We start from the raw sequence: 55,385 nt of genomic DNA, 5'->3' as shown, positions 1-55,385 counted from the left end.
CGGGCAGGGACAGCTCTACCAGGTCGGTGCATGCCTCGACGGCCTCGCCCAACGACCTTTTCCAGGCAAACGCCAGGCGTTGTATCTTGTAGGCACCCTCGAAGGAGCAGACGTTGTAGTCTGCTGCGGCGTCGCCAAGCGCTTCGCGAACACTTTGTGCTCCGGAAACTTCCTGGAATGCAATGACGTCCGGCTTGATCTCGGCAGACATCAATCTGGCTATTTGCGCCAAGCGTTTGGCATAGGCTTCAGGCGTAACTTCCACGACCTGATGAGTTGCAGTCATGTAGACCGCGCAGGGCGGCATTCTGGCAAGGTCCACCCCTTCGAGTGAAGCACGTGACTCGCTGATGTCCCATCCACGCTTGGCCTGCGGTGTACCGACGGGTACCAGCTTCCAATCACCTTGAGCGTCTTTCGCGTAGGTTTTTGAGCACTGTGCAATCCAGGTTGGCAGCTCTTGTTCAGCGATATGCCAGCCAAGGTTCCACGTGGCAATTCGAAAGCTATCGCCTTGTGCGACAGACGAACCAAACAACATTGCGCTGAACACGACGAGCTTCCAGGCCGGGGACATTCGATGCTCCTTCTCAAAGAGATCATGTTGGGGCCATAGCTGGCAGAGAGCCATAATTCATGGGTATAGACGGCATCCAGATTCACGGCAAACACCGTTGAGCTTATTGGCCTTCCCGAGAATAGGTTTTTGCATGCTTGGCAAAGCCGATCTTGATCGCTACCAACACGGGCGCCGCCACGGCAAACAGCAGCGTCACGGCCATGAACGCACTATCGAAGGCAATCACCTGGGCCTGCCCGGACAGCGCCCGCCCCAGCAAATTTGTCGCCGCCCGCGCCGCCGCCGCTGCATCCATGCCTTTATCCATCAGCAACGCCGTGCTGCTGGTCAAACGCTCCATCATCGCCGCGCTGCCGGGCGTGACACGGGTGCCGAGCACCACGGCATTGGTCGCGACGTCATGCTCGATCAGGGTCTGCAACCCGGCCACCCCCATCAGCCCGCCTAACTGCCGCCCGGCATTGAACAGGCCAATGCCGGCCGCCAGGTTGCGGCTGTTGAGGTGCGTGAAGGCAATCAGGGTGATCGACAAAAACAGAAAACCCAAGCCCAGCCCGCGCAATACAATGGCCGCCATCATGTCTGCGCTGCCGCTTTCGCTGGTCGAGCCAGACAGCATCCACATGGCGATCATGATCAGCCCGATGCCAAAGGGCACCGTGGCAAACGGCGGCACCCCACGTGCCTGCATGAGGTAGGCCGAAACCAGCAGCGCACCCACGAAAAACGCGCCACTGGGCAACAGCAACAAACCGGCACTCGTCGGGGTAAAGCCCAGCACCGACAAGGCAAATGCCGGGATCAGGTACGCACTGCCAAACAAGGCCGCACCGGCGACAAAACTGACGATAAAGGCGAAGGCAAAATCGCTCGATTGGAACAGGCTGAAGTCGAGCAGACCTCGACCCTTGGCCAGCACTTGCCGACCGAGAAACACCAGCAGCGCCGCTGTGCCAATCACCGTCAGCCAGCGGATGCGAGGCTCCTCGAACCAGTCCCAGCGGCTGCCCTGGCTGAGCACATAGGTAAAGCACAACAGCGCAGTGGCGAGGAAAAACAAGCCAAGCCAGTCAAACGGCAGCTGTCGGGCTTTGGCCGGCTTCGGCACGTCGGCGAGCAGCACCAGCCCACCGGCCAGCAGCGCCAGCGGCAAGACGCTGAAGAAGATCCAGGTCCACGACTGGCTGTCCAGCAACCAGCCTTGCAGGGCCGGGGCGAGGGTAGCCGGGGCAACCACGGCGCCCATGGCGAACAGCGCTTGAATGAGCGGTTGCCAGGCGCGCGGGTAGGCCCGAAACAGGATCATCTGACCACCGACCAGCAGCGTGCCGCCGGCAAAACCCTGCGCCACCCGCAACGCAGTCAGCAACTGCAGTTGCGTGGTGTAAACCGCGATCGCGCAAGCCAGACCCATGGCCAGGGTCGCACCGATGACCACCTGCCGGGGATCGAAGCGCCTGAGCAGCCAGGCGGCGCTCATGAAACCGATCAGTTTGAACCCGGTGTAGCCGATATCCAGCCAGGCGAACTCATCGGGCGTGGCATAGGTGTCGCCGATGATGTCGCCGCGGCCCAGCGCCAGTACGGTACTGGCGATGGCCTCGGTCAGGGTGGCGAGCAGTATGCCGACCACCAGCAGGCTAGCGCCGCCGCGCTTCACGAGCCACCGCCATGGGCCACCTCGACCCGCGCCGACAGGCCCGGCACGATACGCCCGGGCAGGGGGTTATGGGCCAGGCGGATCTTCACCGGCACACGCTGCACGACCCGGACGAAATTGCCGGTGGCGTTGTCGGCCGGCAGCAGGCTGAACGCCGAACCGCTGCCGGGGGCAAAGCTGTCGACCACGCCTTCCAGCACGTCGTCGGGGTAGCCGTCGACGGTGATGTGCACGCGCTGGCCAGGGTGGATCGGCTCAAGCTGGGTTTCCTTGAAATTGGCCACCACCCACACATCGTTGACCGGCACGATATCGAGCAAGGCCATGCCGGTGGTCACAAAGCGTCCGACCCGCACCTGGCGGTTGCCGACCACGCCATCCACCGGGGCACGCACCACCGTGCTGTCCAGGTCAATCCGCGCCAGGTCCCGCGCGGCCTGGGCCTGGGCCACGGCAGCAACGGCGGCTTGACGCTGGGCGAGCAGCACGGCGATGTGCTGCTGTTGCGCGTCCACCGAGGCCGAGGCGGCAGACACCGTCGCCGCGGCCTTTGATTGCGCCGCGCCGGTTTCATCGACCAGGGCCTGGCTGACGGCATTGCTGACGATCAGCTTGCGGCTGCGGTCGTGGGTTTTGCTCGCCAGGTTCATTTCGGCGGCGGCCGAGCGCCGCTGGGCCTCGGCCTGGCGAATCAGTGCGCGTTGCAGCTGGGTCTGCGCATCGACATGGCTCAGGCGTGCCTGGGCCGCGTTGTAGTTGGCCTCGGCCTGGTCGAGGTGAGCGCGATAGTCCTGGTCGTCGATGCGAAACAGCACGTCACCGGCGCGCACGCTCTGGTTGTCCCGGACCTGGACCGCGGTTACGTAGCCGGCCACCTTGGCCGCTAGCGAGGTGACGTCGCCGCGCACATAGGCGTTGTCGGTGGAGGTGCTGGCGCCGCTGAACCCTGCAGCCCAGCCAGCCAGCAACACCGCCAGGGCACTGGCGCAAAGCAGCAGGCCGACGACCTTGCGCTTGCCGCGCCGTGGCGCTGCCGGTGCTGCCTCGACGTCGGGGGAGGGCATGAGCACGTTCATGATGGGTGTCCTGTTCAATGCCGGCGCCTGCGGCAGCCGAAGCTGCCGAGGGTCGCCTGGCGTGGTCACTTGTTAACGGGCTTGACCAGCTCCTGCTCGCTGCTGTCGAGCACGAACACCGCCAGCAAACGGGCCGGCTCGGTGCTGCTGGCATTAGCGCTGACTGCATGAAAGGCGCCGGGCTCCTCGACGAAATGCTCCCCGGCCTTGTAGACCTTCTCCGGGCCGTCGCCGACCTTGCTGCGCACCGCGCCTTCGAGCACCGTGGCGTAGATGAACGCCGACTTCGGATGCAGGTGCGCCGGTGATGCGCCGCCTGGCGCGTATTCCACCAGCACGCCCTTCATGCTCTTGCCCGGCACATTGGGCAGGGCGCGGTCGAACACCACACTGACCTTGCCCGGTTGCGGTTCGCCAGCCCAGGCGCTGGTGATTGAAAAGCTGGCAAAGGCGGCGGCGAGAACCAATCGGCTAAACATGGCAATGCTCCTTCAATGAGTGGGTAAGCGTGTCTCAACGCGGGGCCTGGGGGGGGGATTGCGCCAGCCAGTCCTCGAAGCGGATCGCACCCAGGCGCGGGTTGCTGCCGGGGGTCAGCGACTGGTCGTCGAGCACATCGCCGAAGTAGCGCGCGTGTACATCCGGCACCACCTTGCGGGTGTCGTCGGTGGCGCGGAACAAACGCCGCACCAGCTCATCCAGCGGCAGGGCTTCGGGGCCGGCGACTTCCACGGTGGCGTTGAGCGGCGCCGCCAGGGCCACATCGGTGAGCGCCGCAGCGACGTCATCGGAAGCCATGGGCTGGATCAGCGCCGGTGACAGGCGCACTTCGTCGCCAACCATGGCCGCCTGGGCAATGCCGCCGACAAACTCGAAGAACTGCGTGGCGCGCAGCAGGGTGAAGGGCTGGCCGGACGCCTTGATCAGGTTCTCCTGGGCGACCTTGGCACGAAAGTAGCCGTTGGCCGGCAGCCGCTCGCTGCCGACGATCGACAGCGCCACATGATGACCGACGCCGGCAGCGGCTTCGGCGGCCAGCAGGTTACGGGTGGAGGTTTCAAAGAACTCCAGCACCGCCTGGTCTTCCCACGATGGCGCGTTGGCCACATCGACCACCACCTGGGCGCCATCCATCGCCTCGGCCAGGCCTTCGCGGGTAATGCTGTTGACCCCGGTGTTGGGCGAGGCGGCGACGGCGTCATGGCCGCGCTCGCGCAGGTTTTTCACCAGTTTCGATCCGATGAGGCCGGTGCCTCCGATGACGACGATTTTCATGGGGACTCTCCGCTTGCCGACGGCAACCATTGCTGTCGATGGGCTCAAGCGTGCCAGCGGCGCCGGGGCAAGTCCTTGCAGCAGGCGTGGATTTGCCTTGGCATTGGCGTGGATTTATGTCCAAAGCCTCCAACCTGCGCCGACCCGCCCGCTGGACGGTGCAGCCGGCCACGGCCTGCCGTATGATCGAAACCACGACCAATCGCCAGCTCGGACACGGAGTCGGGGGCGCTCGACCCAGGGGATAGCCACCGTGCAATTCGTGTTTGAAGACTACGTGCTCGACCAGCAGCGCCGGGAGCTGACCCAGCGCGGCCAGGTCGTGGCCATCGGCCCGCAGGTGTTCGACCTGTTGCTGCTGCTGGTCAGCAACCACGAACGGGTGGTCAGCAAGGACGACCTGCTGCAGGCGGTATGGAGCGGGCGCATCGTCTCCGAATCGACCATCACCAGCCACATCAACGCCGTGCGCAAGGCCATCGGCGACACCGGCGAGCAGCAGCGCCTGGTGCGCACCGTGCCGCGCAAGGGCTACCGCTTCACAGGCGTGATCAGCCGTTGCGAGGGCCTGGCCGACGAGCCTGCACTGTCAGCCGAACCACTGCCGGCGCCAGCCGCCATACTGAACCTGCCAGACAAACCGTCGATCACCGTGCTGCCGTTCCACAACCTCAGCGGCGACCCCGAGCAGGACTACTTCGCCGACGGCATGGTCGAAGACATCATTGCTGCCTTGTCGCGCCTGCGCTGGCTGTTCGTCATCGCCCGCAACACCAGTTTTACCTACAAGGGCAGGGTGGTGGACGTGCAGGGTATCGGCCAGGAGCTGGGTGTGCGCTACGTGCTTGAAGGCAGCGTGCGCAAGGCCGGCAACAAGGTGCGTATCACCGGCCAGTTGATTGATGCCAGCAGCGGCACGCATCTGTGGGCCGAGCGCTTCGAAGGCCTGCTCGACGACATTTTCGACCTGCAGGACCGCATTGCCGAAAGCGTGGTCGGTGCCATTGCCCCACAGCTGGAACGGGCCGAAATCGAGCGGGCCAAGCGCAAACCCACCGACAGCCTCGATGCCTACGACTACTACCTGCGTGGTACGGCCAAGCTGCATAACGGCACCCGCGAAGCCATCGAACAGGCCCTGGCGCTGTTCTACCGGGCTATCGAACTGGACCCGGAATTCGCCTCGGCCTACGGCATGGCCGCCTGGTGCCACTTCTGGCGCAAGATCAATGGCTGGATGAGCGATCGCCCGCGGGAGATCGCCGAAGGCACGCGGCTGGCGCGCCTGGCCGTGGTGCTTGGCCGCGACGACGCCGTGGCCCTGACCCGTGGTGGCCATGCCCTGGCGCACCTGGCGGGCGATGTCGACAGCGGCATCGCCTTGCTCGACCGCGCGCGGCTGCTCAACCCCAACCTGGCGCCGGCCTGGTACCTGGGCGGTATTTTGCGTGCCCTGCGCGGCGAAACCGAGGCGGCCATCGACAACCTCAACCATGTCGTGCGCCTGAGCCCGCTGGACCCGGAGATGTTTCGCATGCAGGTGGGCATGGCCCTGGCGCACTTTTTTGCCGGCCGCTTCGACATCGCCGCCAGCTGGGCCGAAAAGGCCCTGGGTAACCTGCCCAGCCTGCTGCCGGCTGCGGCCCTGCTGGCGGCCAGCTATGCCCACGCCGGCCGGCAGGACAAAGTCGAGCAGGCGCTGCAGCGCCTGCGGGCGATGGACCCGACCTTGCGGGTGTCACGGCTCAAGGAATGGCTGCCGATCCAGCAGGGCGAGGATTTCGAGCGGTTTGCCCAGGGGCTGCGCCTGGCGGGTTTGCCCGAGTAATTGCGCCCGGCACAAGACTTCCCGGCGAAAACCCGGATAATGGCGGCCAAATCGTTTTGCTCGTATGGTATTCCCGCATGGAAATCAAGGTTAACTTTCTCGACAACCTTCGACTTGAAGCCAAGTTCGATGACTTCACGGTGGTGGCCGATCAACCGATCCGCTACAAGGGCGATGGCTCGGCACCGGGGCCGTTCGATTACTTTCTGGCTTCGTCTGCCCTGTGCGCGGCGTACTTTGTAAAGCTGTACTGCCAGACCCGGGGTATCCCCACCGATAACATCCGCCTGTCGCAAAACAACATTGTCGACCCGGAAGACCGTTACAAGCAGATCTTCAAGATCCAGGTCGAGTTGCCGGCCGATATCTCCGAGAAGGACCGCCAGGGCATCCTGCGCTCCATCGACCGCTGCACGGTGAAAAAGGTGGTGCAGACCGGCCCTGATTTTGTCATCGAAGAAGTGGAAAACCTCGATGCCAACGCCCAGGCCTTGCTGATGCTCGACCCGGCGTCGGACACCAGTACCTTCATCGCCGGCAAGGACCTGCCGCTGGAACAGACCATTGCCAACATGTCGGGGATTCTCGCCGGCCTTGGGATGAAGATCGAGATCGCCTCGTGGCGCAATATCGTGCCCAATGTCTGGTCGCTGCACATTCGCGATGCGCAGTCGCCGATGTGCTTTACCAATGGCAAGGGCGCGACCAAGGAAGGCGCGCTGGCCTCGGCGCTGGGCGAATTCATCGAGCGGCTCAACTGCAACTTCTTCTACAACGACCAGTTCTGGGGCGAAGACATCGCCAACGCAGAATTCGTCCATTACCCGGACGAGCGTTGGTTCAAGCCAGGCCGTAAAGATGCGCTGCCGGCGGAAATCCTCGACGAATACTGCCGCGAGATTTACAACCCCGATGGCGAACTGTGCGGCTCGCACCTGTACGACACCAACTCCGGCAATGTCGAACGCGGTATCTGCTCGCTGCCGTTCGTGCGCCAGTCCGATGGTGAGGTGGTGTACTTCCCCTCCAACCTGATCGAGAACCTGTACCTGAGCAACGGCATGAGCGCCGGTAACACCCTGGCCGAAGCCCAGGTGCAATGCCTGTCGGAAATCTTCGAGCGCGCGGTCAAGCGTGAAATCCTTGAAGGCGAGCTGGCATTGCCGGATGTGCCACAGGAAGTACTGGCCAAATACCCCGGCATTCTCGCCGGCATCCAGGGCCTGGAAGAGCAGGGCTTCCCGGTGTTGGTCAAGGATGCGTCGCTCGGCGGCGCCTTCCCGGTGATGTGCGTGACCTTGATGAACCCGCGCACCGGCGGCGTGTTTGCCTCGTTCGGCGCGCACCCAAGCTTTGAAGTGGCGTTGGAGCGCAGCCTCACCGAACTGCTCCAGGGCCGCAGTTTCGAAGGCCTGAACGACCTGCCGCAGCCGACCTTCGAAAGCCACGCGGTGACCGAGCCGAACAACTTTGTCGAGCACTTCATCGACTCCAGCGGTGTGGTGTCGTGGCGCTTCTTCAGTGCCAAGGCAGACTTCGAATTCGTCGAGTGGGACTTCTGTGCCGAGGGTGAAAACGCCAACGCCGAAGAAGCCGCAGCGCTGTTCGGTATTCTCGAAGACATGGGCAAAGAAGTGTACATGGCGGTGTACGAGCACCTGGGCGCCACGGCTTGCCGCATCCTGGTACCGGATTATTCGGAAATCTATCCGGTGGACGACCTGATCTGGGACAACACCAACAAGGCGCTGTTCTTCCGTGAAGACATCCTCAACCTGCACCGCCTGGATGATGAGCAGCTGCACGCTCTGGTCGAGCGCTTGGAGGAAAGCGAGCTGGATGATTACACCGACATCACCACCCTGATCGGCATCGAGTTCGACGACAACACCGCCTGGGGCCAGCTGACCATCCTGGAGTTGAAGCTGCTGATCCACCTTGCCCTGCAGCAATTTGAACCGGCCAAAGAGCTGGTCGAGACCTTCCTGCAGTTCAACGACAACACCGTCGAGCGCGGCTTGTTCTATCAGGCGGTGAATGTGGTGCTGGAAGTGGCGCTGGACGATGAGCTGGAACTGGCCGACTACGAGGTCAATTTCCGCCGCATGTTCGGCAACCCGCGCATGGACGCGGTGCTCGGCTCGGTGGACGGCAGCGTGCGCTTCTACGGCCTGACGCCGACCAGCATGAAACTCGAAGGCCTCGACCGTCACCAGCGCCTGATCGACAGCTACAAAAAACTGCATGCGGCACGGGCCAAGGTGGCCAACCTGTCGCGCTAACACGCGCTGACAACAAAAGCACCTTCGGGTGCTTTTGTTGTTTATGCGCTGGGGTTATAGCCCTGTAGCCAACGGGTCTTGCCGCTGAAACGGCGGCCCTTGCCGGATGATGGGGTTGGGGTTTAGCTGATTGTTCGTGTGAACAACCTCATCAGGTGCAGACCATGAGCACACCCCTGGATTTGAATGCTTTGAAAGCGCGCCAGCAGGCGACGTGGGCCAGTGGCGACTACGCGGTGATCGGTACCACCTTGCAGCTGGTCGGTGAACACCTGGCCGAAGCCTGCGACTTGCGCTGGGACGAAAAGGTCCTGGATGTCGCGGCCGGCAACGGCAATGTCACCCTGGCCGCCGCACGCCGCGGCTGCCAGGTCACCTCCACCGATTATGTGCCCGAACTGCTCAAGCGCGGCGAAGAGCGCGCCCGCGCCGAACGTCTGAATGTCGTGTTTCAGGTCGCCGATGTTGAGGCCTTGCCGTTCCAGGACGGCGCCTTCGATGTGGTGTTATCGACCTTCGGCGTGATGTTCGCCCCCGACCAGGCGCAAGCGGCGAAGGAACTGGGCCGCGTGTGCCGCTCGGGCGGCCGTATCGGCCTGGCCAACTGGACCCCGCAAGGGTTTATCGGCCAGATGTTCAAGACCCTCGGCCGCCATGTGCCGCCACCTGCCGGTGCGCAACCGCCCTCACGCTGGGGGGATGAAGAACAGTTGCATAGCCTGTTCGGCGACGACATCGGTTCGATCAAGGTCAGCCGCGAGCACTTCAATTTTCGCTATCGTTCGGCGGCGCATTTCATCGAAGTGTTCAGGACCTGGTACGGGCCGGTACACAAGGCGTTTGCATCGTTGGAAAGCGACAAGGCCAGCGCGCTGGAACGCGATCTGACCCAGCTGTTGAACGACAACAACGTGGCGGGAGGTGCGTCGCTGGTGGTGCCGAGCGAGTACCTGGAGGTGGTCATCAGCCGCCGCTGAAATCATCGCGGGTCAAGCCCGCTCCTACAGGCCCTGCGCCGAACCTGTGGGAGCGGGCCTTGCCCCGCGAAACGGTCGGCCAAAGTAAAACCTGTAGTAGTCAATGAATGAGAAGTATTACCATGCACGGATTTCCTTAGCTGCCAGGAGATCCCGTCCATGTCCCCATCCAGCCCCCACGATGTCGGCGCGCTGTATCTCCAGCATCACAGCTGGGTAGTGGCCATGCTCCGGCGCAAACTGGGCAATCGCGAACAAGCGCTGGACCTCGCACAGGACACCTTCGTAAAACTCCTTCGCAGCGAGATGCCGCCGTTGCTGCGCGAACCCCGGGCCTACCTGGGCACCATCGCCAGCCGCCTGTGCCTGCAGCATTTTCGCCGCCAGGCCCTGGAGCGCGCATATCTGCAAAGCCTGGCTCAGCTTGAGCCGCAGCATCAGCCTTCGGAGGAAACCCGGGTGCTGGTGCTCGAGGCGCTGGACGCGGTGGGCCAGGTGCTCGATGGCCTGGCCAACCGGGTGCGTGAAGTGTTTTTGCTGTCCCAGCTCGACGGCCTGACCTACCCGCAGATCGCCGAGCGCCTGGGCCTGACCGTCAATGTCGTGCAGAAGGCCATGCTCAAGGCCTATCGGCATTGCTATGCCGCAGTGCATGGCGAATGAAGCCGTTGACCGCACACGAGCCGTGTCTCGATCCGCAAATCCTCGAACAGGCCATGTTGTGGATGGTGCGCCTGCAATCGGGTGTGAGCAGCGACGTCGAGCAGCTCGCCTGCCAGCGCTGGCGCCAGGAAAGCGCGGCCCATGAACTGGCCTGGCAGCGGCTCACGGGCATCAGCCAGGGCCTTCGTGAAGGCACCCGCGGCCTGTCGGCGGCTGGTGCGCGTAGCCTGCTTGAGGCACGTTCGCTGCCCTCGCGAAGGGCAGTGCTCAAGAGCCTGGCTGCCGGTGGCGTGCTGATAGCCACTGGTTACGGGGTACAGCAACGCACAGTGCTGCCGACCCTGTTCAGCGACTACGGGACCGCCACCGGCGAGCGCCGACACTGGAGCCTCGCCTCGGGGCTGGCGTTGCAACTGGATACCCGCAGCGCCCTGGACAGTGACGTGGTGGCCGGCGACCGGGTGCTGACCCTCAACCGTGGACGAGTGCTGCTGGAGGTGGAGCAGGGTGCCAGTGTCAGCCTGCGCACCGCTGATGCCCGGGTTCGGCCGGCGACGCTGTCGCGCCTGGTGGTCAGCCAGCAATCCACTGGCACCCTGGTGCAGGTGCTCAAGGGGGCGGCGCAGGTCGAGCACGGGCAAGGCGCGCGCGTCACCCTGGAGGCCAGCTGGCAACAGCGGTACAGCAGCTCCCGGGCCGGCCCGTTGGTGCCGCTGGCTGTGGGCGCGGAGGCCTGGACCCAGGGTCTGCTGGTTGCGCAACGCATGCCGCTCGGCGAGCTGCTGGCCGAGCTCGACCGCTATCGCCCCGGCGTGCTGCGTTGCGATCCGCGAATTACCGGGCTGCAGGTCAGCGGCTCGTTCTCCATCGATCAACCCGACGCCAGTCTTGAGCTGATCACCCAGGTCTTGCCTGTTCGCGTCCAGCGCGTGCTGGGCTATTGGGCCAGTGTCGTGCCCGCCTGAAATAATTTTCATTGGCGTTGGCAGGTTTTGTCGCTTCGCGCATCAAGACAAGGGAAAGCGCTGCACTGCCAGCGCCATGCCCACCCCTGCTTCCCAAGGATTGCCTCGATGCGTTGTCGCCTTACCCCCCTTGCCACTGCTGTACGCACCCTGATGCTTGGTTTTACCCTGGTGTCCTTCAACCAAACCGCAATTGCTGCCCAGGTGATCGCGGAGCAGGCCGGTGTGCGCAGTTATGACATCGCCCCGGGGAGCCTCGACCGCGTACTCGGGCAATTTGGCCAGCAAGCCGGGGTGATGGTTGCCGTCGACTCGCAGTTGTCCAATGGCCTGCAGAGCCCCGGGCTGCGCGGCCAGTTCGGCGTCGACCAGGCGCTGGCGCAGCTGATTGCCGGCACCGGCCTGCAGCCGCTGGTAATGGGGCAGGGGCGCTATCGCCTGATCCCCCGGGCCAGCGAGGCCGGCGCCCTTGAACTGGGTGCGACCAGTGTCAGCGCAGCAGGCCTGGGTGCCACCACCGAAGGTACCGGCTCCTACACCAGCGGCTCGACCAGCACTGCCACCAAGATGAACCTGTCAATCCGCGAAACGCCGCAGTCGATCAGCGTCGTCACCCGCCAGCGCATGGATGACCAACAGCTGCGCAACATGTCCGATGTGCTCAACCAGACCCCCGGCGTGACCATGTCCCAGGATGGCGGCGAGCGCTTCAACATCTATTCGCGCGGCAGCGCCATCAACACCTACCAGTTCGACGGCGTCACCACTTACCAGGAAAACCAGACCCGCACCATGCCCAGCACCTTGCTCGACATGGCCATCTACGACCGGGTGGAAGTGGTGCGCGGCGCCACCGGGCTGATGACCGGCGCGGGCGACCCCAGCGGCGTGGTCAACGTGATCCGCAAGCGCCCGACCCGCGAGTTCCAGGCCTATGTGCAGGGCGGTATCGGCTCCTGGGATTTCAAGCGCCTGGAAGCGGACGTCTCCGGGCCGCTGACGCCGACCGGCAACCTGCGCGGGCGCATGGTCGCGGCCAAGCAGCTCAACGATACCTTCATGGACTGGTACCAGCAGGACCGCGACATCCTTTACGGAGCGCTCGAAGTCGACCTCAGCGACAGCACCCTGGTGCGCCTGAGCATCGATCACCAGCGCTACCGGCCAACGGGCGGCCAGGGTGTGCCGATCATGTTCACCAACGGCCAGGCGACGGACTTCTCCCGCGATACCAGTTCCGGCGCACGCTGGGCCTCGGACCGTTTCGACACCAACAACTACAGCCTGGCGCTCGAACAGCAATTGGCCAACGACTGGCAGCTGAAAGTCGCGGGCACCTTCATGGATGTCGATCGCGATACCCGCAGCGGCTCCTACCAGAGTTCGACCGGCATGTCGTACATCACCCCCGAAGGTAATGCCACCATCAGCCAGGGCTGGTCCGAAGCCACCCAGCATCAGAAGGCCATCGATGCCACCCTGCAGGGCCCGTTCGAACTGTTCGGCAACAGCCATGAGCTTATCGTCGGGGCCAACTACCTCGACTACGTCAACCACCACTACGCGACCACCGGGCGCTCGGCCATCGTCGACTTCAACCACTGGAACAACGAACTGCCCAAGCCCGACAAGGACGGCTTCACCCCGGCGCTGGACTACGACGTCGACACGCGCCAGAGCGGCTACTTCGTCGCCGGGCGCTTCAACCTCAGTGACAGCCTGCACCTGATCCTCGGTGCCCGCGCCAGCAATTACCGCTATCACTACTATTCCAAGAGCCTGGCTTCCGGCTACGTCCTGGACTACAGCATGACCGAACGCGGCGAAGTCACGCCCTACGCTGGCGTGGTCTATGACCTGACGCCCGAGCAGTCGATCTACGTCAGCTACACCGACATCTTCAAGCCGCAGTCGAGCCAGGACCGCAGCGGCAAGGTGCTTGAGCCGGTGGTGGGTAAAAACTATGAGTTGGGTTGGAAGGGCGAGTTCTACGACGGCCGGCTCAACGCCAACATCGCCGGTTACATGATCAAGCGCGACAACGTCGCCGAACTGGATGCCGGCTACACCGTGCCGGGCACCGATCAGGACGCCTACCGCGCGGTGAGCGGCGCCAAGACCAAGGGCATTGACCTGGAACTGGCTGGCGAACTCGCCCCGGGTTGGGAGCTGCAGGCTGGCTTCAGCCACTCGCGCACCGAAGACGCCGAAGGCCAGCGCCTGACCGCCCAGCTGCCGCTGGACACCTTCCGGCTGTGGACCACCTACCAGCTACCCGGTCAATGGCAGCGCCTGACCCTCGGCGGCGGTGCCAGCTGGAACTCCAGCAACTCGCTGTACTTCAGCCGCTACAACAGCCGCGTCGGCCAGGATGATTACGCCGTGCTCAACCTGATGGCGCGCTACCGGCTTAGCGATCATCTTTCCACCACGCTGAACCTCAACAACCTGCTCGACGAGAAGTACTACGCCGGGTTTTCCGGGAGCTACGGGCACTACGGGCCGCCGCGCAATGTGATGATGAATGTGCGTTACGACTTCTGAGGTTTGTAGTCGCAATGGATCTGCATGCTCTCTGTTTCGTTTCGATGGATGTCAAAGCCGCATTGTTTTAGTGCGTCTTTGACCCTATCGATAACCACCAGGTAGTGCGCTGCGCGTGCGCGCTGGCGAGTCAGCGAGGTAAAGACGCCAAAGGGCAGGAAGCGCAGCCTTTTTCCCTTTAACACAATGGAGACATCGACATGTGAGCCATCCACGTCATGTCCATTGGAGCCAAATATCTCGCCGACTTCATCCTTGCGACCGGGGTAGCAGGCGCAGAACACCTTGATGCCCAGCCAGCGTGAGAGCGTTCTGAACGAACCCAGATGGCTGTTTTTGTTTTCATACCCGCGCACCAGCAACAGCTCAATGTCGGGTGGCAGCGTTGATTGGGCCTCAATCAACTTATGGAAAGTTTCTTCATCGATGGCTACTTCAGAGGACGGCCAGCGCGGGGATACTCGTACCCCGTGGCGCTCTCCCTTTGGCAGTACAAGCATGTTGGGCATTCTCAAATGGGGCTATCCGGGGGGAGGGGGCTGGTCAGATCAAGCACATCGACGACCGCACCGCTGAAAAAGTCCACGACCTCCAGACGGTGGGTCAGCAACTGATCGCCGAACCAGTCAGCGGCGAGCCGGCCGGGTGGGCCTTTGTGGCGTACAACCGTGGTCTCGATCTGGCCGCTGTCAGCCGCAAGGATGATGTCTTCACCCCAGTTCGAACGCTGCGTCGCCGAGATCGGCAGGCACAGGTGAGTAGCGGATTCATTGAACAGGATTGTCCCGGCGCCTACCTGACCATATTCGCCGATGTCCCTGGACCACAATGTCGCGCCGTTGCGATCGCAGCACAGCAGGCGGTTGTTTTCACCGGTGACAAACAGGTATTGACCATCACGGGAAAAGCGCAGGCTTCTGACCTTGGCGTCCAGCGCCAGGGTGATCTTGTTGATCTCGCCACTGGCGCAATCAACCGTCAGCACACTGTTGCTGGCCCGCTCATCGGGTGCCCAGAGTTTGCCTTGCACGGGGTCGATGCAACCAAACCGGGCATCGACATTACGGGCGATCGGTTCGCTGCATTCGCCGCTGTCCAGGTCGATGACCACCGGGCGCTTTTTATCGTTGCCGACCCCGACCAGCGCGTACCGGCCGTTGGGGTCCAGGTGCGACCAGTACGCCAGGAACCTGTCGGTCTCATGCAGCGCCGTGCGATCTTCAAGAAAGCTCAGGCGCGAGCGACTGGCGCCGCGCACCACCCGCCAATCGGTGCCTTGCAGGGCCATGCGCCGGCCATCGTGAGAGATGTCGCAAACCCTGTCGTCGGCCTGGGTACCGACGGGGTGGGTCAATGCACCGGTGTCCGGATCGTACTGGGTCAGGCAGGCGGGGCGAATGCTGTCGCTTTTATCGAAGAACACCAGGCGGCGGGGTACATCAATGTACATTGCAACTCCCGAAAGTCAGCGAGCAAAGTGCGCAAGGATAAGGCTGCGGCGGCTACCTGAAAAGCAGGTGCGAGCTGTGGGAGATTCTATGGTTCACAGGAAGGCCTCAAATCGGCTTCAACGACTCGAACTGATTGGCCAGCCACCCATGCAGCCGTGACACCGCAGGCGAGACCTGTTTGCGGTGCGGGCAGACCAGACTCAACGGCAAGGCCTCGCCAGGATGGTCCTGCAACAGCACCAGCAGACGCCCGGCCAGCACATCGGCACTGACATCCAGCCAGGACTTGAAGGCAATCCCTTCACCCTCAACCGCCCAGCGCCGGGCGACATCGGCGTCGTCACTGAACAGCGGCCCGGACACCTGGACCGTCTGCGCGCCTACCCGCCACTTGTCAAACACGCGGCCGTTCTGCAGGTAAAGCAAACACGCATGATTGAGCAAATCTGCCGGTACCCGTGGGCTGCCATTGCGTCTGAGGTAATCCGGCGAGGCTACCAGCACCCGCCGATTCCACGGCGCCAGCGGTAGCGCAACATAGTTGGCGTCACCATTGAGCCCATAGCGAATGGCGACATCCACCGGGTCGCGAAACAGGTCGGCAATCTGGTCAGAGAGAAAAAAGCGCAGGTTCAGCTGCGGGTGCTCGCGTCGAAACGCCGAAAGCCAGGGCAGCAGAATATTGCGCCCCAGGTCCGACGGCGCTGCAATCTGCAGCACCCCGCGCATCGGCGCATTATCACCGCGCAGGCTCTCGCGCCCTTGCTTGAGGGTCTCCAGCACCGACACCGCGGTGGGCAGGTACTGCTCGCCTTCGGCCGTCAGGCGCAGGCTGCGGGTGGTGCGGGCAAACAGGCGCACATCAAGTTCGCGCTCAAGGCGCTTGATCGCCGCCGCCACCTGGCCTGGCAGTAAATCTGCCTCGAGCGCGGCGGCGGTAAAGCTGCCAAGGGCAGCGCTGCGGACAAACATGCCCAGATCATCGATACGGATCATTTTCACTCCTGCAGTGAAAGTGTTGGCGCATTTTGCCGGTTTTTCTTTGCCCCAGGGAAGGTGCACCCTTCGTTCCTGCTTTTTCAACCAGGAGTAACCCATGGATCTCGTCAGCTTGGCTCAACGCCGCTACACCACCAAGGCCTTCGATGCCGCCCGCAAAATACCTGCCGCCACCGTGCAAGCCTTGCTTGAACAACTGCGCAACAGCCCTTCTTCGGTGAACTCCCAGCCCTGGCATTTCGTCATCGCCCAGACGCAGCCGCAGCGCGCGCGGGTGGCCAAAAGCACTGACGGCGGGTTTGCTTACAACCAGGCAAAAATCCTCAATGCTTCCCACGTCATTGTCTTCTGCACGCGGACCCACATGCCCGACGACCACCTGCAGGCGGTACTGGCCCAGGAAGCTGCGGATGGACGTTTTCATAATGCCGAGGCCAGGGCAGGGCAGGACCGCAGCCGACGTGGCTACGTCGACCTGCATCGCTTTGACCAGAAAGACTTGCAGCACTGGATGGAAAAGCAAACGTACCTGGCACTGGGCACGCTGTTGCTGGGCGCGGCCGCCCTGGGCGTTGACGCCACGCCCATGGAGGGCTTCGACAGCAAGATGCTGGACGCAGAGCTGGGGCTGCGTGACCAGGGCTTTACCAGCCTGGTGCTGGTCAGCCTTGGCTACCACAGCAGCGATGACTTCAACGCCGGCCTGCCCAAGTCAAGGTTGCCGGCCGAGTCGCTGTTTACCTTTCTGTAACGACCGGATTGCCTTTGGCCTGACCTGAACAGTGGAGCATTGATGATGACTGAACATGAGAAACACCTGGTATCGATCGCGGTACTCAAAGCTGCAACCGGTAAACAGCAAGTGTTAAAAGAGGCGCTGGTGGCGCTGATCGAACCTACCCGGGCGGAGCCGGGCAACCTTGACTATGTACTGTTCGAACGCCGGGACGAACCGGGCACGTTCTATATGCGCGAAGCCTTCAAGGATCAAGCGGCGCTCGATGCACACTTCGCTATGCCGTACTTCCAGAACTTTGCGGCTGCCAGCGAAGCGCTGCTCGCAGCACCCCTGGAACTGATCTTCCTCGAGCAGGTTTCGACTTAGCGCATTGCGTCTCGGCGCGGGCCCGGCATGACCGCCGGGCCGGGTAGCTGCCGATCGCTTGAAATGCACCGCAATGCCCGCCAGAATCGCCCCCGATCCGGCCAGCAGCGCCGGACGTTGCAGGTGAAAAGGGGCTGCAGTTGAACGAACAGACATTGTCCATGCGCCTGGAGCGCGTGGCGGCGCATGTGCCAGACGGTGCGCGCCTGGCCGATATCGGCTCGGATCACGCCTACCTGCCGGTGGCCTTGATGCGTCGGGGCGGCATCGCAACTGCCGTGGCTGGCGAGGTGGCGATGACCCCGTTCAACGCAGCCCAACGCACCGTGCGCGACAACGACCTGGAGCAGCAGGTCAGCGTGCGCCTGGCCAATGGCCTGGCGGCGATCGAGCCGGCAGACGGCATCACCGCGATCAGCATCTGCGGCATGGGCGGGGAGACCATCCGTGACATTCTCGAGGCTGGCAAGGCACGCCTGAGCGGCCAGGAGCGGCTGATCCTGCAACCCAACGGCGGCGAGCAACCGCTGCGCCAATGGTTGATGGACAACGGCTACCGTATCGTCGGCGAGGAACTGCTGCGGGAAAACCGCTTCGACTACGAAATCATCGTTGCCGAGCAGGACGGCCCGGTGACCTACAGCGCCGAACAGCTGTACTTCGGCCCGCTGCAGATGCAGGCCCGCAACCCGGCGTTCCTGGCCAAGTGGCAGAGCATCCTGCAGCGCAAGCAGCAGACCCTGGCGAGCTTCGCCCGGGCGCGGCACAGCGTGCCCGAGGACAAGGTTCAGCAGGTCGCCCGGCAAGCCCGGTGGATCACCGAGCTGCTGGCGTAAGCGGGTTTACTGCTGGGCATCCCGAGGGCGGATCAGCGCCGGATCGGACTGCAACTGCCACTGGCTGCGTTGCGATTGCAACTGTGCTTCCAGGATCGATACGCCGCGGTCACGCTGGGAGATGCGCTCGCGTTCGAACAGGTCAGTGAGCAGGCCAAGCAGGTTGCGCGATTCGGAGACCGACGCCGGTGTGCTCACGTCGCTTTCCAGCACGCCCTCGGCGTACGAGCGCACACGTTCATTGCGACTGGCCTGTTGGCTGACGCTGGCTTCCACCAGGCTATTTTTGTCGTAGCGCAAACGCGTGCTGGTGCTCGATTGGTCGCTGATCTCGTGGTAACGGTAGTTCTGCGTCGCCATGGCCTCGAGCATCGACATCTGCGGGTTGAGGCTGGTGTGGTAGGCGGCCGTGAGGCTCGCCTGCTGATCCTGTTGCACCGAGCGGTTCGCCGGCGACGCACCACTGATCGTGGTTGACTGGGACACTTTGTAGTCGAAGCGATCCAGCTCGGTCGGGCGCAGCGAGTTGGGCTGCTGGCTTGTCTGGCTGATCGAGGCGCTGAAGTCGGCCAGGCCGCTGAGCAGGGCTGTGTCTTTGGCTGCCAGCAGCGGGATACGGCCGGTCGCTGGCCTGGCGATGTCGTCGGCGCTGTTGAGCTGAACGAAGGCGTCCTTGAGCAGGCTCACCAGGTTCTCGTCGCCTTTGCCGCGGCCCTGCGCCGCATCGAACTGGCTCAGGTAATTGCTGATCGCCGCCTGGCGCTGGGCGCTTTTACCCAGCAGAGAGGTGTCGCGGGTGTCGAGGTTCAACTGCACGTTGCCGGCGGGGCCCTGCAGGCTGAGTTTGCGTGCGCTGTCGTCCAGGGCCAGGTCGAAGGACAGCTGTTCGCCATTTACCGTGTCCAGCTTGGCATTCATTTGCAGCGCGCTGAACAGGGCCGGGTCGAGCGTGGCCAGCTTGCCCAGCTGCAGGCGAGGAGGCTGCTCGCTCAGGCCGTTGATGGTCCCCTGGAAACTGTCGGCCAGTGACGCCAGGCCCTTGAGCTCATCGCTGGTGAGCTGGCCGCCCTGCACCTCGGCGCTGACTGCCAGGCCTTGCTCGCCGCTGGCCAGGGACAGGGTGACGGTAGCTCCGGAGGCGGTGGTCAGGCTCAGGTTCACGGCATTGGCCGGGTGTTGGCGCAGGTTATTGCCCTGGATTCTCAGTGTTTCGGCGCTTGGCTGCGCGCCGTCGGCGAAGGCAAACACCGATTGTGTGAACGACTGGCCGCCGTTGGCTACCAATTGATTCACCAACGCTGCGCCGAGCCCGTTGAAGCGCGAACCGATAGCGCTGGACTGAACACCGATCGTCATGTTCATGCTCAGCTTGTTCAGGCTGTCGTTTTCCAGCACGTAGCGCAACGGCACCGCGAGGGTTCCGCGGGACGAATAGGTCGCGGTATCGTCGCTACGAGGGCTTTGGCCCAGGCTGACGGTGGTGCTCGGCGTTGCCGCAGCTTGCTCGGCGCGGCTGCTGCCAGCACTTGCCGAGGCCGGCTGGGGGGCCGTGTAGGCGGGGGCGATGCGCACTCCTGCATTGATTGGGGTCATGCTCTGTACCCGTAGTGTCCATACTTGTTCAAGGGGTATCGGCGGCGGATTGCAGAGCTTGAGCTTCGTATGGGGTTGGTTGTCGGGGGACGGGGAGTCGAGCTACGTCGAGATTGCTGCGCAGCGATGACGCGGACCATCGGCTGGATCAAATACACCCCGGGCACGTCCTAGCGACGATAGTAGCGGCGATCGTCCTCGTAACGGTAACGCATGGCCCGATCATGGTGGCGTTCCCAATAACGATGGCGCTCGGCTTCGCGGCGGGCTTGTTCTCGGCGCCATTGTTCCCTGCGCCAGTTTTCGCGGCGCCAGTCGTCCCTGCGATCATGCCAACGGTGGTCATGCCGGTAGCGGTCATCATGGGCCAGCAACGGCCCTGGTTGCTTGTCGGTCATGCTGGCCAGGCTCGGCCAGGGGGTTTCGGCAGTCCGGGTGGCCGGGACTTCAGGAGCCAGAACCGGGGTTGAGGTCTTCATCTGCGTTGCCGATGCCGAGCCCACTGCCGCGAATGCGAACAGGGCAACGAGCAGCATCCGTGGGGCATGGAATTTCATGAGCGAAGACAACCTCTGAATGACGATTGAACGTATCCAAATAGACCGATAAACAGAGAAAAGTTCTACGGCGCCGCTGTTAAAAAAAATGCGCCTGAGCGGCGTACCCCGAGCAACTGTGGGAGCGGGCTTGACCCGCGATGAGGCCGGTACAGTCCGCTCATCAGGCAGTGTCTGGATTGCGGCCGCTGCGCGCTCGATCGCTGGCAAGCCAGCATCCACATGGTGTTCCTGGCGTATGATGCCCAGCCGTTTTTGCCGACAAGGAAATTGCCATGCTCCCCGACAAGGCCTGCGCAGTAGTGCTTTCATCCACGCTGCGCCCGAGGATCCTCTTGTTTCGTCATCCGCTGGCGGGTGTGCAACTGGTAAAGGGCAGCATTGAAAAAGATGAAACAGTGGGTCAGGCAGCGCTGCGGGAATTGGCGGAAGAGTCTGGTATCAATTGCGCCACCATCGCGGACGACCTGGGGTGTTGGGATGCCGGGCATCTTGGTCAGGTGTGGTCGTTTCAACTGTGCGAGGCGAGCGGACCGTTGCCTGAGCAATGGACTCATCAGACGCTCGATGACCATGGCCACGCTTTCGCGTTCTTCTGGGCATCGCTCGAGCATCTGCCCCTTGCCGAGTGCCACCCGGTCTTTCAACGCGCGCTGCTGTTTTTGTCCGCGACCCTGAAAGCGCGTGGCCATTGGGCAGGCAAACAGCGCTAAATAATCCACCTCGGGGCGATATACTCCGCACCATTGGTCAATGCTCGAGAGAAGTGTATGCGGCAGGTTTTGCTAATCGTTGATGTGCAGTCCACATTCAGTCCACCCGAGTGGCTGGTCGATGGTGTGCGGGCGTTGTCAGAGCGGATTCTGACGGTTGCCTCGGTCGAGTTGCATGATGAACAGGTGACGCCGTTTGAAAAGCAACTCGGCTGGCATCCTGCGGCCGAAGACGAAAGCCTGGTCGAGGCCGACAAAGTATTTGTAAAGCACGGCTACGGACAGACCGCTGAAGCCATCGAGTACATCAGGCAGCTCGGCGCCGAGCGCGTGCTGGTTTGTGGCCTGCAGACCGAAACCTGCGTGCTCGCCGCCGGGTTTGCCCTGTTCGATGCAGGGCTCACGCCCACGCTGGTTACCGACCTGACCGTCGGCTCTTCCCTGGACCGGTCAGGTCGGTTGGGCATCGATCTGTGGAAGCATCATTTCCGTCAGGTCACGACCAGAGCAGAAGTGTTTGCCGAACTTGATGCATGAGTTCGTGGAGGCGTGAGGGCAGGGGGTAAGATCGACTGACAATCGGCGATTCGGGTGCGATCAGCGCACACGCTTACTGACGATCTCGCCGGTAGCTGCATCCTCCATCCATACCTCCAGGCGATTGAGACCAACGTACTGCGTGCGGGCGATTATCTTTTGGCCCGGCTTACCTTCAAACTCCAGATCCGCAAACATGAAGTGCTGAGGCAGTCGGTACTCCAGCTGAACGGTGTAGGTGCCCGGCTTGAGGATCGCGCGCTGGGGCGAGTCATTCTTGTAGTAATAGGTAGAGAACGGGATGTTTCCAACCTTTTTGTCGTTGATCTTTATGATGTTCAAGTCAGGCTGGAGGTCGGCGTAATGGCGCTGGGCTCTGCCTGCGTAAGTGTCGGTTTCGATGATGGTGTAACGAGCGTCATCACCGGGTACGAGGGGATCAACGTTCGAGTAATCGGGCATCTCCGCGCAGCCGTGCAGGCCCAGAAGTGCGATAAAGACAGGGGTGAAGATTTTTCTCATTTTCTATCCAGCTTGATGGGGCTCGGGCAAAAGCTCTTGATCTGTTTCGGCCGCTAATTTTAGACGGTCGGCTTTGCTGATGTATTTAGGCTTGCTTTTAGGCGCTAATTTGGCACTGGCCTTTTTGGCGTGAGCCTTTAACAGCTGCTTTATTTTCTTTTGACGATTCACGTTGTTACTCGGCTTGTAAATGCTTGAACACTATCCGCTGTGCGGAGCGTTGTTTTTTGATCCGGTACATATCGCCATCCGCATGGCTGAGCAGCGTATCGGCATTCTCTGCGTCCTTGGGGTAAAAGGCCACGCCCACGCTGCAGGACGGCATTGTGAACCCGCCAAATTCTGCGCCCAAGGGCTCGGCCATGGCCGCGAGAATCTGCTCCACCTTGGCGTAAACGTCGTCCTGCGACTGGATATCCGGCAACAGCACAGTGAATTCATCACCCCCCATCCGGGCCACTGTGTCGGTCTCGCGCACGCAGCCTTCCAACCGCCGTGCAATCATGCAGAGGATCCGGTCACCCATGGCATGCCCATGGACATCATTAATGCCCTTGAAGTCATTGATGTCCAGAAACAGCAACGCCAGTGTGCTCTGGTGGCGGTGTGCCGCGCGAACGGCCGACTCCAGCCGATCATTGAAAAGCGCGCGGTTGGTCAGTGCCGTCAGTGGATCATGATGGGCCAGGAAGCGTAATTCATCCTCGGCTTGCCTGAGGGCTGTCACGTCCCGCGCAACGCCGATTCGCGCACCCACTTCCTCGGACCAGAAGGCCGCCCACAGGATATGTACGACACCGCCATCCTTGCGGATGTAACGGTTGCGGAAATCGACGTGGGATTGACCATTCATGACCCGGACAATGGAGGCCCGTGTCACCGCCAGGTCGTCAGGATGGATGTAGTCGGTGATCGGCGTACCGGTCAGCTCGCCGGCAGAGTAACCGAGCAGCGCCTCGCAGGCATCGCTGACAAATACAATCTGGTTATCCCTGTCGACCACGAAGACCGTGTCCAGCATCAGATGGATCAGTTTGGGATAGAGCGCTTGGAGGTCAACGGGCATAGGCAGGCACGTCCGGTTCAGATCGGCTGATCATAACGCGATTGCGTTTGGCCAATACAGTGCAAGCCTAATGCCGATGCGACACCCGACGAGACTCTGGAACAAGCCGGGCTGATGGGGCTGACGCAGATTAAAGTGATTGGCCGCACCAACTGACGCGAGGAACGGTTGCTGGCGTTTACGCACCCATCCTAGATAGCAAGACAGGACGCGACCGTCTCCTCAAGGATGGCGACCAACTCCGGGTCCATGTAGCGAAAATCATCTGGAATATCCAGCGTGTAAACCCGCTTATGCTCCAGCAGCCGCGCGTATTGTGCCTGCAGGCGATTCTGGTGTTTGCGTTCCATGACAAAAATCACATCGGCCCAGCGAATATCCGCTGGGCCGATGGGTTTGCGCGCATTCGGGCTGGTGCCCGCCGACCGGGCATCGAAGCCGGGGCGGCGGCGCCAGAGCGCTTCTGCAGTAGGGCTGCGCCATTGGTTGCGGCTGCAGACGAACAGGAGGTTAGTCACTCTTGATCCAACAGTTGGCGGGTGGAGCGGATGGGGTAGCTCATGCCGAGTTGGCGTGCCCGTATCAACTTGTCGGCGCGGGTGTACAGCAGCTTCCAGTTCTTTTCGGGCTTGAATTCCAGCGGATACACCGCTTTGCTTCTGCCACTTTTACGGGCCTGTGAGCGTCTCCAGGCGCGGGTTCTTTCCATGATCGTGTCCTCGTGAGTACCGGGTTCAGCAGCCGCGGCAATACGAGTTGGGCTTATAGTAAGCGCGAATCAGGATTGTGGCTAGAGGCCGGTCCAGCCAGCACATCAGGTGTTGCCTGGATTACGACCGCTTTGCGCTCGATCGCTGGCAAGGCCAGCTCCCACAGGTCCGGTGTACACAGATCCACTGTGGGAGCGGGCTCGACCCGCGATGAGGGCGGTACAGCCAGCACATCAGTGTTGCCTGAATTGCGACCGCTGCGCGCTCGATCGCTGGCTTGCCAGCGATGGGGCCGGTACAGCCAGCACATCAGGTGTTGCCTGGATTACGACCGCTTTGCGCTCGATCGCTGGCAAGGCCAGCGCCCACAAGTCCGGCGTACACAGATCCACTGTGGGAGCTGGCTTGCCAGCGATGAGGCCGGTACAGCCAGCACATCAGGTGGTGTCTGGATTGCGACCGCTTCGCGCTCGATCGCTGGCAAGGCCAGCTCCCACAGGTCCGGTGTACACAGATCCACTGTGGGAGCCGGACTTGCCGGCGATGGGCTACGCAGTAGCCCCAAGACGCCGACTACCGCAACGGCACATAAATATCCGTCTGCCACTGCTCCTGCGGCGTTTGCGGATAAGCACTCAGGTAATGAAAAAACAGCGGCTGATCGCGCAACTCTTCACCACTGTCCGGCAACCAGTCGCGATAAAGCGGATAGATGGATTCACCAATATGGTCCGGCGAACCCTCATGCCGCACTACCGCATAACGCCCGCCAGCAATCACCCGTTCGTGCACGCCGAATTCATTCGCCGCCACCGCCTCATCAATCTCACCACAAATGGCAAAACGAAAATCCTCCGCCGGCGTGGTGTCGGGGTTGCCATAGGGGATGCCAAAGGTACGGCTCGATGCCACCGGCGACTGCCCGCTGGCCATGCGCCAGGCGATGAACTGACTCACGCTCTCGTTGACCTGCGCGGCCGGCCCGCGGTGCTCCAGCGCCGCGACCCGGGTTTGAGCAAACTCCACAATACGAACCTGCATGATGACGCTCCTGGAAAAGTGAGGGATATCGAACACCGCATTCCAGGCCTGCCAGTCCGGCTGCCGGCGAAAGGCACTCGGCGACCTGCCCAGCGCCCGCCGAAACGCCCGGCTGAACGCCTCGGGGCTTTCGAAACCTGCCGCCAGGGCAGCCTCCAGCACCGAGTGTTCGGCATTGGCAGCCAACCGATGCGCCGCCAGGCGCAAGCGCATCAACTGCACATAACGCGAGACCGGCACCCCGACATACGCCGTGAACTGGCGATGAAAATGAAACACCGAAAAGTTCGCCACCTGGCTCAGGGTTTTTACCGACAGATCACCTTCGAGGTTGGCGTCGATGTAGGCGAGCACAGCGCTGAAGCGCTGGGTGTAGGCGGCGTTGGGCGGCAGGTCGGGCACGGCTGGAGGCTCTTGGAAGTACGGTCGGCATAGAATCGACTATACCCGCGTGGCAGTGCCTAGCCGTGTTTGCTCAAGGTGTGTTTTTTACGGGGATGAGCATTCGCTCGATGGGCCGCATCGGCGGCCCGGGCGTAGCCCTCGGCGTCTACTTGGCCGAGGCTTGGTCCACCCTGCACGCCTTAGAGTACTCGGGCTACCAAACCCGGCCGCTGGATTTACAGCGACAGGGGGAGGGTCGCGAGGTTGCAGAATGGATTGAAGGGAAGATTGTAGCGCGCTCGTAGTTAAAGGTTTGGCCCCTGCTGATGCTCACGCAAACAGTGCTGGCCAGCTGTTCGTCAGGCAACATCTCATCAATCGCAAACAGACAAAACCGATACAAATCAACCCACTACCCACCTGGCACAACCATTGCGAAGGCCCTCGTCTCTTCCCCCTCGTGGAACATCGACGTTCATGACCGCTCCCTTCGCCCGCTTGCCCCTGTTACTGGCCATCGCCGCCGCCTTACCCACGCTACCGAGCTTCGCCGCCGACCCCACCCCCGCAGCCCTGCCCATCATCACGGTCACCGCGCAAAAGCGCGAAGAGTCGGTGCAGGATGTGCCCTCGGCCATCTCCGTGGTCAGCGCCAAGCAGATCGCCGACAGCGGTGGCGGCTTCAGTGCCGGCAAGGCCCTGCAGAACGTGCCCAACGCCATCGCCCCGGAGTTCGCCGGGCACCAGCGGCCGCGCTGGTACATTCGTGGCATGGGCTCGGGGGACATGGCGTCGACCACGGTTTACCCGGTGGGCATCTACACCGATGACGTGTATATCGACCCCCACGTGGCTACCGGTTTTCCGCTCTATGACATGGAGCGCGTCGAGGTGCTGCGCGGGCCGCAGGGCACGCTGTGGGGCAAGAACACCACGGGCGGGGCGATCAACTTCGTTTCGCGCAAGCCGGATTTCGAGAAAGCCAACGGTTACTTCAAACTCGACCTGGGCAACTACAATTCGCGCCTGTACGAAGGCGCCTATGGCGATACGCTGATCGACAACAAGCTGGCCGCACGGGTGGCGTTTGTCGACCAGAGCGCCGATGGCCAACTGGAGAACCAGGTCGATGGCCATACCGTTGGCGACATCCACGATCAGGCCCTGCGCCTGCAATTGCTGGCGCAGATCAACGATGACCTGCAGGCCACCCTGCAACTGCATGGCCGTGACTACAAAGGGCAGGGCATTGCCACCCGCGCCTGGGGTTCGGGGCCGGGGGGCAATACGCTGTTCGGCCCGGCGCCGAAGCCGGGTACCGACGAGGCCGCCTTTACCGGTAAAGCCGAAGACCGCATCGAGCACAACGGTGTGCAGTTGGCACTGAAGTGGGATCTGGGCGACCTGCAACTGGACTCGATCACCGCCTTCGACGATATCCACGAAAAAGCCGAAAGCCCGAACATGAGCCTCTACGAATTCGGCCGTGGCTTTAACGATGACCGCTGGAAGCAGGTGTCCCAGGAGCTGCGCTTGTCTTCGGCGAAAAACCAGCCAATCAGCTGGATCGTCGGCACCCACCTGTTCCATGAACAGCTCGACAGCCGCAACGACAACGGGCTGTTGCCCAAGCCCTACAACCAGGCCTTTGGCGTGGCTGACTATGGCCGTACCGATATCGACCAGAGCACCGACAGCTTCGCGGTGTTCGGCAGCAGCACCTGGCAGGCCACCGACAACCTGAGCCTCACCGCCGGCCTGCGCTGGACCCGCGAAACCAAGGACATCGACCTGCACCGCGTAGCCGCACCAGATGCCGATGCGGTCAGCTACAACAGCGAGCGCGACTGGTGGAAAAACTACACCGGCGACCTGGTGACCCGCGTCGAGCAGGATGAAAAACGCACCTGGAACAAGCTCACCTACGACTTCACCCCCGAGTACCAGCTCAACGACAACGCGCGGGTGTATTTCCGTTATGCCAAGGGTTTTCGTTCCGGTGGTTTCAGCGGCGGTGCGCAGGTGCAGGCCGAGGCCTCGGTGGTGGCGCCGGAGAACGTCGATGCCTATGAACTGGGGGTCAAGAGCGAGTGGTTCGACGAACGCCTGATCGCCAATGCCAACGTGTTCTACTACGACTACTCGGACATCCAGGTCAACGCCGTGTCGGTGCGTGACGGCCAGGTGGTGTCGCTGCTGACCAACAGCGGCCAGGGGGTGATTCGCGGCGCGGAGTTCGAGCTGCAGGCGTTGCCGTTCAGCAACCTGGAGCTGCATGGCTCGCTGGGCTTGCTACATACAGAGTTGCAGGATTTCGAGTCGGGCGGGGTGGATTATTCGGGTAACCGCATTGCCCGCTCGCCGTCGCGGACCCTGGCGGTGGGCGGCAGTTACCGGATACCGCTGGAGAATGGTGATGAAGTGCGCTTGGGCACCGACTGGCGCTATCAGAGCCGGATCTTCTTCCTGCCGACGGCGCAGCAGGATCACAGCGTTTCCCAAGGCGGCTATACCTTGGGCAATGCCAGTGCGACCTATCATCTGGGCGGGCGCTATGACCTGGATCTGACGGCGTATGTGAACAACCTGACCGACAAGCAGTACAAGACCGACAGCGTGCCGTTGCCGTTCGATATTGCCTGGGATGCGCGCGGGGATCGGCGTACCTTCGGGGTGAGTGCGACTACGCGGTTTTGAGCCGGGGCTGCCGGCCTCATCGCTGGCAAGCCAGCTCCCACAGGGTGCGATGACCATCGGTCGGGCTTGCGTGCAAGCCTGTCGATCCACCCCCGGCCCAATCGACCATCCTGCACACACCACGTGCAGGAGTTCCCCCATGTCTTATGTAGATGGTTTCGTTCTCGCAGTCCCCACCGCCAACCGCGACGCTTTCAAGCAACACGCCGAAGAGGCCGCCGTGGTGTTCAAGGAATGCGGCGCCCTGAAGGTCGTCGAGTGCTGGGGCGATGATGTGCCGGACGGCAAGATCACCTCGTTCCCCATGGCCGTGAAGCTCAAGGATGACGAGACGGTGGTGTTCTCCTGGATCCTCTGGCCGTCACGCGAGGTGCGCGATGCCGGGATGCAGAAGATGATGGAAGACCCGCGCTTGCAGCCGGACCAGAATCCGATGCCGTTTGATGGCATGCGGCTGATTTTTGGCGGGTTCAGGATTCTGGTGGAAGCTTGAGGTTTTTGGGCTGCTTTGCAGCCCATCGCTGGCAAGGCCGGCTCCCACAGGGAACTGTGAACGCTGACCCTGTGGGAGCTGGCTTGCCAGCGATGCAAGGCAAAGCCTTGCTGCTTTTGATTACACCCTGAACCGCGCCACCAGCGCCGTCAGCTGCCCGGCCAGCCCCGCCAACGCCTGGCTCGCCTCGCGGGTTTCCCGGGCCCCGGCCGCCGAGCGAGTCGACAGTTCGCGAATGTTCAGCAGATTACGATCCACTTCCCGCGCCACCTGCGCCTGCTCCTCCGCAGCGCTGGCAATTACCAGGTTGCGCTCGTTGATCTCGCCGATCGCACTGTAGATCCCCTCCAGCACCTGCCCCGACGCCTGGGTAATGCCCAGGGTCGACTGCGCCCGCTGGGTGCTGGCGTGCATCGATGCCACCGCCGCCTCAGTGCCATGCTGCACGCGGCCGATCATCTGCTCGATTTCCTGGGTCGATTGCTGGGTGCGGTAGGCGAGGGTGCGTACCTCGTCGGCGACCACGGCAAAGCCACGCCCGGCTTCACCGGCACGGGCCGCTTCGATGGCGGCATTGAGTGCCAGCAGGTTGGTCTGCTCCGACACCGAGCGGATCACTTCCAGCACCTGGCCGATGTCGCGAATCTGCCCGGCCAGTTGTTCCAGGTGCTCGCTGCTGGTCTGCACTTCACGGGCCATGGCCTGGGTACCGTCGAGGTTGTCGCTGACCTGGCGGCGGCTCTGTTCGGCCAGTTCGTTGGAGGCGCTGGCCGCTTGCGAGGTGGACACCGCATTGCGCGCCACTTCTTCCACGGCGGTGGTCATTTCAGTGACGGCGGTGGCGGCCTGTTCCAGCTCCTGGTCTTGCTGGCGCAAGCTGTGGGAACTCTGTTCGGTAATGCCGTTGAGCGCCCCGGCGGCCTCGGCCAGTTGCGTCGCGCAGCCGGTGATTTGCCCCAGGGTGTCGCGCTGGCTGTGCTGCATGCGCTGCAGTTCGCTGAACAGCTGGCCGATCTCGTTGCTGCTGTGCACCGCTACCGGCACGCTCAAGTCGCCGCCGGCGATGCGCTGGAAGTGCTGACCGGCGTCACGCAGCGGGCGCAGCACGCGCTGGGCGATAAAGCTCCAGCAAAGGGCGGCCAGCAGCAAGGTCAGCAGCCCCAGCGCCACGCTCAGCAGCTGGGCACTGCTCAGGCGCCGGTCAGATTCGAGCATGATCTGCTGGCTGCGCTCGTTCAGCGCCGCCACCAGTTTTTGCCGCAGCGCCTGCAGGCGGCCCATGGCGTTGCCTGCGTCGGTGTTGACCCTGAAGTAGTGCTGCAAGTCGTTGTGCCGGGTGGCTTCACGTTGCCCGGCCACGGCCTTGGCGTAGTCGGCGAAGGTGCTTTGCAGCTCCACGGCGAGCGCTTTGAATGTCGGCTCCTGGGCATTGCTGACCAGCGCATTGATCAGCTGCGCGCTATTGCCCAGCAGTTCTTCCGAGAGCTTCAGGCGTTTGTTGGCGCTCTCGCTGTGGCCACCGGTCTGTTCGATAAAGCCCGAGGAGACGTTGGCGCTGGCGCGGATCGCCATCAGCAGCGCGTTGTTCAGGCGGTCCGACTGGTGCGCGGTCTGGTCCAGCTCGGTGATCTGCTGGTCGCTGCCCACCGCCGCGCGCCAGGCGCTGACGGTGGAGAACAGCAAGGTCAGGCTGAACAGCGACAGCACCCAGAACATACCGGTGCGGATTTTCAGGTCGGCGAACATGCGGGCAGTACTCCTCGAGTTGTTATCAGCGCCACTCTTTGCCGCTGGAGCGGCGGTGGGTGGTCTGCTATCGGAGTAATGGCAGGCGGACTTGAGGGGGCAGGGGCGGCTTGTGTTCGATTACCGAACGGTGATTTCGTCGGCGGCGGCTTATCGGCCAGCGCAGATAATTCGCTACATCAGCGCAATTGCTTATGAACAATGGGTACTGGCTGTGTGCCACCCCTGGGCTAGCGTTAGGGCTTCGGCGGCATGTCGTCGCCGAAGGCTGGAAGTTGAACGACTTTCTGCTCTCCCTCATTCAACAAGGATGTCGTCATGGCTATTAGTATCGCGATCAATGCTGGGCAATCTTCATCCGCGTCAACCGTCATTGCCACGGGCACGGTCCAGAACGTTATCACCGACACCGAGCGAACCTTGTTCAACATCCAGGATGGGTCGTTGAAAGCGGCGGTGTCTGCCTATTTTGGCCGCTCGCCCAATGACGCTTACGTTTGCAGCCCCACGCCCTGGGGTGATCTGTACCAGACCTACAACTGGCCGCAGGTACAAGCCACGCTGTCGGTGGTGAGCGCAAGGATTGTCTCGGAAACCTCGAACCCGATTGCCCTCAATACCAATACCTTCACCAACCACTCCTCGGTGCCGGCGGAGTTCAACTGCGGGGTCACCCAGGAGGTGACGGTCACCGCGGAAAGCAACTGGTCGAGCTCGTCGGAAGTCGGCATCAGCCAGACGATTTCCTACGGGATCTCGTTCCTCGGCGCCGGCGCCCAGGGCGAAACCGCCTTGAGTTTCACCCAGACCTGGGAGCAGGGCGGTTCGCAAAGTGAGTCGGTAACCCTGGGTTCGAGCGCCGGAGTGACCCTGACCTTGCAACCCGGGCAGACCGTAGAGGCGATACTGTCGGCCAGCAAGGGGGTACTGACGGTAGAAGTTGAGTATCAAATAACCCTGGTGGGGGTAACGGCGGTCAATTACAACCCGACGTATCAGGGGCATCACTTCTGGGCACTGGATATCAACAACGTCATGAGTGCCGGCAAACTGTCGAATGTCATCACCAGCAAAGAAACCATCGTGATCGACTACTTCACCAATACCACGATCACCGTGCAGGACCCTGAAAGCCAGGATGTCATCCGCACCCTCGTCACCTCGGCCAGGCCGGGCATCAGTTCATAACGCAAGCAAGGGGTGCAGGCAGTGCGCTGCACCCCTTTCAACACGTTCAGCGCCCTTCATGCTGACGCCGATACGCCCCCGGCTGCACCCCGACAGCCTTGCTGAAGGCGCGGGTGAAGGCAGCAATCGACTGATACCCCACCGCCGCGCACACTTGCTCGACGGTGTTGTTGGCCTTGAGCAACTGGCAGGCATGGCGCATGCGCAGGGCCAGCAGCACCTGCCCGGGTGATTGCCCGGCAAGCTCACTGAAACGCTTGAAGAACGCCGAACGCGACAGCCCCGTGCAGGCCGCCATGCTCTCCAGCGACCAGGGCTGGTCGGGATGTTCGATCAGTTGCTCGAGCAGGCTGGCAAAGTTGGCGTGGCGCGCCAGCGCGACCAGGCCGCTGATGCCCTGATCGTCACTGACCCGCTGGCGCAGTACATACAAGAACAGCAGATGGCTCAGGCGTTCGAGCAAGGCCGAGGAGGGCGCGGGCAGGCGTTGGCATTCGGCCAGGATCAGCTCGAACAACGCCCGCGCCGCACTCAGCGCCGGGTCGCCGGCACGCAGGATGATCCAGTCGTCGAGGCCTTCGATGATCAGCGACGACAGGCCCGGCTGAAAATGAAAGAACCCGCACACCAGGCCCACGCCGTCGGTGGCGTCACTGTCCAGCGGCTGCATGGCCTGGCGCGGCTGCTGTTGCGCCAGCTCGCAATCCGCGACATTGGACAGCCGATAGTTGAAGTCGCGCAGCAGGAACACCGCATCGCCGGCTTGCAGGCAAATGGCCTCGGCCTGGCCGTCGATATGCAGCCAGCAATGACCTTGGACAATCAGGTGGAAACTGGCCCGCGCCAGGCCGTGGGTGCTGGCGTGCCAGCCGCCGCAATAGCGCCCGACATGGAACAGGCTGGCGTCTAGCTCAAGGCTTTCTAATAACCAATCGACTACGGGGCTGGACGAAATCATCTAATGAAAAGACTCAGGAGCAAGTAATAGCGACTGCAGAATATGGCAGGTAATTCTTATAACCAACAGACTTGTCGCACACCCCCAGTCTGCAGGAGTCCACTCCAATGTCGCGCGTCACTGTCCATACACTGCAAAGCGCCCCTGAGGCCGTCCGTCCTTATCTGGAGAACGCCCAGAAGGCCTCGGGCTTCATCCCCAACCTGCTCGGCGTGCTGGCCAACGCCCCGGCGGCGCTGGAAACCTACGTCACTGTGTCGGCACTCAACGGCAAGGCCGAGCTGAGCCTGGCCGAGCGTGAAGTGGTGCAACTGGTGGCCGCCACCCACCACGGCTGCGACTTCTGCGTGGCCGGCCACACCGCCGTGGCGCTGAACAAGGCCAAGCTGGGGCAAGAGGTGGTCGATGCCCTGCGCGCCAAGGGCGAGTTGCCGCAAGACAAGCTTGAAGCGCTGGCGGCGTTTACCCGCGAAGTGATCGCCACCCGCGGCAATGTCAGTGAGGCGGGTTATGGCGCGTTCCGCGAAGCGGGCTACAGCGAAGGCAATGCCCTGGAGGTGATCCTCGGCGTCAGCCTGGCAACCCTGTGCAACTTTGCTAATGTGTTCGCCCAGACGCCGCTCAATGACGAGCTGAGCAAGTACCGCTGGCAGCCTTCGGCATAACGAACCCTCGGCGCCAGCGCAGGCTGGCGCATTTTTAAAGGAGTAAACGCTATGCTCGATCCCGCATTGGTCGCGTGGCTGGATGCCCAGGCCGAAGCCCTCGACCAGGGCCACGGCGACCCGCAGGCGGTGCTGGGGCAACTGGCAGCGGCGCAGGTGCTGCGCGTCGGTATCGACGAAGCCCTGGGCGGCAGCGGCGGCACGGTCGCCGACGCGGTAGAGACGGTCGCCAATGTTGCCAGCCATTCCCTGGCGGCGGCCTTCGTGTTCTGGGGCCAGCGCGCTTTTATCGAATACCTGCTGCACAGCCCCAACGGCGGGCTGCGCGAGCGTCTGCTACCCGACCTGCTCAGCGGCCAGCTGGCCGGTGCCACCGGGCTGTCCAACGCCATGAAGTACCTATCGGGTATCGAAGCGCTGCAGGTCAAGGGCCTGCGTGACGACCGGGGCTGGACCCTGGCCGGGCGTCTGCACTGGGTGACCAACCTGCGCAAGGGCGGTTTCGTGGTGGCGGCGGCGATTGAAGAGGAGGGCGCCTCGCCATTCGTTCTGGCCATTCCGGACAACGCTGCCGGGCTGACCCGCTCCGACGACCTGCAACTGCTGGGCCTGCAATCGAGCAACACCGCCGCCTTGGGTTTCGAGCAGGTGCCGATCAGCCGCGACTGGCTGCTGCACGAGAACGCCAAGCAGTTTCTGCCGGCGGTGCGCCCGTCATTCCTGGGCCTGCAATGCGGCATGTCGATTGGTCTGGCGCGGCGCTCGCTGAGCGAAGTGGAAGGGCACCTGCAGGGCATGCGCCCGTTCCTTGGCGAGGCGCTGCAGGTGTTGCACGAGCGCTTGGAAAACGCCGTGGGCGAGTTGAAAAAGGGCCTGCTCGATGGTCGTTTCCTGGCCCAGCCCGCGGCCCTGTTCAAGCTGCGCATCACCTTGGCCGAAACCGCTGCCGACGCCGTGCAGCTCGAGTTGCAGGCCAGCGGCGGCAAGGCTTATCTCACCGCTTACGGCGCCGGTTTCGCCCGTCGCTGGCGCGAGTCGGCCTTTGTGCCGATCGTTACCCCGAGCCTGGTGCAACTGCGCGCCGAGCTGCAACGCCAGGCGCCGTCAGCATGACCGAGGTGTTACTCGAAGCCCGTGGCATCAGCCTTGGCTACCCGCGTGAACAAGGCTGGCAAAGCGTGCTGGAAAACTTCGACCTGCAACTGGCGCCGGGTGAAGTGATCACCATCCTCGGCCCCAGTGGCGTCGGCAAGTCCAGCCTGTTACGGGTGCTGGCCGGCTTGCAGCAGGCCCGCGCGGGCAGCGTCAGCTTGCTCGGCGAGCCGCTGCAGGGCCCGCACCCGCGCCTGGCGGTGGCCTTCCAGGACCCCAGCCTGCTGCCCTGGCTGAGCCTGGAAAGCAACGTCGCCTTCGGTCTGGATTTCGCCCGCCAGCCCACGCTTGCCGCCAGCGAACGGCGTGCACGCATCGACCACGCCATCGAGGCGGTCGGCCTGCAGCACGCTCGCGAGCAGTACCCGGCGCAGCTTTCCGGCGGCATGGCCCAGCGTACTGCGCTGGCTCGCTGCCTGGCGCGCCAGCCACAAGTGCTGTTGCTCGATGAACCCTTCGGCGCCCTGGATGAAGTGACCCGCGCCGACATGCAGCAACTGCTGCTGCAACTGATTGCCCGGCACAACACCGCGGCCGTCCTGATTACTCACGATATCGACGAAGCCCTGCTGTTGTCTGATCGCGTGCTGCTACTGGGCAACCACCCGGCGCGCACCCTTGGTCAATGGCACATCGACCTGCCGCAACCACGCGAGCAGCGGGTCGAGGAACTGGGCGCGCTGCGCATCGACATACTCAAAACCCTTCGGCGGGCCAGCCGCACACCCGAACCTTCTTCTGAACCTATGCCGCTGCCGTCGGAGACTGCCCATGTGCCTGGACGACTTCACCCACACTCGTCGTGACTTCATCAAACTCAGCGCCTTGCTCACCGCCGGCGGCGCCATGCCGCTGCTCAATAGCCTGCAGGCCCGGGCGGCCAGCGACCCGGATGCGCCGGTGCGCATCGGCTACCTGCCGATCACCGACGCCACGCCGCTGCTGGTGGCGCACAACAATGGCCTGTTCGAGGCTGAAGGGGTAAAGGCCGAGCGGCCGGTGCTGTTGCGCAGTTGGGCGCAGGTGATCGAGGCGTTCATCTCCGGGCAGGTCAACGTCATTCACCTGCTGTCGCCGATGACCGTATGGGCGCGCTACGCCAGCAAGGTGCCGGCCAAGGTGGTGGCCTGGAACCACGTCGGCGGCTCGGGCCTGACCGTGGCCCCGGGGATTACCGAAGTCACGCAATTGGGCGGGCAGACCGTGGCCATTCCGTTCTGGTACTCGATCCATAACGTGGTGGTGCAGCAGCTGTTCCGCGACCACGGCCTGACCCCGGTGTCCAAAGCCGCCACTGCCCAGCTGGCGGCCAACGAGGTCAACCTGGTGGTGCTGCCGCCGTCGGACATGCCGCCGGCGCTCGCCAGCAAGCGCATTGCCGGCTACATCGTTGCCGAGCCGTTCAACGCCTTGGCCGAAGACCTCAAGGTTGGCCGCGTGCAGCGCTTTACCGGCGACATCTGGCGCAACCATGCCTGCTGCGTGGTGTTCATGCACGAACATGACCTGAACAACCGCCCCGAGTGGTCGCAGAAGGTGGTCAATGCGATCGTCAAGGCCCAGCTATGGACCCGCGACCACCGTGCCGAAGCCGCCGCACTGCTGTCCAGGAGCGGGCCGAACAAGTACACCCCGCACACCCCGCAGGTGCTTAGCCAGGTGCTGGCGCCGACAGCAGCGGCCCGTGACGCCTACATCGCCAGCGGTGCGATCCAGCATGCGCAGTGGGACGAGAAACGCATCGACTTCCAGCCGTATCCATTCCCCAGCTACACCGAAGAACTGGTGCGCCGCCTGCAGAACACCCTGATCGAAGGCGACAAAGGCTTCCTCGCCGGCCTCGACCCGCAACAAACCGCCCGCGACCTGGTCGACGACCGCTTCGTCCGCAACAGCATCGCCGCCGTCGGCGGGCTCAAGGCCTTCGGCTTGCCCGAGAGCTTCGAGCGTAGCGAGGAGTTCGCGATCTGATGGGCAAGCATGCAATCCATGGCGCCCTGGGCGTTGCCGGCCTGTTCGGCTTGATATTGCTCTGGTGGCTGGGCGTGCACCTGTTCGGCGAGGCCGATGGCCTGTCGGCGCGTTTTTCACCGCAGGCGACGCTCGGCAGCCTGATCGAGCTGCTGGGCCAGGCCGAGGTGTACGAGCACATCTGGGTCAGCCTCAAGCGCATCCTTATCGGTTTGGTGCTGGCCTTGCTGATCGGCGTGCCATTGGGCTTGCTGGTGGGCAGTTATCGCCACCTTGAAGCGGCAACCACCCCGGCGTTCCAGTTTTTGCGGATGATCTCGCCGCTGTCGTGGATGCCGGTGGTGGTGATGCTGATGGGGGTAGGCGATCAGCCGATCTACTTCCTCCTGGCCTTTGCCGCGCTGTGGCCGATCCTGCTCAACACCGCAGCGGGGGTGCGTCAGCTCGACCCGCGCTGGTTGCAACTGAGCCGCAGCCTGAGTGCGACGCGCTGGGAGACCCTGTGCAAGGTGATCATCCCCGGCGTGCTTGGCCATGTGCTGACCGGCGTGCGCCTGGCCATTGGCATCTTGTGGATCGTGCTGGTGCCGTGCGAGATGCTTGGGGTGAGTGCCGGGCTGGGCTACTTCATCCTCGATACCCGTGATCGGCTGGCGTATTCGGAGCTGATGGCGATGGTGCTGCTGATCGGGGTGCTGGGCTTTATGCTTGACGCCATGGCCCGTGGGCTGCATCGGAGGTGGGTGCATGCCTGACCGAGGAGGCAGGAGCGGGCTTGCCCCGCGATGCGGACGGCGCAATTTTGAAAGCTCAGGTGCAGCACCGAACTCAGTTGGATAAACTTCCCGACCGGTTCAACTTCACGGTCGATGGATCACCACATGACAGCACCAGCAAACCCACGGCGTAGCGGCAAAGGCCATGATGCGGCGATCAGCCTGCAACAGGATGACGATCTGCAGCGCTGGTCGATTGCCCGCTCGGTGCTGCGCTCGATCGAATCGGCGCCGGACAACTGGTCCACGCGTATCGGCCTGTATGGCAAGTGGGGTTCCGGCAAGACCAGCGTGCTGAATTTCATTGAAGAGCAGGCGCGCATTCGCAATGAAAGCAAGCCGGACGGTATCACCTGGGTGGTCGTACGCTTTTCAGCGTGGGATGCCGAAGGCCGTGACGGGGTGATCCAGCGGTTCTATCAGGCGTTGCTGGAGCAACTTGAAAAAGGTGCTTGGGCGGGCAAGTCATTCAAGGATCTGGGGCGTGGAATCGCCAGGCTACTGGGCAATGTTGCCGAGATTGGCAAGTCAGTTGCACAAGTTATGGACCCTATTACCGGGACGATGGTTAGCAAAGGCACCCAGATTGCCGAGCAAACGGGCCAGCTACTGAGTTCAAAGCTGGCCTTCAATCGCAAAGAGCTCGAAGCGCTATGTGCTGACCTCCAGCGCACACGCATCGTGGTGTTCATCGATGACCTTGACCGCGCCGACCCGACCGCGATCCCCAAGGCAATGCTGGCGTTGCGCGAGTTGCTCGACTGGCCGAGCTTCGCCTTCGTCCTGGCCTTTGACCTGGATGTTGTAAGTAAAGCACTGAGCCTGTACTCGGCCGCCTATGGTGAGAATGGGCAACGCTTTCTCGAGAAGATCATCGATATTTCCATCACCCTGCCGGAGCCTACTGAGGAGCAAGCCAGGCGCCTGGCATGGCGAGCGTTTCGCGAATGTTGCCCTTTCATTCCAGAGGCATCTTTCAAACAAGTTGCTCAGTGGTTTCCTCGCAACCCTCGCCTGGTCAAGGCTATAACCCGTGACCTGGGGCAATTGAAAACCGTCGCGTGTCGCCACGGCAATGACGAGCTTGCGTGGGATGCAATCATTTTGCAGACCATAATCAGGCATGAAGCACCGGCGACCCTTGAACGTCTCGAGCCGTCCCTGCTGGGCCGGGACCGTCAGTCGCTACGCGGAGAAACCGATGAAGAGCGGGAGACGTTTCAGCGCGAAGCTATTCAACTTACGCTGGGATCAACAATGCCTGATCATGCGCCGGCTTTCGTGCGGCTTAAGAATCAGCTTGCAGCCTTGCACGATCTGCGTAAATCAACCTATCGCGCCCGCATCCGTTACGAGATGGGCCTATTGGCACAGGAGCCGAGCATCACCAGTTATGAACATCGGCTTTTTTTGAATGAATGGGCCGAGGATTTCGACGATCTGCGAATCGATCAGCTTCTTGCTAGCGGGACTGACGCTGCTCAGACCGAAAAGCCGGCAGTTGCCTTGAATCTGATCTGGTTGACCATCGGTTCTTATTGCCAGGGAATGCGTGAGTTGGTCTCTCAGGTTGACCAGCATGTCTATGATCAGCAGCTGGAGTACCTTGGGGTTCAACTCAACCTGCTTGAAAAAGTCTGGGGGGATACGCCGCACGAAGCGCTCCAGGAGGTATCCGGCCATTACGGTTTGTGCTGCAGCTTGATCGACGGTTTGTTGTCCCTGCGTGAACGCGATACAGATCAGTCAATGCACGCACAGTACCAACGGGAAATCGCACTGGTGACGGCAGCGGCAACCACTTGCAGTGATCGAGTTCGACTACACGATTGGGCGATGGAAAGGCTGCTCGCCGGTGGGATCGCGCATCTGTATGACTCGTACAAAAGGGCACGACTCGAAGGTGTCGCCAACCTGCTCAAGGATGATGCGGTATCGGATTTGTTGACGGTGTTCGAGGCCCCAATGGGCGTCGAACGGTTGTTCAAAGACCCTTCGCCAGCGGCCATTCAACGACAGTGGCGCTTGTTCAATGCCAGGTCACCCTTTTACCAGGAGGCTGGTCAGGCCAAGCTGATCGCATGGCTGGAAAGCACTGCCAATGACAGGCAGGCCGAAGGCGTCGCCGCTGGTAACATGCTTGATTATCTTGTGGGATTGGCGGTTCACAACCATACCGGCGCTGAGGGTGGAGGCCATGACGTGCAAAGGTTGCAGGCGCTGATTCCTGTTGCCTGGGACGCGGCGATGAAGCGTAGCGAGTACCACCGCTTCCCCAAACAGTTGCTCGATAAATGGGACAGTCTAGTCAATGCGGGCATCGACAAGAGCTGGATTCCACTGCCGTCAAATCTGGCAGAACTGGACAGGCAACGAAGCAACTGAGTTATGCCCGTTACCTGTAGAAAGCGCTCACGGCAGCAATGAAAACGGAGCAGCAGCACAGCACTGCTCCCAGTGCCTGCCCCCATCCGGCCAACGCCAAGCCCGCGCCAATCAACCCGTAATACAACAACCCAAACAACGCTCCCGCCGTCCCCCGGCAATCCCCGTACTCAACCAGCGCCGAGCCCAGCACCAACGGAATCGCCATGGCAAAGGCGCCGAGCATAAAGGCCATGGCCACGGCGATCAGCCAATGTTCGCCCAGCAGCAGTATCGCCAGCGCTGCCAGCAGGTTCACTGCGCACGCCAGATTGAGCAGCGTTGCCTGGCTGACACCACGCGCCAGCAATCGCGCATTGAGGCGCGCCCCGAGCAGCGAGCCCAGCGCCAGCAACACGCCGCTGTAGCCAAACAGACTTTGCAGCTGCAAACGCTGGAAAATGAACGGCGCCAAGCTGTACCAACTGAACACGCCGATGTTGAACAACGCCACCAGCAGCGTCGCCAGCAACACCCGACGATCACCGAGCATGCGCCGCAAGGTGCCGATCAAACTGGCGCGATGGGGTACCTGTGGGCGGGTTTCCGGCATGGTTCGCCAGCTCCATAACAGCAACGCCAGCGCCAGCAGCAACTGCGCGGCCAGCACGCCACGGTAACCCAAAGCCTCGGTCAGCAGCGATCCACCGAGCACGCCAATCGCCGGGCTGATCGCCAGGAAAACGCCGATCAGGGAAAACACCCGCGCCAGTTCCGCACCGCTATGCACGTCCCGCAGCGCGGTTTGCGTCACCACCGAACCGACCGCAGCGGCAAAGGCGGCAACCATGCGCGCGGCGAGCAGGCCGCTGAAGCTTGTGACCAGCAAGGCTGCCAGCGATGCCAGGCCGTACAGCAGCAAGCCGGCAAGCAATGTCGGGCGGCGGCCCCAGAGGTCGCACAGCCGACCCCAGACCAGCACGCCAATGGCAAAGGCGGCGAAGTACAGCGACAGGGTTTGCGCCGCCTGCGCAGGCGTTACCCCGAAGCCCTGGCCGATATCCACCAGGGCGGGGCTGTAGAGGGTTTCGGCGATCTGCGGGAACATCAGCAGGGCCGTGGCCAGGGTCAGCCAGGTGCGGTGGGTCATAAGTAGCGCCCGGTGAGAAAAAGGGCGCTCATGGTAGACGGCAGGCGATGGGTGTATTGTCGCGGTCTGGTCTAAAAATAGTGAATATCGGACAACCTGCATGGCCTGGCTGGAACCCACCGCCACTTTCGACCCGGACCGCTTCGGCGCGCCCATCGTCGGCATCTGCTCGGCCCTGGGCGAACACGATTCTGGCGTCCATCAGCACCGCATGGGGCAGGTGCTGTTCACCCGCCAGGGCTGCGTGCGCATCGACGCCCAGGCGCCGGATCTGCTCTGTCTGCTGCCGCCGACCCGCGCGGCATGGATTCCCGCCGGCATAGCCCATCGGGCGCGGATGCGGGCGACCGTCGATTATCGCTCGGTGTACCTGGACCCCCGGCACTGGCCGCATTTGCCTGCTGAAGTGGTGATCCTTGACGTCAATCCGCTGTTGCGCGAACTGCTCGAGCGCATGGCCGAGGCACCGTTCGCAACCGACTGGAGCCAAGGCGCCGCCGCGCATCTGGCCGGCCTGTGCATCGCCGAACTGCAGGCCGCCGGGCAGCAGCCGATGCGTTTGCCGCTGCCCCGGGATCGACGCCTGGCCAGCCTGGTAGAGGGGCTTGAGCAGTTGCCGCCGCCGCTGCACGAACTGGCTCGCACGGTCGGCGCCAGTGAGAAAACCATCGGCCGTTTGATCCGCCGTGACACTGGTATGTCATATCAGCAATGGCGTCAGCAGTGGCGGCTGGTACGTGCGGTAGAGCAGTTGGCGATCCATCAACCGCTGTCCCAGGTGGCGCTGGAACTGGGCTTTGCCAGCGACAGTGCCTTCATTGCTTTCTTCAAAAGCATGACCGGCAGTACGCCTCGGGTTTATTGCCGCTGAGGCAACTGTTGCGCAATAAATTCGCTGCGCTGTAGCGCTTGTCCCGGCTGGAGATCCGTTACTGTCGTCACTCGGAGCTTAGCCAAGAGGGTGTGCGATGCTCGATATGCAAACGCTGGTCATCTTTGCTGGCGCGGTAACCCTGTTGCTGCTGTCGCCCGGGCCGAACATGGCTTTTGTCATCAGTCATGGGCTGTCCATGGGCTGGCGTGGCGGGCTGGCGGCGGCGCTGGGTATCAGCCTGGCTGACCTGTTGCTGACTGTGCTGACGGCTACCGGTGTCACCGCACTGATCGCCGCCTGGCCGCCGTCGTTCGACATCATCCGCTACAGCGGCGCGGTCTACCTGTTATGGATGGCCTTCAAGCTGTTGCAGCCGCGCACGGTGGGCATGGGCGAGGGGTCGCGTGAGACATCGCTCGCGGCGGTGTTGGTTGCAGCGACCTTGAACAGCCTGCTCAACCCCAAGGCGCTGCTGTTTTTTATCGTGTTCTTGCCGCAGTTCGTGGTGCCGGCCAAAGGCGCAGTGGCCCAGCAATTGTTGCTGCTGGGGCTGGTGCTGAGCGTGATTGCCCTGGTGTTTCATGTGGTGCTGGGGGCGTGTGGCGGGGTGCTTAGCCGTTGGTTCAGTGGCAAGGGGCGCCTGGCCAGGTTGCAGCCGCGCTTGCTGGCCAGTGTGCTGGCGTTGCTGGCGCTGCGGTTGATGTTGATGCAGCGCCCGGCGTGAATGCCCAGCGAGCGCTTTGCGCTCGATCGCCGGCAAGGCCGGCTCCCACATGTGGGGGCCGGCCTTGCCGGCGATGGTCTGCAGAGCAGCCCCAGATTCAATCCTGCAGGTCGTCCTCGCTCATCCACTCAAGCGCATCCGCCAGCGCCACCTCGGCCACCCATTCACTGAAGCTGCGGGTCACTTGTTCATAGCTCAACCGCGAGCGTAGCTCGAGTTTGTCGGCAAACGACAAATGCACGGTGATGACCTTGTCTTCAATCACCCCGTCGCGCACCACGAAGAAGGCAAAGTCCTCCCGATCCTGGCGGCGGGCGAACAGGTAAACCTCGAAGTCCGCCCCGGTTTCCTTGGCAAAGGCCCTGGCGGCGAAGGCGTTCCTGGTCAGGTCAGGCGCTTGTTGCAGCGACGCCTGGGTATCGCAGAAATACCAGGGCTCCCAGTCGGTCAGGCCTTTGTGAATGAACCAGCGGTAGGCAAGCGGGTAGGGCATTGGCTTAGTCCGTTAATGAGTGCAGGCGCGCCGGTACTCGCCCGGCGTTACGCCATAGGCTTGCTTGAACTGCCGGTTCAGATGGCTCTGGTCAGAAAAACCCAGGGCGAAGGCGACGTTGAACGGCAGGCAGTCGTTTTTCAGCAGTTCACGGGCGCGGCTCAGGCGCCGTTGCTTGAGCCAGGCATGGGGCGGCAAGCCGGTGGCCTGGCGGAACACCCGGGCAAAGTGGAAGGGCGAGAGATTCACCGCTGTGGCGAGTTCTTCCAGCGATGGCGGATAGGCCAGGCGGTTGTCCATCAGTTCCTTGGCCCGGGCCACGGCGCACGGTTCGTTGCCGGGCGTGCGCGCCTCGCCCGCGCGGGCATGGCGCTGCACCAGCAGCAACACCGCCTCGCGCCAGGCGGTTTGTTGTTCCAGGGCGCTGGCGCCGTGCTCGGCCGAGCAGTGCAGCCAGCTGAAGGCCTTGGCCAGTTGCGGGTCGTGCAGCACGCTGGCGTCAAAGCGCGGCAGGCCGTCGCGCTTGAGTTCCAGTTCGTCGAGCACGCCGGTGATGCGTTCGCTGTCGGGGTAAAAGCCGCGATAGCGCCAGCCGTCTTCGCTGGCCTTGGCGCCGGTGTGCAGCTCGTCGGGGTTGATCAGGACCATGCTGCCGACCGGCGCCAGGTGTTCGCTGCCGCGGTGCCAGAAGCGCTGGGCGCCGGACTCGATGATGGTGATCACGTAGCCTTCGTGCACATGGGGGGCGAAGCGCTGCTGAAAATAACGCGCATGCAGCATCTCGGTGTCACCGAGCGCCGAGGCTTGCCAGAAACGGGTCTGTTCCTTGTGTGCAGGGTTCATGGGCTGCCGTTCAACCACCAACGAAAGACAAAAAAGAAGGCCATGCTCAGCAGCATGCTGATCAAGGTGCTGCGGGTCAACAGCACCAGCACTACGGCCACCAGCGAACCGATCAGGTACGGGTTGCTCAGGCTCAGGTCGAGCTGGTGGCCGGGCAGAAAGACGATAGGCCCGCAGATCGCGGTAAGCATGCCCGGTACGGCGAAGCCGAGGAACTGCCGGGCATTGGAGCTCAGGCGCAGGGGCAAGCGCGGTTCCAGAAAGGCATAGCGGTTGAGGAACACCAGCAGGCCCATGCCGATAATCAGGGCGAAGATCATGAGCGTGCTCCACTGAATTTCTGACAGATGAAACCTGCGCTCATGCCCAGCAGGCCGGCGGCCACCAGGCCGATGTCCCAATGCCAGGCACTGAACAGCACCGAGCAGAACAACGACACCGCCACGCACACCACGGTGGGCAGGTTGCGCACCAACGGCGCGATCAGGGCGACGAAGGTGGCGACAATCGAGAAGTCCAGGCCCAGTTGGTCGAGGTGCGGAATGTTCTGCCCCAGGATGATCCCGGCCAGGGTGAACAGGTTCCAGGCAATGTAGAACGTCAGGCCCACCCCCAGGGCGTACCAGCGATTGAACTGCTGTTTGTCGTACTGGCTGGTGAGGGCGAAAAACTCGTCAGTGAGCAAGAAGCCCAGGCCCAGCCGCCAGCGGGTCGGCAGGCCCGACAGCACCGGGCGCATCGACAGCCCGTACAGCAGGTGCTGGGACGTCAGCAGCAGGGTGGTGAGGAGGATCGAAAACAGGTTGGCGCCGCCCTTGAGCATGCCGATCGCCACCAGTTGCGCCGCGCCGGCAAAGACGATGGCCGACAGGCCCTGGCCTTCCCAGGGCGTGAGGTTGGCTTCGATGGCCATGGAGCCGGCCAGCAACCCCCAGGGGGCAACGGCAAGGGACAACGGCAGGATGGCGATGGCGCCACGGATAAAGGCCTGGCGGGCGAACGGCGGACTGGGCATGGATGGCAGCAACAACCAATGAACACGGTTGTACAGCATGCCAGAGCCGGGCGCCGCTGACTTGAACGATCTTGCTGTCAGCGGCGGCGCAGTGCGCTCAGCTCAGTAGTGGTTGCTGGCCAGGCGCCGCTGCGCCGCGATGCAGCCATTGATGTCCACTGCTTTTTGCCAGTAAGCCTTGCTTTGCGCCGGGTCGGCGCTGGCCAGCAGGCGGTAGACCTCGGCCTGGTAGTCGCGCTGACGGCCCCACTGCATCGCCAGGCCTTGCGGTTGCTCGCGATGGCACAGCAGGCGCACGGCCGGTTGCGGGTAGTAGGGGGCGTAGAGGCTGGCCAGGTTCGGCACGCTTTCCAGCGCAGTGCGGTATTCGCTACGGCTGTAGTTCGGGCACCAGTTTTCGATGCCCAGCGCCGCCGGGGCGAAGCCCTGGCCCATGCTCGCTTCGAGCAGCGGGCAGGCGGCAGCCGGGATCTGCGCTGCCGGCAGGTAGGTGATGTAGTAGAGGGCCAGGCGGTACTGGGCGGCCGGGTGGTCAAGCTCCACGGCTTTTTTCAGCAGGCTCACCGCAGGCGCCAGGGTGCGGCCCAGGGCCTGGCCTTGCTGGGCGAGGTCCTGGTCGGTGGTGCTGGTCTTGAGGGTGAAACTGGTGTTCTGGTTGTCGGCCTGTTCCAGCAAGGTCAGGGCCTGGCGGTACAACAGGTCGGCATGCGGGTCGATCCGTACGCCGGCGGCCAGCGCCGAAGTTGGCAGCACGACGGCGAGCAGACCGTGCAAAAGGGGCGAGCGGATCAAGGAAGTGCCTCTGGAATTCGGGGCCGGGCGGGTATGCATGGTGGTTTCGAGACGACTGCGCTGTTCAGGGTTCAATCCGACTGTCCATAGTGTGGCTTGAGGCTGGCCTGGAGGTATAGCGCGTCATTCTAACCGCTCTCGGCCTACACCCGAAAGCGTAGCCCGTCAGGGCAACAGTTGCCGGAGGTTGTAGGCCAGCCCGGCGACGGCAATGGCCAACAGCACCACGGCACTGATTGCGCTGATCAAGCGTCGGTTGAGACGCTCGGCCAGGCGGCCGATGACCAGGATGTACAAGCCCAGAATGCCCAGGTCGAGCACCAGCCAGACCAGCCCCAACACCATCAGGCTTTGGCTGAACTGCTCGGTAACCTGGATGAACTGCGGGAAGAAAGCGACGAAAAACAGAATGTCCTTGGGGTTCGACAGGCCGATGGCAAAGCCTTGCCACAGCCCGCCCTGGCGGACGGGGGCCTGCTGTATGGCGAGCGCGGGCTGGCGCAGTTCAGCCAGTGCGCCGAGGCCCAGGTAGCCGATGAACAGGCAACCGAACATGCTCAGGGCGCTTAGCAACAGTGGGTTGACGGCTGCGCTGCTGAAGATCAGCGCAGCGGCCAGGGCAATCAGCACCAGCGAAGCACCGTTGGTCCCCAGGGCGGTCAGCAGTGCCTGTTTGCGTCCGGCGCGGGCGGTGGTGTTGACCACCAGCGCCACCACCGGGCCGGGGCTGGCGATCAAGAGCAAAACAGTCAGGGCGTAGGTGGCAAGCAGGGCACTGTTCACGGGCATTTCTCGATGGTTTTTACCGGGAGCGGCATTCTCTGCAGGCGCGGTTCGGTTGTAAAACGCCTGTTACTGTGGCCTTCTATTAGTTTTACTCATGCTTGAGGCGGCCATGACCGAACGCATTCCCGCATTGCAGGCGCTCAGGGCGTTCGAGGTGGCCGCACGCTATGGCTCCTTCACCCGCGCGGCCGAAGAACTGGCCCTGACCCAGGGCGCCATCAGCCATCACATCAAAACCCTCGAAGGCTTGTTCGACTGCGCATTGTTCGAGCGCCGCGGGCCGAAAGTGGCGCTCACCGAGCCGGGCCGGCTGCTGGCCCAGGAGCTCAAGGTCGGCTTCAAGATCATCGAGAATGCCTGCGGGTTGCTCAGGCAGGACCGTCAGCACCTGCGCCTCAAGGCGCCTTCGACCCTGACCGTGCGCTGGCTGCTCAAGCACTTGGCGACGTTCAAGCAAGGCGAAGAACACCGCAAGGTGCAATTGAGCAGTGTGTGGATGGACATCGACACGGTGGACTTCTACAGCGAGCCTTACGATTGCGCGATCCTGCTGGGCGACGGCCATTTTGCCGCGGACATCGCCAGCCTCAAGCTGTTTGACGAATGGCTGGTGCCGGTGTGCCAGCCCGGTTACCCGGCAGACCTGGTCCACTGCGAACTGCTGCACCCGTCGCCCGATCGGCGTGACTGGCGGCGCTGGTTGAATCGGACTGGGGGCGCTGCAATCAGCCTGGACCGCGGCCAGCTGTTCGATACCCTGGATCAAGGCATCGCTGCCGCCCAGCAAGGCCTGGGTGTGGCCGTGGTCGACCTGCTGCTGGCCAGCGGCGAGCTCGACGCCGGCCGCCTGGTCACGCCCTTTGCGCAGGCGGTGGCCACCGGCGAGGGTTATTACCTGACCTGGCTGCAGGCTAGCCCCAAGGCGCGCCAGGCGCAGAAGCTCGGCGAATTCCTGCAGCAGCAGGTGCCGCGACTTCCCGCTCAGGGGCTTGATTATTTATATGACTAATACTGCGGCGCGCCGGCATCCAGCTGCAGTCGCGTGCTCATGAAGTCGATGAACACCCGCAGCCGTGGCGGTATTTGCCGCCCCGAGGGCCACAGCAGGTAGAAGCTGCCGCGCCGCTCCATGTAGTCATCGAGCACGGTCACCAGGTCACCGCGTTGCAGCTGCTGGCGTACGGTGAAATCCGGAGTGCAGGTGATGCCGCGATCGCGGGTGGCAAAGCAGATGCGCGTGTCGACGTGGTTGCAGACCATCGACACCGGGATGTCGTATTCGCGCCCGGCGGGCTCCTGGCGCAACGGCCATTGCTCGAGCTTGCCGGTGCTGGGGAAACGGTAGTGCAGGCAGGTGTGCCGGGCCAGTTCATCGGGATGAACGGGGGTGCCATTGCGCGCCAGGTACGCCGGTGAGGCGACCAGTACATGGTGGAAATGGCCCAGAAAGCGCGCGCTCAAGCGCGAGTCGCTGGGGGTACCGCCGCGCATCACCACGTCGAAACCTTCGCCGATGATATCGACCAGGCGATCGTCGAAATCCAGGTCCAGTTCGATGGCCGGGTACTGCGCCATGAACTCGCTCAAGGCCGGCATCACCAGTGCGGTGACTTGCGGCAGGCTGATGCGCAAACGCCCACGCGGCACCTCGCTGGCCTGGGACAGTTCAAGTTCGGTGGCTTCGATCTCGGCGAGGATGCGCCGGCTGCGTTCCAGGAACAGGCTGCCCTCGGCGGTCAGGGTGATGCTGCGTGTGCTGCGGTGAAACAGGCGCACGCCCAGGCGGCTCTCCAGGCGCGCCACGCGCTTGCCGATGGCCGAAGCGCTGACCCCCAGCGATTGCGCGGCGCCGACGAAGCTGCCGGTTTCTGCCACCCGCACGAACACCACGAAACCGCTGAGGCTATCCATCTGCTTTCCCTGATTGCGGACATCAATGTCCGTTATGAGCGGAATTGTACCCGTCTTTTTCCGCAGTGACCGCAGGCTTAAGGTTCGCCCATCTTTCCTACAGGAGTTTCACCATGACCCCGATGAGTTGCACGGCGGACGGGCCAGCCGCACTCGAACAGCCCTTGCCGGTCAGCGGCCTGCTGGCCCTGGCCATGACCGGCTTTATCGCCATCCTCAGCGAAACCCTGCCGGCCGGCCTGCTCGGGCAGATCTCCAGCGGCATGCAGGTCAGCGAGGCCATGGCCGGGCAGATGGTCAGCGTGTATGCCCTGGGCTCGCTGTTGACCGCCATCCCGCTGGTGACCCTGACCCAGGGCTGGCGTCGGCGGCCGGTGCTGTTGCTGGCGATTGTCGGTTTCCTGCTGTTCAACACCGTGACGGCGCTATCGAGTTCGTACTGGCTGACGCTGGTCGCACGCTTCATGACCGGCGTCGCCGCCGGCCTGGCCTGGGGCGTGATCGCCGGGCATGCACGGCGCATGGTCAGCCCCGAGCAGCAGGGCCGGGCCATGGCAGTGGCGATGATCGGCGCGCCGGTGGCGTTGTCGTTGGGGGTGCCAGCCGGCACCTGGTTGGGCGAACTGGTGGGGTGGCGCATGACCTTTGCCCTGGTGTCGGGGGCGACCCTGGTGCTGGTGGCCTGGGTGCTGTGCAAGGTGCCGGACTTCGACGGTCACGCCCCGGGTCAACGTCCCGGCATCGCTCAAGTTCTGCGTACCCCGGGAGTGCTGGCGGTGTTGCTGGTGATCCTCACCTGGGTGCTGGCGCATAACGTGCTGTACACCTACATCGTGCCGTTCCTGGCTTCGGTGGGGCTGGCAGCCAGCACTGGCATGGTCCTGCTGACCTTCGGTATCGCCGCCCTGGCGGGTATCGGCGTGGTCGGTGCGTTGATCGACAAGCACCTGCGCAACATGGTTTTGCTCAGCCTGTGCGGATTTGCCGTGGTGGCGCTGGTGCTGGGTTTTGTCAGCCAGTCGGCGCCGCTGGTGTACGTCAGTGTCGCGCTCTGGGGCCTGACCTACGGCGGCGCGCCGACCCTGCTGCAGACCGCCAGCGCCGATGCCGCCGGGGAGGGCGCCGATGTCGCCCAGTCGATGATCGTCACCGTGTGGAACTCGGCGATTGCCGCAGGCGGTCTGCTCGGTGGCGTGCTGCTCAGCCAGTGGGGCGTGGGCAGTTTCCACTGGGTGTTGCTGGGACTGATCGCCTTGGCCTTGCTGATTGCCGGTCGCGCCCATGGCCACGGCTTTGCCCCCGGTGCACGGGTAGCGCGCTAAGTTCGGCAGCCAGCGGCACAGGCAGGTAGAATCGCCGCATACACAGGTGTTTTCGAGGTTGCAGCGGTGGAGTTACAGCAGGGCTTTGTCCTGACCCGGCATTGGCGCGATACCCCGGCGGGGACCAGCGTCGAGTTCTGGCTGGCCACCGATCAGGGACCACGGCGCTTGCGCTTGCCGGTGCAGACGTCCGTTGCGTTCATTCCGGCCGAGCAGCGTGGGCAAGCCGAAGCGGTGCTGCGCGGTGAGCGCGACGTCGCGTTGCGCGAGCTGGCCCTGCGCGATTTCGAACAGCGGCCGGTGCTGGGCTTGTACTGCCGCCAGCACCGCCAGTTGATCCAGCTGGAAAAGCGCCTGCGCGCCGCCGGGGTGCAAATCTACGAGGCTGATGTGCGTCCGCCGGAGCGCTACCTGATGGAGCGTTTCATTACCGCGCCGGTGAGTTTCAGCGGCACACCTGATGCCAACGGTGTGTTGCTCGATGCCCAGCTCAAGCCCGCCCCCGGCTACCGCCCGAAGCTCAGGCTGGTATCACTCGACATCGAAACCACCGAGCGCGGCGAGCTGTATTCCATCGCCCTCGAAGGCTGCGGCCAGCGCCAGGTGTACATGCTCGGCCCGGCCAACGGCGACGCCGAGGGCGTGGATTTCGATCTCGAATACTGCGACAGCCGTGCCCGCTTGCTCGAGCGCTTGAACGACTGGCTGGCCGTGCATGACCCCGATGCAATCATCGGCTGGAACCTGGTGCAGTTCGACTTGCGCGTGTTGCAGCACCACGCCACCCAGCTCAAGGTGCCCTTGCGCCTGGGGCGTGGCGGTGAGGAAATGGACTGGCGCGAGCACGGCAGCCGCGCGCATTTTTTTGCCGGGGCCGCCGGGCGCCTGATCATCGACGGTATCGAAGGGCTGCGTTCGGCGACCTGGAGTTTCCCCTCGTTCAGCCTGGAGAACGTCGCCCAGACCCTGCTCGGCGAAGGCAAGGCCATCGACACCCCGTACCAGCGCATGGACGAAATCAACCGCATGTTCGTCGAGGACAAGCCGGCCCTGGCCCGTTACAACCTCAAGGACTGCGAACTGGTCACACGGATTTTCGCCAAGACCGAACTGCTGACCTTCCTGCTCGAACGGGCCACGGTTACCGGCTTGCCGGCTGACCGCAGCGGCGGCTCGGTGGCGGCGTTCTGTCATTTGTACATGCCCCTGATGCACCGCCAGGGCTTCGTCGCGCCCAACCAGGGCGAGCGCCCGGAGGAGGCCAGCCCCGGTGGATTCGTCATGGACTCGCGGCCGGGGCTGTACGAGTCGGTGCTGGTGCTCGACTACAAGAGCCTGTATCCGTCGATCATCCGAACCTTCCTGATCGACCCGCTAGGGCTGATCGAAGGCCTGCGCGAGCCGGGCGACGCGACCTCGGTACCGGGCTTTCGCGGTGCGCGTTTTTCCCGTACCCGGCATTGCCTGCCGGCGATTGTCGAGCGGGTCTGGCAGGGCCGCGAGGTGGCCAAGCGCGAGCACAATGCGCCGCTTTCCCAGGCGCTGAAGATCATCATGAACGCCTTTTACGGGGTGCTTGGTTCCAGTGGCTGCCGCTTCTTCGACCCGCGCCTGGCCTCATCGATCACAATGCGCGGCCACGAGATCATGCGCCGTACCCGCGAACTGATCGAGGCCCGGGGTTACGCGGTGATCTATGGCGACACTGACTCCACGTTCGTCTGGCTCAAGGGTGCCCATGACGAGGCGGACGCGGCGCGTATCGGTCGCGAGCTGGTGCAGCAGGTCAACCAGTGGTGGCGCGAGCATCTGCGTGACAGCTACGGCCTGGACAGTGCCCTGGAGTTGCAGTACGAGACCCACTACAAGCGCTTTCTGATGCCGACCATTCGCGGCGCCGAGGAGGGCAGCAAGAAGCGTTATGCCGGCCTGGTGCAACGTGGCGAGGGCGTTGAGGAGATGATCTTCAAGGGCCTGGAAAGCGTGCGTACCGACTGGTCGCCGCTGGCCCGGCAGTTCCAGCAGGAGCTGTACGAGCGGATCTTCAAGCGTCAGCCGTACCAGCAGTACCTGCGTGAGTATGTGCGCAAGACCTTGGCTGGCGAGCAGGATGAGCTGTTGATCTACCGCAAGCGCCTGCGCCGGCCGCTGGCCGACTACCAGCGCAACGTGCCGCCGCATGTTCGCGCGGCGCGCATGGCCGATGACTTCAATGACCGACAGGGTAGGCCGCGGCAGTACCAGAATGGCGGCTGGATCAGCTACGTGATTACCGTGACCGGGCCGGAGCCGTTGGAGACGCGGCATTCGGCGATCGATTACGACCACTACCTGACCCGGCAGTTGCAGCCGGTGGCCGATGCGATTTTGCCGTTCGTGGAGGATGACTTCACGGCGCTGATCGATCGGCAGATGGGCTTGTTCTAGCCGGACCTGCATGCACTGACCCTGTGTGGCTTGCCGGCGATGAGGCCGGTGCAGGCAGCACATCAGGGGTTGACTGGATTGCGACCGCTGCGCGCTCGATCGCTGGCAAGGCCAGCTCCCACAGGTCCGGCGCTTGCCGGCGATGAGGCCGGTGTAGCCAGCACATCAGGGGTTGACTGGATTGCGACCGCTGCGCGCTCGATCGCAGGCAAAGCCAGCTCCCACAGGTTCGGCGTACACAGATCTACTGTGGGAGCTGGCTTGCCGGCGATGAGGCCGGTGCAGGCAGCACATCAGGGGTTGGCTGGGTTGCGACCGCTGCGCGCTCGATCGCAGGCAAGGCCTGCTCCCACAGGTCCGGCGTGCACAGATCTACTGTGGGAGCTGGCTTGCCGGCGATGAGGCCGGTGCAGGCAGCAAGTCCAGGTCCGGCGTGCACAGATCTACTGTGGGAGCTGAGCAGCCGCTATTGAGTCCACACCACCCGCAGCAACGCCACCATCAACCAGGCCGTGGCCGCCAGGGCGGTAATGGTGCGCACATGGTTCCAGCGGTTCCACACCCGCGCATAGCTCGGCCAGGCACTGGCCGCCTCGCTACTGGCCGGCTCCAGGCGCGCCAGGCTCTGGTTTCGCGGCACGTTGAAGAGCATGGTCACCAGCACGTTACCGAGCAGATACAGGCCGCTGCCAATGCCGATGCACAGGCTGCCCGGCAATGGCCAGCGCAACCAGGCCCAGGTCAGCAGGATCGCGCAGGTCACGGCGGTGCCGAGAAACAGCGAGAGGAACAGGCGGTTGAGCACCACCTGGTTGATCGATTGCATGGCCGTCACCGCACTCTGTGCCGGAATGCGCTCCAGGGCCTGCATGACGAAGTTGGAGAAGGCGAAGAACAACCCGCCCATCAACCCGCAACCCAGGGCGGTAACAAGGATCAGCAGCAATAGCAGGGTGTCGGCAATGCTCATGGTTCAGGCCTTTTTCCAGGGTGGTCGACGGGCATGGCAGACGGCCTTCAGCTATCCTCAGAATCGGATGACAGACCTTTCGGTGTGTATCCAAGGTCGCACTTGGTAATCGGAAGTTACCTTTGCCTTGCCCACTCATCTGGCCCTGTAGTTTAGGCTCGCAACCCGGATCTTTCGTCGCGATTTGTAGTCTTTGTTGCATGGAAATAGAAAGGAGATGCGCATGCTTGTTCGGTCACTGACCCTCGCCGCCTTGCTGGCCATTGTCGCCGGTCCCGCCCTCGCTGCCGATAGCGATGACCCCTTGGGCCAGGAGCTGTACAAGACCCGCCCCTTGGTTGTCCTTGCCCCCAGTACCGCCGACCCGACCCTTCGCGCGTTGAACAAGGCCCTTGAAGACCCGGCCACCAAGGCTGCCTTCGAGGAGCGCAAGCTGGTGCTGTACAGCGTCGCCGGCATGATCGGCAAGCGTGATGACAAGTTTCTGGATCAACAGGCGACCATGGCCCTGATCCGCAAGTTCAAGTTCAGCGCCCGGGATACGATGGTCACCCAGGTAGTACTGGTGGGCAAGGACGGCGAGCTGCACCGGATCGAACACACCGGCATCCTCGAGCCCAAGGCGATTTACGATGCAGTCGACCAGTTGCCGGCAGCGGAAAAAGCCATCGTGCCGCCGACCGTTGCCGATTTGAAGGAGGACGCCACCAAGGGCAAAGAGGCCAAGCCCGGCAAGGACGGTAAACCCGCCAAGCCGGCCAAGCCGGCACCACCACCCAAACCGCCGAAGCCGCTGGAGGATTGAGGTTCAACCAGAAGCGTTCAGACGTACAAAGAATGCTGTGTTGAATGCGCCGAGCTGTTCGAGGAACTGTTCGGCGCTGGCCTCGGGTTGATAGGCGTGACGCAAAAAGAATTCGACCTCAGCGGCCAGTTGCGGACAAGCAATACGTAACTGGTCAGCATGATCCTCCAGGGTCAGCGGCCACGAAGGGTCCTTGTCACTTCGCAGCATGTTGCCGGCCCGCAATGCCTTGCGTGAGGCTTCCCGTTGCAGCCGGCGCAGCGTGTCTGCGTCGCCCGCATCGGCGATACCCTCGGCATATCGCTCAAATGCAGCCTGCAGGTCGGCATTGACTGCCCGCGCGATGGCTGGTGAAGGCTTGAATGGCGCGAAGCACTGGGCGAGGTCTTCGCCCCAGATACAGCGGCAGTGATGCTTTAGCCAGTAACCCCAACTGTTGCGGTGTTCCTCGGCCAGCACCTGGTCACGGGTGCCGATGTCGAAATCGATCTTGCTCACCAGTGGGTGCCGGTCCTGCAGCTCACCTCTGACCCGTTCAAGCTGCTGCAAGTCATTGGCGTTGGGGCAATGGTTGAGTATCAGGGTCACGTCCAGGTCCGATTCACCTTCGCGGGCATCGCCACGGGCAACGCTGCCGTAGAGGTAAATGCCACCGAGCAGCGTATGGCATCGGTTTTCGAGGGTGCGGCAGAGATCGTCGAGCACAGGCCGGTAGGCGGGTTGTAGCGCTATCGGCGCAAGCGTGAGGATAGCGCCGTTGGCATCCACCCCACCGATGTCCACTACCTGTCCCCGGTCTTCCAGCACCTGAACCTGCCGGCGGGTGACCAACTGCGCGTAGTCTTCCTGCATCGGGCTGGGCTTGGCGCCGATGCGGGCGATGTAGGGGCTGTAGGCCGCCTCGATCAGGGCATCGATGGCGGGCAGGTCTTCAGTGGAGGCCAGGCGGATCATGCAGCGAGTCCTTGGGCGAGCGTGCGGTTCACTACGCTAACACTAACTCCCGGTCTTGACCTTGCTCCACACCCGGGTGCGGATGCGCTCGTATTTGAGTGGCAGCGGCTCCAGGGCGAACAGGGTATCGAGCACCGCCTGGGGCGGGTACACCGACGGGTTGTCGCGGATCTTCGCTTCCACCAGCGGTGCGGCGTCCTTGTTGGCGTTGGGGTAGCCAAGGTAGTTGGTCGAGGCAGCGATCACCTCGGGGCGCAACATGTAGTTGATAAAGGCCAGGCCTTGCTGCGGGTTGGGCGCGTCCTTGAGCAGCACCATGCTTTCGAGCCAGAACGGCGCGCCTTCGCGGGGAATGCTGTAGCGGATGTCGCGGCCATTCCTGGCGTTATCGGCGGCAAGTCTTGCGTCAAACACCCCGCCGGACCAGCCCAGCACCACGCAGACATTGCCGTTGGCCAGGTCCGAGATAAAGCGCGAGGAGTCGAAGTAGGCGATATGCGGGCGCACCTTGAGCAGCAGCGCTTCGGCCTTGCGGTAGTCCTCGGGGTTCTTGCTGTTGTAGGGCAGGCCCAGGTAGTGCAGGGCGATGGGGATGATCTCGCTGGGTGAGTCGAGCATCGCCACGCCACAGTCGGCCAGCTTGGCGATGTTTTCTTCCTTGAAGATCAGGTCCCAGGAGTTGAGCGGCGCATCGGCGCCCAGGCGGGCCTTGATCTTGTCGACGTCGTAACCCAGGCCTGTGGTGCCCCACAAGTAGGGCGCGGCGAAGCGGTTGCCAGGATCGTTGCCCTGCAGTTTGGCGAGGATCTGCGGGTCCAGGTGCGCCAGGTTGGGCAACTGGCTGCGGTCGAGCTCGGCCAGCACCCCGGCCTTGATCAGGTTCGGCAACAGGTCGGCGCTGGCGAATACCACGTCATAGCCGCTGCGCCCGGCCATCAATTTGCT

General features: G+C 63.0%; 55 protein-coding genes (2 of these 55 running past the window's edge). 26 read left to right on the top strand and 29 right to left on the bottom strand.

Features of this window, described 5'->3' with window-relative positions; genetic code table 11:
• From CCOS864_RS16455 to CCOS864_RS16435, 5 genes are all read right to left on the bottom strand, one after another.
• On the bottom strand, window positions 1–577 hold the beginning of the coding sequence (locus tag CCOS864_RS16455) for an endonuclease/exonuclease/phosphatase family protein (RefSeq protein WP_167458906.1). Its footprint begins 710 nt before the window's first position; 577 of the gene's 1,287 nt are visible here — the first part of the coding sequence; its start codon is at window positions 575–577; its stop codon lies off the left edge, out of view.
• 103 nt (window positions 578–680) lie between these two features.
• Complete coding sequence (locus CCOS864_RS16450; RefSeq protein WP_115087360.1) at window positions 681–2,240, bottom strand: MFS transporter; 1,560 nt, start codon at window positions 2,238–2,240, stop codon at window positions 681–683.
• Window positions 2,237–3,316: an HlyD family secretion protein gene (locus CCOS864_RS16445; protein WP_115087358.1), complete on the bottom strand. Its 1,080-nt coding sequence runs from the start codon at window positions 3,314–3,316 to the stop codon at window positions 2,237–2,239. Before CCOS864_RS16445 ends, CCOS864_RS16450 begins: the two co-directional genes overlap by 4 nt.
• A 65-nt stretch (window positions 3,317–3,381) precedes the next feature.
• Window positions 3,382–3,795 carry a cupin domain-containing protein gene (locus CCOS864_RS16440; protein ID WP_115087356.1) on the bottom strand — a complete coding sequence of 138 codons (414 nt, stop codon included), beginning with the start codon at window positions 3,793–3,795 and terminating at the stop codon, window positions 3,382–3,384.
• 34 nt (window positions 3,796–3,829) lie between these two features.
• On the bottom strand, window positions 3,830–4,591 hold the full coding sequence (locus CCOS864_RS16435) for an SDR family oxidoreductase (RefSeq protein ID WP_115087354.1): 762 nt from the start codon (window positions 4,589–4,591) through the stop codon (window positions 3,830–3,832).
• A gap of 253 nt (window positions 4,592–4,844) precedes the next feature.
• Between CCOS864_RS16435 and CCOS864_RS16430 the strand changes: the two genes are divergently transcribed.
• From CCOS864_RS16430 to CCOS864_RS16405, 6 genes are all read left to right on the top strand, one after another.
• On the top strand, window positions 4,845–6,419 hold the full coding sequence (locus CCOS864_RS16430; RefSeq protein ID WP_115087351.1) for a winged helix-turn-helix domain-containing tetratricopeptide repeat protein: 1,575 nt from the start codon (window positions 4,845–4,847) through the stop codon (window positions 6,417–6,419).
• Between the two features lie 77 nt (window positions 6,420–6,496).
• Complete coding sequence (locus CCOS864_RS16425) at window positions 6,497–8,701, top strand: OsmC domain/YcaO domain-containing protein (protein ID WP_115087350.1); 2,205 nt, start codon at window positions 6,497–6,499, stop codon at window positions 8,699–8,701.
• A 164-nt stretch (window positions 8,702–8,865) separates the two neighbouring features.
• A complete protein-coding gene (locus tag CCOS864_RS16420; protein WP_115087348.1) occupies window positions 8,866–9,678 on the top strand; it encodes a class I SAM-dependent methyltransferase in 813 nt (270 codons plus the stop codon).
• A gap of 159 nt (window positions 9,679–9,837) precedes the next feature.
• Window positions 9,838–10,341 (top strand): sigma-70 family RNA polymerase sigma factor, encoded by a 504-nt coding sequence (locus CCOS864_RS16415; protein WP_115087346.1) that lies wholly within the window; start codon window positions 9,838–9,840, stop codon window positions 10,339–10,341.
• Complete coding sequence (locus CCOS864_RS16410; RefSeq protein ID WP_115087344.1) at window positions 10,338–11,306, top strand: DUF4880 domain-containing protein; 969 nt, start codon at window positions 10,338–10,340, stop codon at window positions 11,304–11,306. Before CCOS864_RS16415 ends, CCOS864_RS16410 begins: the two co-directional genes overlap by 4 nt.
• Window positions 11,307–11,414: 108 nt before the next feature.
• Complete coding sequence (locus tag CCOS864_RS16405; RefSeq protein ID WP_115087342.1) at window positions 11,415–13,850, top strand: TonB-dependent siderophore receptor; 2,436 nt, start codon at window positions 11,415–11,417, stop codon at window positions 13,848–13,850.
• Here CCOS864_RS16405 and CCOS864_RS16400 read toward each other — a convergent pair.
• The 3 genes from CCOS864_RS16400 to CCOS864_RS16390 all read right to left on the bottom strand — a co-directional run bounded on the left by CCOS864_RS16400 (window position 13,838) and on the right by CCOS864_RS16390 (window position 16,297).
• Entirely contained in the window at window positions 13,838–14,350 is a 513-nt protein-coding gene (locus CCOS864_RS16400) for a hypothetical protein (protein WP_115087665.1), read from the bottom strand. The genes CCOS864_RS16405 and CCOS864_RS16400 overlap by 13 nt on opposite strands.
• 11 nt (window positions 14,351–14,361) lie before the next feature.
• Window positions 14,362–15,300 carry a YncE family protein gene (locus CCOS864_RS16395; RefSeq protein ID WP_115087340.1) on the bottom strand — a complete coding sequence of 313 codons (939 nt, stop codon included), beginning with the start codon at window positions 15,298–15,300 and terminating at the stop codon, window positions 14,362–14,364.
• A 106-nt stretch (window positions 15,301–15,406) separates the two neighbouring features.
• A complete protein-coding gene (locus tag CCOS864_RS16390; RefSeq protein ID WP_115087338.1) occupies window positions 15,407–16,297 on the bottom strand; it encodes a LysR family transcriptional regulator in 891 nt (296 codons plus the stop codon).
• 100 nt (window positions 16,298–16,397) lie between these two features.
• Here CCOS864_RS16390 and nfsB point away from each other — a divergent pair, with 100 nt between their 5' ends.
• The 3 genes from nfsB (at window position 16,398) to CCOS864_RS16375 (ending at window position 18,241) form a co-directional block, all read left to right on the top strand.
• A complete protein-coding gene (gene nfsB, locus CCOS864_RS16385) occupies window positions 16,398–17,051 on the top strand; it encodes an oxygen-insensitive NAD(P)H nitroreductase (protein ID WP_115087336.1) in 654 nt (217 codons plus the stop codon).
• A 45-nt stretch (window positions 17,052–17,096) separates the two neighbouring features.
• A complete protein-coding gene (locus CCOS864_RS16380; protein WP_115087664.1) occupies window positions 17,097–17,405 on the top strand; it encodes a putative quinol monooxygenase in 309 nt (102 codons plus the stop codon).
• Between the two features lie 140 nt (window positions 17,406–17,545).
• Window positions 17,546–18,241, top strand: a complete 696-nt coding sequence (locus CCOS864_RS16375; protein ID WP_338068388.1) for a tRNA (adenine(22)-N(1))-methyltransferase — start codon at window positions 17,546–17,548, stop codon at window positions 18,239–18,241.
• Window positions 18,242–18,247: 6 nt separating this feature from the next.
• Here the strand turns inward: CCOS864_RS16375 and CCOS864_RS16370 are convergent, their stop codons facing one another.
• Both CCOS864_RS16370 and CCOS864_RS16365 read right to left on the bottom strand, forming a co-directional pair.
• Window positions 18,248–19,834 (bottom strand): hypothetical protein, encoded by a 1,587-nt coding sequence (locus tag CCOS864_RS16370; protein WP_115087332.1) that lies wholly within the window; start codon window positions 19,832–19,834, stop codon window positions 18,248–18,250.
• A 170-nt stretch (window positions 19,835–20,004) separates the two neighbouring features.
• On the bottom strand, window positions 20,005–20,391 hold the full coding sequence (locus CCOS864_RS16365) for a hypothetical protein (RefSeq protein ID WP_115087330.1): 387 nt from the start codon (window positions 20,389–20,391) through the stop codon (window positions 20,005–20,007).
• A 275-nt stretch (window positions 20,392–20,666) separates the two neighbouring features.
• On the opposite strand from CCOS864_RS16365, the gene CCOS864_RS16360 reads away from it, so the two are divergent.
• Both CCOS864_RS16360 and CCOS864_RS16355 read left to right on the top strand, forming a co-directional pair.
• Window positions 20,667–21,104: an NUDIX hydrolase gene (locus tag CCOS864_RS16360; RefSeq protein WP_115087328.1), complete on the top strand. Its 438-nt coding sequence runs from the start codon at window positions 20,667–20,669 to the stop codon at window positions 21,102–21,104.
• Window positions 21,105–21,161: 57 nt separating this feature from the next.
• The gene (locus tag CCOS864_RS16355) at window positions 21,162–21,641 is read left to right on the top strand and encodes an isochorismatase family protein (protein ID WP_115087326.1); all 480 of its coding nucleotides are present in this window, start codon (window positions 21,162–21,164) and stop codon (window positions 21,639–21,641) included.
• Between the two features lie 60 nt (window positions 21,642–21,701).
• Here the strand turns inward: CCOS864_RS16355 and CCOS864_RS16350 are convergent, their stop codons facing one another.
• The 6 genes from CCOS864_RS16350 to CCOS864_RS16325 all read right to left on the bottom strand — a co-directional run bounded on the left by CCOS864_RS16350 (window position 21,702) and on the right by CCOS864_RS16325 (window position 25,382).
• Window positions 21,702–22,163 carry a hypothetical protein gene (locus CCOS864_RS16350; RefSeq protein ID WP_115087324.1) on the bottom strand — a complete coding sequence of 154 codons (462 nt, stop codon included), beginning with the start codon at window positions 22,161–22,163 and terminating at the stop codon, window positions 21,702–21,704.
• A 3-nt stretch (window positions 22,164–22,166) separates the two neighbouring features.
• Window positions 22,167–22,334: a DUF2986 domain-containing protein gene (locus CCOS864_RS16345; protein WP_115087322.1), complete on the bottom strand. Its 168-nt coding sequence runs from the start codon at window positions 22,332–22,334 to the stop codon at window positions 22,167–22,169.
• 4 nt (window positions 22,335–22,338) lie between these two features.
• Window positions 22,339–23,229: a GGDEF domain-containing protein gene (locus tag CCOS864_RS16340; RefSeq protein WP_115087320.1), complete on the bottom strand. Its 891-nt coding sequence runs from the start codon at window positions 23,227–23,229 to the stop codon at window positions 22,339–22,341.
• A gap of 191 nt (window positions 23,230–23,420) precedes the next feature.
• The gene (locus CCOS864_RS16335; protein ID WP_115087318.1) at window positions 23,421–23,747 is read right to left on the bottom strand and encodes a low molecular weight protein tyrosine phosphatase family protein; all 327 of its coding nucleotides are present in this window, start codon (window positions 23,745–23,747) and stop codon (window positions 23,421–23,423) included.
• Window positions 23,744–23,938 carry a hypothetical protein gene (locus tag CCOS864_RS16330; protein ID WP_115087317.1) on the bottom strand — a complete coding sequence of 65 codons (195 nt, stop codon included), beginning with the start codon at window positions 23,936–23,938 and terminating at the stop codon, window positions 23,744–23,746. Before CCOS864_RS16330 ends, CCOS864_RS16335 begins: the two co-directional genes overlap by 4 nt.
• Before the next feature lie 574 nt (window positions 23,939–24,512).
• Window positions 24,513–25,382, bottom strand: coding sequence for an AraC family transcriptional regulator (locus CCOS864_RS16325; RefSeq protein ID WP_115087315.1), 870 nt, complete (start codon window positions 25,380–25,382; stop codon window positions 24,513–24,515).
• Window positions 25,383–25,841: 459 nt separating this feature from the next.
• On the opposite strand from CCOS864_RS16325, the gene CCOS864_RS16320 reads away from it, so the two are divergent.
• Window positions 25,842–28,061 (top strand): TonB-dependent receptor, encoded by a 2,220-nt coding sequence (locus CCOS864_RS16320; protein ID WP_115087313.1) that lies wholly within the window; start codon window positions 25,842–25,844, stop codon window positions 28,059–28,061.
• A 139-nt stretch (window positions 28,062–28,200) separates the two neighbouring features.
• The gene (locus CCOS864_RS16315) at window positions 28,201–28,554 is read left to right on the top strand and encodes a DUF1428 domain-containing protein (RefSeq protein WP_115087311.1); all 354 of its coding nucleotides are present in this window, start codon (window positions 28,201–28,203) and stop codon (window positions 28,552–28,554) included.
• A 120-nt stretch (window positions 28,555–28,674) separates the two neighbouring features.
• Here CCOS864_RS16315 and CCOS864_RS16310 read toward each other — a convergent pair whose 3' ends face one another.
• Window positions 28,675–30,300: a methyl-accepting chemotaxis protein gene (locus CCOS864_RS16310; protein WP_115087310.1), complete on the bottom strand. Its 1,626-nt coding sequence runs from the start codon at window positions 30,298–30,300 to the stop codon at window positions 28,675–28,677.
• A 318-nt stretch (window positions 30,301–30,618) separates the two neighbouring features.
• Between CCOS864_RS16310 and CCOS864_RS16305 the strand changes: the two genes are divergently transcribed.
• Window positions 30,619–31,488: a follicular epithelium yolk protein subunit gene (locus tag CCOS864_RS16305; protein ID WP_115087308.1), complete on the top strand. Its 870-nt coding sequence runs from the start codon at window positions 30,619–30,621 to the stop codon at window positions 31,486–31,488.
• 46 nt (window positions 31,489–31,534) lie between these two features.
• Here the strand turns inward: CCOS864_RS16305 and CCOS864_RS16300 are convergent, their stop codons facing one another.
• Window positions 31,535–32,446: an AraC family transcriptional regulator gene (locus CCOS864_RS16300; RefSeq protein WP_115087305.1), complete on the bottom strand. Its 912-nt coding sequence runs from the start codon at window positions 32,444–32,446 to the stop codon at window positions 31,535–31,537.
• Window positions 32,447–32,553: 107 nt separating this feature from the next.
• Here CCOS864_RS16300 and CCOS864_RS16295 point away from each other — a divergent pair, with 107 nt between their 5' ends.
• The 6 genes from CCOS864_RS16295 (at window position 32,554) to CCOS864_RS16270 (ending at window position 39,395) form a co-directional block, all read left to right on the top strand.
• Entirely contained in the window at window positions 32,554–33,111 is a 558-nt protein-coding gene (locus CCOS864_RS16295) for a carboxymuconolactone decarboxylase family protein (protein WP_115087303.1), read from the top strand.
• Window positions 33,112–33,162: 51 nt separating this feature from the next.
• Complete coding sequence (locus CCOS864_RS16290; protein ID WP_115087301.1) at window positions 33,163–34,224, top strand: acyl-CoA dehydrogenase family protein; 1,062 nt, start codon at window positions 33,163–33,165, stop codon at window positions 34,222–34,224.
• Window positions 34,221–35,069: an ABC transporter ATP-binding protein gene (locus tag CCOS864_RS16285; RefSeq protein ID WP_115087299.1), complete on the top strand. Its 849-nt coding sequence runs from the start codon at window positions 34,221–34,223 to the stop codon at window positions 35,067–35,069. The genes CCOS864_RS16290 and CCOS864_RS16285 overlap by 4 nt, the downstream gene beginning before the upstream one ends.
• Entirely contained in the window at window positions 35,035–36,234 is a 1,200-nt protein-coding gene (locus tag CCOS864_RS16280) for an ABC transporter substrate-binding protein (RefSeq protein WP_115087297.1), read from the top strand. The genes CCOS864_RS16285 and CCOS864_RS16280 overlap by 35 nt, the downstream gene beginning before the upstream one ends.
• The gene (locus tag CCOS864_RS16275) at window positions 36,234–36,989 is read left to right on the top strand and encodes an ABC transporter permease (protein ID WP_115087295.1); all 756 of its coding nucleotides are present in this window, start codon (window positions 36,234–36,236) and stop codon (window positions 36,987–36,989) included. The genes CCOS864_RS16280 and CCOS864_RS16275 overlap by 1 nt, the downstream gene beginning before the upstream one ends.
• A 126-nt stretch (window positions 36,990–37,115) precedes the next feature.
• Window positions 37,116–39,395 carry a KAP family P-loop NTPase fold protein gene (locus CCOS864_RS16270; RefSeq protein ID WP_167458905.1) on the top strand — a complete coding sequence of 760 codons (2,280 nt, stop codon included), beginning with the start codon at window positions 37,116–37,118 and terminating at the stop codon, window positions 39,393–39,395.
• Window positions 39,396–39,405: 10 nt separating this feature from the next.
• Here the strand turns inward: CCOS864_RS16270 and CCOS864_RS16265 are convergent, their stop codons facing one another.
• The gene (locus CCOS864_RS16265) at window positions 39,406–40,524 is read right to left on the bottom strand and encodes a Bcr/CflA family efflux MFS transporter (RefSeq protein WP_115087291.1); all 1,119 of its coding nucleotides are present in this window, start codon (window positions 40,522–40,524) and stop codon (window positions 39,406–39,408) included.
• A 100-nt stretch (window positions 40,525–40,624) separates the two neighbouring features.
• Here CCOS864_RS16265 and CCOS864_RS16260 point away from each other — a divergent pair, with 100 nt between their 5' ends.
• Both CCOS864_RS16260 and CCOS864_RS16255 read left to right on the top strand, forming a co-directional pair.
• On the top strand, window positions 40,625–41,395 hold the full coding sequence (locus tag CCOS864_RS16260; protein WP_115087289.1) for an AraC family transcriptional regulator: 771 nt from the start codon (window positions 40,625–40,627) through the stop codon (window positions 41,393–41,395).
• Between the two features lie 97 nt (window positions 41,396–41,492).
• Window positions 41,493–42,122: a LysE family translocator gene (locus CCOS864_RS16255; RefSeq protein ID WP_115087287.1), complete on the top strand. Its 630-nt coding sequence runs from the start codon at window positions 41,493–41,495 to the stop codon at window positions 42,120–42,122.
• Between the two features lie 97 nt (window positions 42,123–42,219).
• Here CCOS864_RS16255 and CCOS864_RS16250 read toward each other — a convergent pair whose 3' ends face one another.
• The 6 genes from CCOS864_RS16250 to CCOS864_RS16225 all read right to left on the bottom strand — a co-directional run bounded on the left by CCOS864_RS16250 (window position 42,220) and on the right by CCOS864_RS16225 (window position 46,048).
• Complete coding sequence (locus CCOS864_RS16250; protein WP_115087286.1) at window positions 42,220–42,615, bottom strand: hypothetical protein; 396 nt, start codon at window positions 42,613–42,615, stop codon at window positions 42,220–42,222.
• Between the two features lie 12 nt (window positions 42,616–42,627).
• Entirely contained in the window at window positions 42,628–43,458 is an 831-nt protein-coding gene (locus CCOS864_RS16245) for an AraC family transcriptional regulator (RefSeq protein WP_115087284.1), read from the bottom strand.
• Window positions 43,455–43,778 carry an AzlD domain-containing protein gene (locus CCOS864_RS16240; protein WP_038994745.1) on the bottom strand — a complete coding sequence of 108 codons (324 nt, stop codon included), beginning with the start codon at window positions 43,776–43,778 and terminating at the stop codon, window positions 43,455–43,457. Before CCOS864_RS16240 ends, CCOS864_RS16245 begins: the two co-directional genes overlap by 4 nt.
• Window positions 43,775–44,473, bottom strand: coding sequence for an AzlC family ABC transporter permease (locus tag CCOS864_RS16235; protein ID WP_115087663.1), 699 nt, complete (start codon window positions 44,471–44,473; stop codon window positions 43,775–43,777). Before CCOS864_RS16235 ends, CCOS864_RS16240 begins: the two co-directional genes overlap by 4 nt.
• Window positions 44,474–44,575: 102 nt before the next feature.
• Window positions 44,576–45,304, bottom strand: coding sequence for a sel1 repeat family protein (locus tag CCOS864_RS16230; RefSeq protein WP_115087662.1), 729 nt, complete (start codon window positions 45,302–45,304; stop codon window positions 44,576–44,578).
• Between the two features lie 126 nt (window positions 45,305–45,430).
• Complete coding sequence (locus CCOS864_RS16225) at window positions 45,431–46,048, bottom strand: LysE family translocator (RefSeq protein ID WP_115087661.1); 618 nt, start codon at window positions 46,046–46,048, stop codon at window positions 45,431–45,433.
• Between the two features lie 112 nt (window positions 46,049–46,160).
• Between CCOS864_RS16225 and CCOS864_RS16220 the strand changes: the two genes are divergently transcribed.
• Window positions 46,161–47,060, top strand: a complete 900-nt coding sequence (locus CCOS864_RS16220; protein WP_115087282.1) for a LysR substrate-binding domain-containing protein — start codon at window positions 46,161–46,163, stop codon at window positions 47,058–47,060.
• Here CCOS864_RS16220 and CCOS864_RS16215 read toward each other — a convergent pair.
• A complete protein-coding gene (locus tag CCOS864_RS16215) occupies window positions 47,057–47,962 on the bottom strand; it encodes a LysR family transcriptional regulator (protein WP_115087279.1) in 906 nt (301 codons plus the stop codon). The genes CCOS864_RS16220 and CCOS864_RS16215 overlap by 4 nt on opposite strands.
• Before the next feature lie 122 nt (window positions 47,963–48,084).
• Here CCOS864_RS16215 and CCOS864_RS16210 point away from each other — a divergent pair, with 122 nt between their 5' ends.
• Window positions 48,085–49,284, top strand: coding sequence for an MFS transporter (locus tag CCOS864_RS16210; protein ID WP_115087660.1), 1,200 nt, complete (start codon window positions 48,085–48,087; stop codon window positions 49,282–49,284).
• Between the two features lie 66 nt (window positions 49,285–49,350).
• On the top strand, window positions 49,351–51,711 hold the full coding sequence (locus CCOS864_RS16205; protein ID WP_115087278.1) for a DNA polymerase II: 2,361 nt from the start codon (window positions 49,351–49,353) through the stop codon (window positions 51,709–51,711).
• A gap of 466 nt (window positions 51,712–52,177) precedes the next feature.
• On the opposite strand, the gene CCOS864_RS16200 is transcribed toward CCOS864_RS16205, so the two are convergent.
• Window positions 52,178–52,681: an anthrone oxygenase family protein gene (locus tag CCOS864_RS16200; RefSeq protein ID WP_115087277.1), complete on the bottom strand. Its 504-nt coding sequence runs from the start codon at window positions 52,679–52,681 to the stop codon at window positions 52,178–52,180.
• 223 nt (window positions 52,682–52,904) lie between these two features.
• On the opposite strand from CCOS864_RS16200, the gene CCOS864_RS16195 reads away from it, so the two are divergent.
• On the top strand, window positions 52,905–53,486 hold the full coding sequence (locus tag CCOS864_RS16195; protein ID WP_115087276.1) for a DUF4174 domain-containing protein: 582 nt from the start codon (window positions 52,905–52,907) through the stop codon (window positions 53,484–53,486).
• Window positions 53,487–53,489: 3 nt separating this feature from the next.
• Here CCOS864_RS16195 and CCOS864_RS16190 read toward each other — a convergent pair whose 3' ends face one another.
• Window positions 53,490–54,440, bottom strand: coding sequence for a nucleotidyltransferase domain-containing protein (locus tag CCOS864_RS16190; protein WP_244211930.1), 951 nt, complete (start codon window positions 54,438–54,440; stop codon window positions 53,490–53,492).
• A gap of 42 nt (window positions 54,441–54,482) precedes the next feature.
• Window positions 54,483–55,385: the 3' portion of a polyamine ABC transporter substrate-binding protein gene (locus tag CCOS864_RS16185; RefSeq protein WP_115087275.1), read on the bottom strand. 192 nt of this gene lie beyond the right edge of the window; 903 of the gene's 1,095 nt are visible here — the last part of the coding sequence; its start codon lies off the right edge, out of view; it ends in the stop codon at window positions 54,483–54,485.

The organism is Pseudomonas wadenswilerensis, assembly GCF_900497695.1.
GTDB classification, from domain to species: domain Bacteria; phylum Pseudomonadota; class Gammaproteobacteria; order Pseudomonadales; family Pseudomonadaceae; genus Aquipseudomonas; species Aquipseudomonas wadenswilerensis.
Note: the sequence above shows the minus strand (reverse complement) of the source record. Positions and strands in the feature narration are given on the sequence as shown.

What these genes read in the sequence shown, in the direction of transcription:
- CCOS864_RS16445 (WP_115087358.1), bottom strand. Translation starts at nt 3,316, where the DNA reads ATGAACGTGCTCATGCCCTCCCCCGACGTCGAGGCAGCACCGGCAGCG.
- CCOS864_RS16440 (WP_115087356.1), bottom strand. Translation starts at nt 3,795, where the DNA reads ATGTTTAGCCGATTGGTTCTCGCCGCCGCCTTTGCCAGCTTTTCAATC.
- CCOS864_RS16435 (WP_115087354.1), bottom strand. Translation starts at nt 4,591, where the DNA reads ATGAAAATCGTCGTCATCGGAGGCACCGGCCTCATCGGATCGAAACTG.
- CCOS864_RS16425 (WP_115087350.1), top strand. Translation starts at nt 6,497, where the DNA reads ATGGAAATCAAGGTTAACTTTCTCGACAACCTTCGACTTGAAGCCAAG.
- CCOS864_RS16420 (WP_115087348.1), top strand. Translation starts at nt 8,866, where the DNA reads ATGAGCACACCCCTGGATTTGAATGCTTTGAAAGCGCGCCAGCAGGCG.
- CCOS864_RS16415 (WP_115087346.1), top strand. Translation starts at nt 9,838, where the DNA reads ATGTCCCCATCCAGCCCCCACGATGTCGGCGCGCTGTATCTCCAGCAT.
- CCOS864_RS16410 (WP_115087344.1), top strand. Translation starts at nt 10,338, where the DNA reads ATGAAGCCGTTGACCGCACACGAGCCGTGTCTCGATCCGCAAATCCTC.
- CCOS864_RS16405 (WP_115087342.1), top strand. Translation starts at nt 11,415, where the DNA reads ATGCGTTGTCGCCTTACCCCCCTTGCCACTGCTGTACGCACCCTGATG.
- CCOS864_RS16400 (WP_115087665.1), bottom strand. Translation starts at nt 14,350, where the DNA reads ATGCTTGTACTGCCAAAGGGAGAGCGCCACGGGGTACGAGTATCCCCG.
- CCOS864_RS16395 (WP_115087340.1), bottom strand. Translation starts at nt 15,300, where the DNA reads ATGTACATTGATGTACCCCGCCGCCTGGTGTTCTTCGATAAAAGCGAC.
- CCOS864_RS16390 (WP_115087338.1), bottom strand. Translation starts at nt 16,297, where the DNA reads ATGATCCGTATCGATGATCTGGGCATGTTTGTCCGCAGCGCTGCCCTT.
- nfsB (WP_115087336.1), top strand. Translation starts at nt 16,398, where the DNA reads ATGGATCTCGTCAGCTTGGCTCAACGCCGCTACACCACCAAGGCCTTC.
- CCOS864_RS16380 (WP_115087664.1), top strand. Translation starts at nt 17,097, where the DNA reads ATGACTGAACATGAGAAACACCTGGTATCGATCGCGGTACTCAAAGCT.
- CCOS864_RS16370 (WP_115087332.1), bottom strand. Translation starts at nt 19,834, where the DNA reads ATGACCCCAATCAATGCAGGAGTGCGCATCGCCCCCGCCTACACGGCC.
- CCOS864_RS16365 (WP_115087330.1), bottom strand. Translation starts at nt 20,391, where the DNA reads ATGAAATTCCATGCCCCACGGATGCTGCTCGTTGCCCTGTTCGCATTC.
- CCOS864_RS16360 (WP_115087328.1), top strand. Translation starts at nt 20,667, where the DNA reads ATGCTCCCCGACAAGGCCTGCGCAGTAGTGCTTTCATCCACGCTGCGC.
- CCOS864_RS16355 (WP_115087326.1), top strand. Translation starts at nt 21,162, where the DNA reads ATGCGGCAGGTTTTGCTAATCGTTGATGTGCAGTCCACATTCAGTCCA.
- CCOS864_RS16350 (WP_115087324.1), bottom strand. Translation starts at nt 22,163, where the DNA reads ATGAGAAAAATCTTCACCCCTGTCTTTATCGCACTTCTGGGCCTGCAC.
- CCOS864_RS16340 (WP_115087320.1), bottom strand. Translation starts at nt 23,229, where the DNA reads ATGCCCGTTGACCTCCAAGCGCTCTATCCCAAACTGATCCATCTGATG.
- CCOS864_RS16330 (WP_115087317.1), bottom strand. Translation starts at nt 23,938, where the DNA reads ATGGAAAGAACCCGCGCCTGGAGACGCTCACAGGCCCGTAAAAGTGGC.
- CCOS864_RS16320 (WP_115087313.1), top strand. Translation starts at nt 25,842, where the DNA reads ATGACCGCTCCCTTCGCCCGCTTGCCCCTGTTACTGGCCATCGCCGCC.
- CCOS864_RS16315 (WP_115087311.1), top strand. Translation starts at nt 28,201, where the DNA reads ATGTCTTATGTAGATGGTTTCGTTCTCGCAGTCCCCACCGCCAACCGC.
- CCOS864_RS16310 (WP_115087310.1), bottom strand. Translation starts at nt 30,300, where the DNA reads ATGTTCGCCGACCTGAAAATCCGCACCGGTATGTTCTGGGTGCTGTCG.
- CCOS864_RS16305 (WP_115087308.1), top strand. Translation starts at nt 30,619, where the DNA reads ATGGCTATTAGTATCGCGATCAATGCTGGGCAATCTTCATCCGCGTCA.
- CCOS864_RS16300 (WP_115087305.1), bottom strand. Translation starts at nt 32,446, where the DNA reads ATGATTTCGTCCAGCCCCGTAGTCGATTGGTTATTAGAAAGCCTTGAG.
- CCOS864_RS16295 (WP_115087303.1), top strand. Translation starts at nt 32,554, where the DNA reads ATGTCGCGCGTCACTGTCCATACACTGCAAAGCGCCCCTGAGGCCGTC.
- CCOS864_RS16290 (WP_115087301.1), top strand. Translation starts at nt 33,163, where the DNA reads ATGCTCGATCCCGCATTGGTCGCGTGGCTGGATGCCCAGGCCGAAGCC.
- CCOS864_RS16285 (WP_115087299.1), top strand. Translation starts at nt 34,221, where the DNA reads ATGACCGAGGTGTTACTCGAAGCCCGTGGCATCAGCCTTGGCTACCCG.
- CCOS864_RS16280 (WP_115087297.1), top strand. Translation starts at nt 35,035, where the DNA reads ATGTGCCTGGACGACTTCACCCACACTCGTCGTGACTTCATCAAACTC.
- CCOS864_RS16275 (WP_115087295.1), top strand. Translation starts at nt 36,234, where the DNA reads ATGGGCAAGCATGCAATCCATGGCGCCCTGGGCGTTGCCGGCCTGTTC.
- CCOS864_RS16270 (WP_167458905.1), top strand. Translation starts at nt 37,116, where the DNA reads ATGACAGCACCAGCAAACCCACGGCGTAGCGGCAAAGGCCATGATGCG.
- CCOS864_RS16265 (WP_115087291.1), bottom strand. Translation starts at nt 40,524, where the DNA reads ATGACCCACCGCACCTGGCTGACCCTGGCCACGGCCCTGCTGATGTTC.
- CCOS864_RS16260 (WP_115087289.1), top strand. Translation starts at nt 40,625, where the DNA reads ATGGCCTGGCTGGAACCCACCGCCACTTTCGACCCGGACCGCTTCGGC.
- CCOS864_RS16255 (WP_115087287.1), top strand. Translation starts at nt 41,493, where the DNA reads ATGCTCGATATGCAAACGCTGGTCATCTTTGCTGGCGCGGTAACCCTG.
- CCOS864_RS16250 (WP_115087286.1), bottom strand. Translation starts at nt 42,615, where the DNA reads ATGCCCTACCCGCTTGCCTACCGCTGGTTCATTCACAAAGGCCTGACC.
- CCOS864_RS16245 (WP_115087284.1), bottom strand. Translation starts at nt 43,458, where the DNA reads ATGAACCCTGCACACAAGGAACAGACCCGTTTCTGGCAAGCCTCGGCG.
- CCOS864_RS16240 (WP_038994745.1), bottom strand. Translation starts at nt 43,778, where the DNA reads ATGATCTTCGCCCTGATTATCGGCATGGGCCTGCTGGTGTTCCTCAAC.
- CCOS864_RS16235 (WP_115087663.1), bottom strand. Translation starts at nt 44,473, where the DNA reads ATGCCCAGTCCGCCGTTCGCCCGCCAGGCCTTTATCCGTGGCGCCATC.
- CCOS864_RS16230 (WP_115087662.1), bottom strand. Translation starts at nt 45,304, where the DNA reads ATGCATACCCGCCCGGCCCCGAATTCCAGAGGCACTTCCTTGATCCGC.
- CCOS864_RS16220 (WP_115087282.1), top strand. Translation starts at nt 46,161, where the DNA reads ATGACCGAACGCATTCCCGCATTGCAGGCGCTCAGGGCGTTCGAGGTG.
- CCOS864_RS16215 (WP_115087279.1), bottom strand. Translation starts at nt 47,962, where the DNA reads ATGGATAGCCTCAGCGGTTTCGTGGTGTTCGTGCGGGTGGCAGAAACC.
- CCOS864_RS16210 (WP_115087660.1), top strand. Translation starts at nt 48,085, where the DNA reads ATGAGTTGCACGGCGGACGGGCCAGCCGCACTCGAACAGCCCTTGCCG.
- CCOS864_RS16200 (WP_115087277.1), bottom strand. Translation starts at nt 52,681, where the DNA reads ATGAGCATTGCCGACACCCTGCTATTGCTGCTGATCCTTGTTACCGCC.
- CCOS864_RS16195 (WP_115087276.1), top strand. Translation starts at nt 52,905, where the DNA reads ATGCTTGTTCGGTCACTGACCCTCGCCGCCTTGCTGGCCATTGTCGCC.
- CCOS864_RS16190 (WP_244211930.1), bottom strand. Translation starts at nt 54,440, where the DNA reads ATGATCCGCCTGGCCTCCACTGAAGACCTGCCCGCCATCGATGCCCTG.